Origin of the sequence: Pseudomonas sp. WMBT8, assembly GCF_050916005.1 — a bacterium.
Taxonomy (GTDB): Bacteria; Pseudomonadota; Gammaproteobacteria; order Pseudomonadales; family Pseudomonadaceae; genus Aquipseudomonas.
In genome coordinates this window covers 2,216,939-2,274,609 of sequence record NZ_CP188096.1, presented here as the reverse complement: position 1 = coordinate 2,274,609, position 57,671 = coordinate 2,216,939, and the positions used below count along the sequence as shown (strand labels likewise).

The following is a 57,671-nucleotide window of genomic DNA, read 5'->3' as shown; positions in this document are numbered from 1 at the left end:
GTCGATCTGGCGGATGTACTTGAACGAAACATCCTTGCGCCGGCCGCTGAAGTTGTCCCAGTCGCGCACCGACTGGTAAGGGTTGGCGTCGAACTGCTTCTGGGTCAGGCCGCCGGGCATGTCGGCAGTGGCGTCGTAGTAATGGAAGTTGAGGGTGAAATCGTCCTGATCGGTCGGCGCCCAGTGGGTCTTGAGGATCACATCGTCGATGTCGTTCCCATTGTTGCTATCGCGATAACCGTTGCCATTGACCCCGGAATACAGGAGCGCCATGCCAATGCCATTGTCTGCGGTGCCACCGATGAAGGCGTTGTCGACATGTTTCCAGCCACCGTGGGAAGAGGTTTGCAGGGTGGTGCCGACCTCACCGGAAAAGGTCTCGGGGATCGCCCGGGTCACGAAGTTGATCACGCCGCCGACGTTCTGCGGTCCATAACGCACGGAGCCGGCGCCGCGTACCACGTCGATGCTCTCCAGGTTGCCGGCGGAAATCGGTGCCATCGACAACTGGGGCTGGCCATAGGGCGCGAACGCCGCAGGAATACCGTCGATCAGGACCGTGGAGCGTGGCGACAGGCGCGACGTCAGGCCACGTACACCGACGTTGAGGGAAATATCGCTACCGCCGGTGCCGTTGGACTCCTGCACCTGCACCCCGGGAACCCGGCGCAACACGTCGCCGACATTCATCGCGCCCTGCTCCACCATGGCTTCACGCCGGATCACCGTACGCGCGCCGGGATGGTTCTGCACCACTTCGGCATTGGCATCGCCCAGCCAATCGCCCACGACCTTGATCGAGGTCGCGCCAAGCTCCAGGGGCGAGCCCGCTTCACCAGTGCCCGTGGAGGCCGGATGCAATGTCACCGAGCCCGAATCGATCTGGTACTCCAGGCCGCTGCCTTGCAGCAACTGGCGCAAGGCCTGTTCCGGCGACAGGCTGCCATCGACGGCCGGGGCTTGTTTGCCTGCCACCATCTGCGGGCTGAAAAACACTTGCAGCGACGTTTGCTGGCCCAATTGGCTCAGCGCCGCGCCCAAAGGCTGGGCCTTGATATGGATGGCATCGTCGGCATAGGCCGCAGGCAGTGCGGCATTGATCGCCAATGCCAGGGCCAGGGGCGCCCAGCGCCAGGTTTTATTGTTGTTCGCAGCGAGTTTTTTCACGTCGTAATCCCAGGAAAGCGCGGCTGTTAATGCAAACCAGTTGCAGTTGGACAAGAAGACGAAGAACTCGGAAAAAACCTGAATCTAACGTGAAATTATTTCCTGGCTGCCGTCCGGCAGCGTGCGCAGAGCCACCGGCAGGATGTGCGGCAAGGCCTTGAGCAAGGCATCGGTGTCGTTGGATTTGAACACGCTGGTCAGGCGCAACTCGCTGGCCGCGGTGCTGACCCGCAAGGGTTTTTCGCGGTAGCGCGAGACTTCCCGCGCCACCTCGGCCAGGCTGGCGTCGTTGAACACCAGCTTGCCGGTCTGCCAGGCCAGCAGTGCCTGGGCGTTGACCGGGCGGGCCGCCGCGACCGCGCCCTGGTTGTCGATGGATGTCCCCAGGCCCGCCGTCAGTGTGACCACCGGCTGAGCGGCATGCCCTTGCACCTTGACCGTTCCCGCCTCGACCACCACGCGGGTCTGGTCATCGTCGCGGCGTACATCAAACCGCGTGCCGGTAACCGTCACCTGCCCGGCCCCAGCCCGCACCACAAAAGGCCGGCTGGTGTCGTGCTCGACGCTGAACAGCGCCTGGCCTTGCTTGAGCTCTATCCCACGCCGGCCCTTTTCGTAGTGCACCGCCACCACGCTGCGGCTATTGAGGTCCATCAGCGAGCCGTCGGGCAACGCCACTTGGCGACGCTCACCCAACACCGTGCTGAACTGCGCGTCGTACACCGCCGGATGATCCAGGCCGCTGAACAGCCCAAGACCCACGGCCACCGCCAGCACACTAGCCGCCATGGCATAGCGCACTGCTCCACGCCGCTTGCGCGGCACAGGCGTATCGACCAGGGCCTGCAAACGGCGCTTGGGCAGCAGGTCGGCGGCGCTCCACAGCCCTTGCAGCACCTCGAATTCGTACTGGTGGGCGGGATGCTCCCCACACCATGTGTCGAAAAGACACTGGTCCGCATCGCTCAGGGGCTGATCCTGCAAACGCACGAACCACAGCGCCGCCTCGTCACGCACCGCTGCGCTGCCACAGGCACACTCACGGGTATCCATCATGGAAGATCCTGTTTCAAAGCGGGCATAGGTCATGGGGCCAGCGCGTCCAGGCGCTCGCGCAGATGCCGCAGGGTGCGGATCATATACTTTTCCACCATGTTTTTAGACAACCCCAGGCGCTCGGCGATTTCCTGTTGGGTCAGGCCCTCGACCTTTTGCCAAATGAAAATCTTGCGGCAATTGAGGGGCAATTCGGCCAGGGCCCGCTCGATGGAGTCCGCCAACTGCACTGCATGCATGAAATGCTCCGGGTCGCCACTTGGCGGCGCACTCTGGTCAAGACCTTGCAGCTCCATTGCTTCACGCCGGTCGGCACGGCGATAGGCATCCACCGCAATATTGCGCGCCGTCTGGTGCAAATAGGCACGCGGCTGCTCGACCAGCGCCGCCTTGGACTCCAATACCCGCACGAATGTATCGTGGGCCAGGTCCTCGGCCTGCTGGCGATTGCGCAAGCGACGCGTCCAGGTCCCGACCAACTCCTCGTAGTACGCGAAAAAGCCTGGTCTGCGGGGCGGCTGAGGAGTCATCGAGGATGCACTGGGTAGGCGGGGCGTGAATAGTAATGCTTCCTATTAAGCAGAGCAATTGCTGACGGTCGCCCTCCCTGATAATGGCTTCTGACAATAACCATGCCACTGTGCCACTATCCAGTTTTCCTCGGGTGCAAGCCTCCATGACCACCAAGAAAACAAATAAACCAAAGACAACCAAGTCGAATAAACAATTCGTCCAGATGTCCGGCGAATTCGGCGTAACCTCAGAGCTGTACCGTCATCATATTCAAGCGTCGATTACCTATGGAAACGCCAAGAGTGCTGATGTCGTTGTTTTTTCGCCCACCGGTAACAGGGCAGCACGGGTTGAAGTCAAGTCCGCCTCAATCGAGACCTGGATTGTTGGCAAGCAAGCACTGCAAGCGGCATCTCATATTGTGTGGGTGTTCGTCTATCTTCCTGAACCTGCCGCCACCATCAGTCCTGCGCAAACCTCAGAAAACGCTGCAGCAGCCCCCAGGTATTACATCCTCAGCTCAAGTAACGTGAAGAGTATCTACGAAAAAAAAATGGCTCAAGCAATCACGGCACGCGCCACTAAAGCGCAAGTCCTCTCCTCGGTCGAAGCCAAAAAAATTCAGGATGCGCAAGGAGAAAGCCTCGACTCGGCCCCCGCCACCGGAAAAGTCACTTCAACCAAGGCCCCCATGATTATCTTTGAAGTGGCAGATGTTGATCCTGGATTTAATAAGTGGCACAGGGTGAACGAAGCACTCAAAGGCTGACCTGAGACACCGACGGTTCTCACACCAACCGCTTGATCTGCTTATGCCGCCACACCAACCGGTAATACGCCGTCTGCAACCCCAACATCACCAGATAAGTCACCGGGAACGCCATCCACACCCCTTCCAGGCCAAAGTGTGCATTGAGCAGGTACGCCACCGGCAGTTCCACACCCAGCACGCAGAAGATCGAGATCGCCACCGGCATCAGCACCACGCCGCTGGCGCGCATGATGCCGCCAATCACCGCCTGGAAGCCGAACACCAGAATGCTCCAGAGCATGATGTGCAGCAGGTGTTCGGCCTGGACCCGCGCCTGGTCATCGGTGATGAACAGGCCCAGTAGCCAGTGGGACAACACATAGCCCAGCACGATCAGGCCCCCGGTCAGGCACAGGTTGATGGCAAGGCCGGTGCGCAGGATCGGCCCGATGCGTTCCAGGCGCCCGGCGCCAATGGCCTGGGCGCCGAGGATCGAGGCGGTGATGGCAATCGACAGCGCCGGGAATTGCACATAGTTGACGATCTGCGTCACCGCGCCATACGCCGCCGTGGCCTGGGAGCCGTGGCCGTTGACCAGCGCCAGGATCACCAGCTCCGACAACGACAGCACCACCATCTGCAAGCCGGTGGGCAGGCCAATGCGCAGGACTTTGCCGAGGATCGCCCGGTCCAGGCGCAAGGCCGCCAGCAATGCGCGATCCGGCGCCATCACATGGTTTTTATGGCGCAGGCGCAGCACCAGAAACAGCATGGCCACGACGTTGGCCACGAGGCCAGCATAGGCCGCGCTCTGGATGCCCATGGGCGCCAGCCCCAGCCAGCCGCGGATCAGGGCCGGGGTCAGCAACAGGCCAACCACCGTCGAGACCATCAGCGCCAGCAGCGGCGACACCGTATCGCTCACGCCCCGCAGCAGTTGGGTGTAGAGGATGAACACCAGCAGCAGCGGCATGATCAGCATCATCACCTGGGCATAGCCGACGGCGTCGTCCAGCACATCCAGCGGCGTGCCCAATGCCTGCATGGCCGGGCGCGCGAACAGGCTGCCGAGCACGGCGGCGAGAATCCCGATCAACGCGCCCAAAGTCAGGGTCGCGCCAGTGATGACTTTGACCAGCGCCGTTTCCCCCGCGCCCCAGGCCTGGCCGATCAGCACCGAAGCGCCCGCCCCCAGGCCGATCACCAGGGCGATAAAAAAGAACACGATGGGAAACATCCCCGACACGGCCGCCAGCGCCTGGGTGCCAAGCATCTGCCCGACATAGATGCCGTTGAGGGTGCCGGAAAAACTCTGGAGGAAGTTGGACAGCACCATCGGCGCAAGAAAGAACAGGTAGACCTGCCACAGCGGGCGTTGCAAAGGGTTCTGCATGAAAAGCGGGGCCTCGGAATGACACAGCGACCGAGGGGTTATAGCGTATTGGATCCGATCCTGCTGTGTTTTAAACCGCTACCCACCTATCCCAGCATTTCCCGAAGCCGATACCACAACATGCCCAGCGCCAGTAACGGCGAGCGTAAAGCCTTGCCGCCGGGAAAGGTCATGTGCGGCACCCGGCTAAAGGTGTCCAGGCCCTGGCTGACACCCGCGTGGATCCCCTCGGCCAGCAACCGCGCGCACCAGTGCGTGACATTGAGCCCATGCCCCGAATAACCCTGGGCGTAAAACACGTTGGGGTACTGCCGCAACCGTCCAACCTGGGGGAAACGATTGGCGGTAATCCCGATTTTACCGCCCCATTGGAAGTCGATGGCGGTGTTGGCCAGTTGCGGGAATACCTTGAGCATCTTCGGCCGCATATACGCAGCGATATCCACCGGATCACGCCCCGAATAATGACAGGCGCCGCCGAACAACAGCCGACGGTCCGCCGAAAGCCGGTAGTAGTCCAGGCCGACTTTCTGGTCGCACAGCGCCAGGTTCTGCGGGATCAACTCGTCTGCGAGCGCAGCCGGCAACGGTTCGGTGGCGATGATATAGCTGCCGGCCGGCAGCACCTTGCCACTCAGGCGTGGCTCCAGTTCGTCGAGGTGTGCATTGCACGCCAACACCAGGCTGCCGGCCCGTACGGTGCCACCGGCGCAGCGCACCTGCACGGTGTCGCCATGGCTCAGTTGCAGCACCGCGCTGTGCTCGAAAATCCGCACGCCCAGCGCCTCGGCCACGCGGGCTTCGCCCAACACCAGGTTCAGCGGATGCAAGTGGCCCGAGCCCATGTCCACCAAACCGCCGGCGTACAGGGTTGAGCCGACCACCTGCGCCATGTCCTGCGCCGCCACCAGCCGGGTTTGCGCCATGTAACCCAGGGTGGCCAGGCTGTCCAGCTCGCCCTGGAACGCGGCGAATTGCGCCGGCGTGTTGGCCAACTCGCAAAAGCCCCAGCGCAGGTCGCAGTCGATCCCGTGCTCACGGATGCGCTCACCCACCAAGGCCACCGAATCGATCCCGGCCCGTTGCAGGTAACGCACGCCCTCCTCGCCCACGTACCGGGTAAAACCCGAAACGTCATGGCCAATACCCCGGATCAACTGCCCGCCATTGCGCCCGCTGGCACCCCAGCCAATGCGCCGGGCTTCCAGAAGGATCACCGACAGGCCGCGCTGGGCCAGCTCGATGGCGGTGTTGACGCCGGTAAAGCCGCCGCCGATCACACACACATCGGCACTCAGGTCCGCAGCCAGTGCCGCGCGCTGGGGCATGGCATTGGCGGACGCCAGGTAATAGGAACGGGCATGGTGTTGGGACTGGTTCATCGGTTGGACTTCACTTTGCTCCAGGCCCGGGTCATCACACGCATGATGGCGGGGCTGGGGGTGGTGGAAATGTACAGTTTGTCGAGCACGTCCTGGGGCGGGTACACCTCGGGATTGTTCACCAACTCCGGCGCCATGAAGGCCTTCGCCGCCAGGTTGGGGTTGGCGTAGCCGACGTAGGTACTGACCTTGGCAATCACCTCGGGGTCCAGCAGGTCGTTGATAAACGCGTGGGCCTGTTGCGGGTTGGTGGCGTCTGCGGGAATCGCCAGCAAATCGAACCACAGGTTGCTGCCCTCCTTGGGAATCGCATAGGCGATGTTCACGCCGTTCTTGGCTTCCCTGGCGCGGTTGGCCGCCTGGAATACATCGCCGGAGTAACCGAAGGCCACACAGATATCACCGTTGGCCAGGTCCGAGATGTACTTGGAAGAATGGAAATAGGTGATGTATGGGCGCAGCGTCAGCAACTTGGCTTCGGCCTTTTCATAATCGCCGACCTTCTCGCTGCGCGGGTCCATGCCCATATAGTTGAGGATCGCCGGGAATGCTTCATCCGCCGAGTCCAGGAATGCCACGCCGCATTGCTGCAGCTTCTTCAGGTTCTCGGGCTCGAACATCACCGCCCACGAATCAATGTGGTCGATGCCCAGCACTTGCTTGACCTTGTCGACGTTATAGCCAATGCCATTGGTGCCCCACAGGTACGGCACCGCATGGGCATTGCCGGGGTCGTTCTGCTCCAGCAGCTTGAGCAGCTTGGGGTCCAGGTTCGGGTAGTTGGGCAATTGCGCGCGGTCCAATTCAAGGAACGCGCCGGCCTTTACCTGGCGCCCCAGAAAGTGATTGGACGGCACCACCACGTCATACCCGGTACGCCCCGCCAGCAGCTTGCCCTCCAGGGTTTCGTTGGAGTCGAACACGTCGTAGACCACCTTGATCCCCGTCTTGGCCTGGAAGTCGGCCAGGGTGGTCTCGCCGATGTAATCGGTCCAGTTGTAGACACTGACCGTCGGCGCGGCGTGGCTGGCGCTGCTGAACACCGCAGCCAGGGCCAGTGGGAGAAGCTGTTTGACGAGACGCATATCGACACCTTTTTATAGTTGATGATGGAGTCAGACACTCAGCAGCAGGAACTCACGCTCCCAGGAGCTGATCACCCGCTTGAAGTTTTCATGTTCGGCACGTTTCACCGCGACATAGCCCCGCACGAACTTGTCCCCCAGGTACTGCTTGACCGTATCGCAGGCCTCCATGCGCGCCAGGGCATCTTCGATGGTGATCGGCAGGCGCAGGTTGCGGCGCTCATAGGCACGGCCTTCGACCGGGGCGCTCGGTTCGATCTTTTCGATCATCCCCAGGTAGCCGCACAGCAGGCTGGCGGCGATGGCCAGGTAGGGGTTGGCATCGGCCCCCGGCAGACGGTTTTCGACGCGCATCGCGTCGGCGCTGGAGGTCGGCACACGCAGGCCGACGGTGCGGTTTTCTTCGCCCCACTCCACGTTGACCGGGGCCGAGGTGTCGGGCAGGAAGCGGCGGAACGAGTTGACGTTGGGCGCGAACATCGGCAGCAGCATCGGGATGTATTTCTGCAGGCCGCCAATATGATGCAAGAACAGCGGGCTCTTCTGCCCGTCGGCATCGACAAACACCGGCTTGCCCGTGGCGATCTCCACCACGCTCTGGTGCAGGTGCATGGCGCTGCCCGGCTCGTCGGCCACCGGTTTGGCCATGAAGGTCGCGGCCACATTGTGCTTGAGCGCCGCTTCGCGCAGGGTGCGCTTGAACACCGTGATCTGGTCGGCCAGGTCGAGGGCGTCGCCGTGGCGGAAGTTGATTTCCATCTGCGCCGGGCCGTCTTCGTGGATCAGCGTGTCGAGGTCCAGGCCCTGGGCTTCGCACCAGTCATAGACATCTTCAAACAGCGGGTCGAACTCGTTGGCCGCGTCGATGGAGAACGACTGGCGCCCGGTTTCGGCACGCCCGGAACGGCCCACCGGGGTTTTCAACGGCAGGTCCGGGTCTTCGCAGCGCTGGGTCAGGTAAAACTCCATTTCCGGCGCGACAATCGGCTGCCAGCCCTGGTCGGTATACAGTTGCAGGACTTTTTTCAGCACATTGCGCGGCGACAACTCGATGGGGTTGCCCTGCTTGTCGAAGGTGTCGTGGATCACGATGGCGGTGGGTTCGATGGCCCACGGCACCACGTAGGTGGCGTTGGCCACCGGGCGGCAGATCATGTCGATATCGGCCGGGTCCAGCAGGTCGTAGTAGATGTCGTCGTCGACAAAATCCCCAGTTACCGTTTGCAGCAACACACTTTCCGGCAGGCGCATGCCGCGCTCATGCAGGAACTTGTTGGTGGGCGCAATCTTGCCGCGGGCAATGCCCGTCAGGTCGCTGATCACGCATTCGACTTCGGTAATCTTGTGTTCTTTCAGCCAGGTGGACAGCTGATCGAAAGGGGCATTCATAAAGACCTCGGCACGGGTTGGGTGCTGCGCCGGCTTGTACTTGCGGCGCATTGAGGCCTATCTTGGGCCAGCCTTACCCAGGCATCTATCCACTTTGCACGACCCACAACGCACCAATAGAGTGCGCACGGATCACCCATGACACAGGCAACCGCTTTGCGCGTACAGGCCTTCACCACCGGTGATGTGGCCGCCCAATGCAGTGCGACACCCGGTTGGGTGCAGCAGTACCAGCAGATGTCCCCGGGGCATTTTGCCGGGCAGATCCGCTACCTCGACCTGCAGGGGGTGCAGGTGTACGAAGAGTGCATGAACACCCGCGTCGAGCAGCACTTCAACGCGCCGCCAGGCGCCCTGGCCTTCTGTTTCGACGGCAGCGACAACGCGCTGTACCTGCTCAATGGCGAAAGCCGCAACACCTGGATCACCCCGGAAAACTACCGGGAAGTGGCGGTGGTATTCGGCCCCCAGTTCGTGCAACGCCATGGCCTGGATGTGGCCAGGCTCGAAGGCCTGTTCATGGCGCCGTTGACCTGCCAACAGAACGCGTTGTTCAGCCGCTGGCTCAGTGGCACCCTGACGCGCTTGTCCTGCGAGATCGACCCGATCAGCCGCGACGCCCTCACCCGGCAACTGCTCGACGATTGCCTGTTTATCCTCGACAACGCCTGTGTGTGCCTGGACCGCCACTCATTGCAGCGCCGCAGCGAAGAACGCCGGTTGATGGCGCGCATTGGCGCGTGGGCGGCGGATGCGCCGGATGAAACCGTCAACCTGCTGCAACTGGCGCAGATCGCCGGCGTGCCGCTGCGCCAGTTGCAGCAGGGCTTCAAGACCTACACCGGGATGAGCCCGGCGCAGTGGTTGCGCCTGCGCCGGTTGAACGGCGCGCGGCGCGAGTTGTTGAGCTCAGCGGGTTCCACCGTGGCGCAGGTCGCGATGAACTGGTCGTTCTGGCACCTGGGGCGGTTTTCCAATAGCTACCGCGCGTTGTTCAAGGAGCTGCCCAGCGAAACCCTCAAACGTCATGGTTGATACACGCTCAACCCTGTAGGAGCGGGCTTGCTCGCGAAAGCGGTGTGTCAGGCAATGAATGTCTGACTGACCCACCGTATTCGTGGGCAAGCCCGCTCCCACATTTGATTGCTATCAGGCTGGAGATTTGAGGAAGAGGCTCAGCAACTGATTCACCTGCTCCGCCGCCTCCAACTGCACCATATGCCCCTGCCCCGGCAAGATCTCAACCTGGGCCTGCAACCCCTGGGCATGCCGCACCGGAATGATCGCATCGTCACTGCCCCAGATCACCAGGCTTGGTTGCTGCCCCACCACTGCACGCAGGTCAAGCATCTGCCGACTGCCATCAAACAGCTTGGCATTGAGTTGCCGCAACGCCTGGTCCACACCCTCCAGGCGCTTGAACTTGAGCATGTCCTCCAGCATCTGCCGCGTGACCAACGCCGGGTCGCTGAACAGTTGCACCAGTTGCGGCTTGAGCGCGTTGCGGTTGTTGGCTTCGGTGAAGCCTTGCAAGTAGTCACCGTTGATGTCCGCACCCAGGCCGGCGCTGGCGATCAATACTAGCGAGGCAACCCGCTGCGGTGCCTGGCGCGCCACCGTCAACGAAACCAATCCGCCCATGGAATGCCCAGCGAGGTGCACGCGTTCAAGCTTGAGGTGATCGAGCAACGCCAGTACCGCCAGGCTCAGCTCCTCGGCATCGCCACTGTGCAAGTGCTTGCCCGACTCGCCATGCCCCGGCAGGTCCAGGGCGATCACCCGGCGCTCGGCAGCCAGGGCCGGATGGTTGAACAGCCAGTTGTTCAAGTCGCCACCAAACCCGTGGATCAGCACCAGCGGTATGCCGCCCTCGCCAAGGTCGAGATAACGCAGCAGGCGCCCGCCCAACTCGACTTTCTGCGCACTCGGCCCCGACGCCTGCGCCTCGGCGCTGCTGGAGACAAAGCCGGCATTGAAGCGGTCGATCACCGCATCAATCTCTGCGTCGGTGGCTTCGCCCTCCACCACAATCGCTAGCAATGCGCCGACCGGCAACGTCTCGTCGCTCAGGGCCAAAACCCGGCGCAACACTCCACTGAACGGCGCCTCGACACTGCTGGAGATCTTGTCGGTCTCCACGTCGAGCACTTCCTCGCCCTTCTCTACCCGGTCGCCCGGCTGCTTGAGCCAGACATCGACCCGGCCTTCGGTCATCGACAGCCCCCACTTGGGCATGGTCAAGGTATGGATCATGCCGCAGTCCTCTTGTCAGCGATCTTGCGCACCGCGGCCTCGATCTTCGCCGCGTCGGGGATGTACAGGTCTTCCAGGGCATCGGAAAACGGCACCGGCGTGTGCGGCGCGGTGACCATCTCGATTGGCGCGCGCAGGAAGGAAAATCCGCGCTGGGCCACCAGGGCGCTGATATCCGTGGCGATGGAGCAGCGCGGGTTGGACTCGTCGATCACCACCAGGCGCCCGGTTTTCTCCACGCTTTCGAGGATGCTGTCTTCATCCAGCGGGCTGGTGGTGCGCAGGTCCAGCACTTCGCAGTCGATACCCTGACGCGCCAGGTTGGCCGCAGCCTCCAGGGCGATATGCACCATGCGCCCGTAGGTCACCAGGGTCACATCGTTGCCTTCGCGCACAAAGTTGGCCTCGCCGAAGGGCACGGTGTACAGCTCCTCCGGCACTTCGCCTTGCAGGCTGTAGAGCATCTTGTGTTCAAGGAAAATCACCGGGTCGTTGTCGCGGATCGCCTGGATCAGCATGCCCTTGGCGTCATAGGGCGTGGCCGGGCACACCACCTTCAAGCCCGGGATGTGCGTCCACATCGAGGTGAGCATCTGCGAATGCTGAGCCGCAGCGCGCAGGCCGGCGCCGTACATGGCGCGTACCACCAACGGCGTGGTGGTCTTGCCGCCGAACATGTAGCGAAACTTGGCGGCCTGGTTGAGCAACTGGTCGAGGCAGCAGCCGATAAAGTCGACGAACATCAACTCGCACACCGGGCGCATGCCCCGGGTGGCGGCGCCGACGGCCATGCCCACGTAACCGACTTCGGACAGCGGCGCATCCAGCACGCGGTCAGGGAACTGCGGGTACAGGCCCTTGGTCACCCCCAGTACGCCGCCCCAGGCATCCTGCTCGCCAGGGGCGCCGGTGCCGCCGGACACGTCCTGGCCGATGATAAAGACACTCTGGTCGCGGCGCATTTCCTGGGCCAGGGCTTCGTTGATTGCCTGCTGATAACTGATTTTACGAGCCATGAAATTCTCTCCGGGTCTTGTTGTTATGAGCGGTAGGCGACGTAGACATCGCTGAGCAGGTCGGCGGCCTGGGGCTTGGGATCGGACTTGGCCAGGCGCACGGCGTCGTCGATCAACTGCGCGACTTCGGCGTCGATGCGCTCGAACTGCGCCGCCTGCAACCAGCCTTCGGCGCTGCAGCGCTGGCGGAACAGCGCCAGGCAATCCTGGGTTTCGCGCAGGTTTTTCACCTCGTCACGGCCGCGATAGGTTTGCGCATCGCCTTCAAAGTGGCCGTAGAAGCGGTGCAACTTGACCTCGACCAGGGTCGGCCCCTCGCCCTGGCGCGCCCGCGCCACCGCCACGCCCAGCGCCGCGTGGACGGCAAAAAAATCATTGCCATCGACAATCACCCCCGGCATGCCAAAACCTACGGCGCGCTCGGCAATGTCCTTGCACGCCACCGACCAGCCGGAACCGGTAGCTTCGGCATAGCCGTTGTTCTCGGCGACGAACAGGCATGGCAGCTTCATGATCGCGGCCAGGTTCATCGCCTCGAACACCGCGCCCTCGTTGGAACCGCCGTCGCCAAAAAATGCCACGGCCACGCCCTGGCTGCCCTTGAGCTTGGACGCCAGGGCCGCGCCCGCCGCCAGCGGTGCACCGGCGCCGACAATGCCGTTGGCGCCGAGCATGCCCTTCTCCTGGTCGGCAATGTGCATGGAGCCGCCCTTGCCGCCGCAGACCCCGGTTTTCTTGCCGTAGATCTCGGCCATCATGCCGAACACATCCACGCCCTTGGCGATGCAATGGCCGTGGCCACGGTGGTTGGAGGCGATGCAATCTTCATCGTTGAGATGGGCCATGACTCCGGTGGCGCAGGCTTCCTGGCCGGCATACAGGTGCACGAAACCGGGGATCTCGCCGGTGGCGAATTCCACGTGCAGGCGCTCTTCGAAATCACGGATGGTGCGCATCACGGTGTAGGCATGCAGCAGTTGATCGGTGGACAGGTGAGTGGACATCTTGTTGTTCTCCAGGTTGTCTCGACACACAAAAGGCTGGCTGCGGCCAGCTGCAACCTGTTCAGCACAGCCTGTGCCAAGGCGCGGAAAAACCTGGCAAAGCCTTGATCCAGAGCAGTGCCGTGCGGTTGTGCCGGTGCGGGATGCCACCGCACAATGAGACGGCGCATTGCAGCGTGCAGGCTGCGTCTCAGGCAGGATGAGACGTTGCGTCTCAAGGCGGGCAGTTGGTCAGGCCGCCCTTGTCCCCCTGCGCCCGCGGGCGCTTAATGGCGGGCATAACAACAAAGATCGAGAACCGGAGGCCTTATGCTCGCCGCGAACTCCAGAGAGCACGTCGACTGCGTCAGTCGCGTGGTCCGCAATGCCGACCGCCTGCCCCAGGCACCGGTGCCGTCGCTGATTTTCGATTCATGGCGCCGCTCCATGGAACAACACCACCTGGACCCCGGTTCCCTACAGGGCCCGCGGATCCTCAGCGAGCCGCTGCTCAAGGAATGCCGCGAGCGCGCCGAACTGTTCATGCGCATTGCCAGCGAGCAAGTCAGCCAACTGCACCACCGCGTGCGCCACGCCGACTACTGCGTGATGCTCACCGACGCCCAGGGCCAGACCATCGACCACCGCGTAGACGCGGCCATCCGCAGCGACTGCCGCAAGGCCGGCCTGTACCTGGGCACCTGCTGGTCGGAGGCCGAAGAAGGCACCTGCGGCGTAGCCACGGTGCTGACCAGCAAGGCGGCGGTGACGGTGCACAAACGCGACCACTTCCGCGCCGCCTTTATCAACCTGACCTGCTCCGCCGCGCCGATCTTCGACCCCCAGGGCAACCTGCTGGGGGTAATGGATGCCTCGGCGCTGCAATCCCCGGATGACCGTCGCAGCCAGCACCTGGTGCGGCAGATGGTGGCGCAGAGCGCCCAGGCCATCGAAAACGCCTTCTTCATGCACAGTGCCGCCAAGCACTGGGTGCTTCAGGCCCACAGCACACCGGGTTATGTCGACAGCCAACCCGACCTGCTGCTGGCCTGGGACCACGACGGGCGCCTGCAAGCCTTGAACAGCAAGGCCCGCCAGGCCTTGCGCCGGCGTTTTGGCCAGGTGCCGGTGCATATCGGCGAGGTATTCGACCTCGATGCCCTGCGCGCAGTGACCGATCAGTCGGTCCAGCAACTGCAGTGGCTGGGAGAACCTGGGGTGCTGCAAGTGCGCGTCAACACCCCGCGACGCCAACCGGCGCGGGCGCTGCCGAGCTCCCAGGTCGACCCACGCGTGGAAGAACACCTGCGCCTGGCCGTGCGGGTCAAGGATCGCAACCTGCCGGTGCTGGTGCAGGGTGAGACCGGGGCCGGCAAGGAAGTCTTCGCCCGCCAACTGCACGCCCGCAGCGCACGCCGCGACGGGCCATTCGTGGCGGTGAACTGTGCGGCGATCCCGGAGAACCTGATCGAAAGCGAGTTGTTCGGCTATGTCGCCGGCGCGTTTACCGGGGCGTCCAGCAAGGGCATGACCGGGCTGTTGCAGCAGGCCCACGGCGGCACGCTGTTTCTCGATGAAATCGGCGATATGCCCCTGGCCCTGCAAACACGCTTGCTGCGGGTGATGGCCGAAGGTGAAGTGGCCCCGCTGGGCGCGGCAAAAACCCGCGCGGTGGATATCCAGGTGATCTGCGCCAGCCACCGCGACCTGGCGACCCTGGTCAGTGACGGGCGTTTCCGTGAAGACCTGTACTTTCGCCTGGGCTGCGCCCGCGTCACCCTGCCGCCCCTGCGCGAGCGCACCGACAAACTGACGTTGATCAACCGGCTGCTGGAACAGGAGGCTCGCAGCAGCGGGGTCACGGTCGGCATCGGCCAGGCTGCGTTGGAGTTGCTGCTGGGCTATGCCTGGCCGGGCAATGTGCGGCAACTGCGCCATGTGCTGGCGTATGCCTGTGCGGTGTGTGAAGGCGGCACGATCCAACTGGCGGACTTGCCGGTGGAGGTGCGTGGTGAGCGGCTGGAGCTCGAGCTTGAGCAAAGTATGAGCCCGGAGCGGCAAGTGGTGCTGGATGCCCTGGTACGCCATCGCTGGAAGCCATTGCCGGCGGCGCAGGCGCTGGGGATTTCCCGCGCGACCCTGTATCGCCGGGTCAAGCAGCTGGGCATTGATATGCCCGGTAAACACCCCTGACACAATGCAATCCAAATGTGGCTTGCCAGCGATAGCGGCGGGTCAACCAGCATCAATCCCAGCAATGCCGCCGCCATCGCAGCCTCGCTGGGGCTCGACAGCTCCTACATTGATCCTCAGGGGTTGGAAGATTGCATTTCACTGCCACCGCAGGATGCATACGGTACTCAATGTACTGAAGATCCAATGTAGGAGCTGGCTTGCCAGCGATAGCGGTGGGTCAGCCAACTTCCATCCCAGCAATGCCGCCGCCATCGCAGCCTCGCCAAGGCTCGACAGCTCCTACATTGATCCTCAGGGATTGGAAGATTGCATTTCAGCTGTCACTGCAGGATGCAGACGGTACTCAATGTACGACGATCCAATGTAGGAGCTGGCTTGCCAGCGATAGCGGTGGGTCAGCCAGCATCAACTCCAGCAATGCCGCCGCCATCGCAGCCTCGCCAAGACTCGACAGCTCCTACATTGATCCTCAGGGTTTGGAAGATTGCATTTCACTGCCACCGCAGGATGCACACGGTACTCAATGTACTGAAGATCCAATGTAGGAGCTGGCTTGCCAGCGATAGCGGCGGGTCAGCTAACTTCCATCCCAGCAATACCGCCGCCATCGCAGCCTCGCCAAGGCTCGACAGCTCCTACATTGATCCTCAGGGTTTGGAAGATTGCATTTCACTGCCACCGCAGGATGCATACGGTACTCAATGTACTGAAGATCCAATGTAGGAGCTGGCTTGCCAGCGATAGCGTCGAGTCAGCCAACATCAATCCCAGCAATGCCGCCGCCATCGCAGCCTCGCCGGGGCTCGACAGCTCCTACATTGATCCTCAGGGATTGGAGGATTGCATTTCACTGCCAGAGCAGGATGCACACGGTACTCAATGTACGACGATCCAATGTAGGAGCTGGCTTGCCAGCGATAGCGGTGGGTCAGCCAACATCAATCCCAGCAATGCCGCCGCCATCGCAGCCTCGCCAAGGCTCGACAGCTCCTACATTGATCCCCAGGGGTTGGAAGATTGCATTTCACTGCCACCGCAGGATGCATACGGCACTCAATGTACTGAAGATCCAATGTAGGAGCTGGCTTGCCAGCGATAGCGTCGAGTCAGCCAACATCAATCCCAGCAATGCCACCGCCATCGCAGCCTCGCCAAGGCTCGACAGCTCCTACATTGATCCTCAGGGGTTGGAAGATTGCATTTCAGTGCCACCGCAGGATGCATACGGCACTCAATGTACTGAAGATCCAATGTAGGAGCTGGCTTGCCAGCGATAGCGGTGGGTCAGCCAACATCAATCCCAGCAATGCCGCCGCTATCGCAGCCTCGCCAAGGCTCGACAGCTCCTACATTGATCCTCAGGGATTGGAGGATTGCATTTCACTGCCACCGCAGGATGCACACGGTGCTCAATGTACGAAGATCCAAGCCCGCTCCCAGATTTTTTACCGAGTCGAGTCTGGGGGTTAGCGGTACACGAGGCCACCGTCGATCAACGGCGCCTGCCCGGTCATGTAGTCCGAATCCGGGCCGGCCAGGTAAGCCACCAGCCCCGCTACATCCTCCGGCGTTTCTGCACGGCCCAGGGCAATCCCATCCACGTACTTCTTGTACGTCGCCCCCACTGGCGCGCCGGTAATCTCGGCCATGCGCTTGTCGATCTCGACCCACATATCGGTGCCCACCACGCCCGGGCAATAAGCATTCACCGTCACCCCCGCGCTTGCCAGTTCCTTGGCCGCCGCCTGGGTCAGGGCGCGCACGGCAAACTTGGTCGCCGAGTACACGCCCAGCAGGGCAAAGCCTTCATGCCCGGCAATCGAGCAGGCGTTGATGATCTTGCCCTTCTGCTTGAGCGCCTTGAACTTATTGCCGGCAGCCTGGATGCCCCACAACACGCCCTGCACGTTGATGCCCAGGGTGCGTTCGACCTGTTCCGGGGTCACGTCCAGCAGCGAATCGATCTGCGCCACCCCGGCGTTGTTGACGATGATGTCAAAGCCACCCAGGGTCTGGTGCGCATGCTCGACCGCCGCGACCACCTGTTCACGCTTGGACACGTCGGCGATGAACACCGAGGCCTTGCGCCCAAGTGCCACCACCTCGGCCGCCACGGCTTCGAGCTTGGCGCCATTGATGTCGACCAGGGCAATATCCGCCCCGTCCCGCGCCAGGCGCAGGGCGATGGCCCGGCCAATGCCTTGCCCGGCACCGGTCACCAGTGCAACTTTTCCAGCGATACCCATGATGATCTCCTGCAACGATAAGCGAAGCCTTGTCTATCGCAGGTGCGGGGTCCCGCTGTCGAGGCCCGGACGGATTGGCGTGGGGCTTGAGACGCAACGTCTCAAACAGCCAGGCCAAGGCGAGTACTTGTAAAGACGCGCACTTATGCCTAGCTTATGCGCCCCCGCCCCGCGCTTTAAGGCCTTGCCCCCATGGTTTTGCGTTTTCGCCCCGTCGTCACCTCACATTTGGCCCTCGGCCTGCTGCTCAGCGGCGGCATTGGCAACAGCCTGGCGGCTGAGCTGGAACTGCCGGCGTTGAACATCCAGGGCCAGGATGAGTCCGGTTATCGTGCGCAAAGCGCGTCGGTCGGCGGCTTCGATGAGGCGCCGCTGCTCGACACCCCGGCCTCGATCACCGTGATCAATGCCGCGCTGATCAAGGACCAGCAGGCACGCCTGCTCAGCGAAGTGCTGCGCAACGACGCCTCGGTGGGCGAAAGCTACGCACCGATTGGCTACTACGAAAATTTCGTGGTCCGGGGCTTTTCCCTGAATGCCGCCAGCAGCTACAAGATCAACGGCCGCACCATCACCGGCGAGCAGAACGTGGCCCTGGAAAACAAGCAGCGGGTGGAGTTGCTCAAGGGCCTGGCGGGCCTGCAAAGCGGGATTTCCGAGCCCAGCGGCGTGATCAACTACGTGACCAAACGCCCGGAAGACGTGCGCTCGGTCACGGTATCCACCGATGATCGCGGCAGCGGCTATATCGCCACCGATGTCGGCGGCTGGTTTGGCAGCGAGCAGCAATTTGGCCTGCGCGCCAACGTCGCCCATGAAGACCTCAATTCCTATGTCGAGCACGCCAATGGCCAGCGGGACTTTGTGTCCCTGGCCTTCGACTGGAACATCAGCCCCGACGCCGTGCTGCAACTGGATGCCGAATACCAGGACAAGCAACAGCGCTCGGTTCCCGGTTACCAACTGCTCGGCGGCACCGAAGTGCCCCACGACGCCTCACCGAAAAAACTGCTCGGCCACCAGAGCGGCGCCAAGCAGGTAGGCATCGAGTCGCTGAACCTCAACGGCAAGTTCGAGTACCGCTTCAGTGACCAGTGGAAAGGCAGCGTCAGCGCGACCCGCAGCAAGGTGGTGATTGATGACTACAGTTCGTTTGCCTGGGGTTGCTACGGCTCCCCAAGCTGCGCCGGCGTCAAAGTGCCGAACTACTTCAGCCCGGAAGGCAACTACGATATCGCTGACTACCGCAGCCCTGACGACACCCGGCGCAATGATGAAGTCCAGGCGGCCATGACCGGCCTGTTCAGCACGGCCGGCCTGAGCCATGAACTGACCTTCGGCACCAGCGCTTTTCGCCGGGTGATCGACAAGCGCAAGTCAGTCAATGAATACGTCGGCAGCGGCAATATCGATCAGGACCCGGAAACCTTCCCGCCCACCGACAAGCCCCTGAACGACAGCCACCGGCGCCTCGACAGCCGCCAGTACGGGTTGTTCGTCACCGACCGCATCAGTTTCAACGAGCAATGGCAAACCGTGCTCGGTGGCCGCGAAGTGCGCCTGGATGAAAAATCTTTCGATCAAAATGGCGTGCAGGAGCGTCACACCCAGCAGTACGAGTTCCTGCCCAACGCTGCGCTGATCTACAAGCCAGTGGAAAACATCTCGTTGTACACCAGCTACAGCAAGGGCCTGTCACTGGGCGGTGAGGCACCGTGGTATGCGAACAACGATGGGGAAATCCTCGCCCCGACCGTCTCGCGGCAGATCGAAGCCGGGGTGAAATACGACTGGCGCCGCATCAGCTTCGCCGCCGCAGTGTTCCAGACGCGCCAGGCCTACCAGTACGCCAAGCCAGACAGCGCCGGCGACTTCACCTACGTGCAGCAGGGCCAGCAGAAGAACACCGGGCTGGAACTGTCCGCCAACGGCTGGGCCACCGAGCGTCTGCAGATCGCCACCAGCGTGGCGGCGATTCGCGCACGGGTGAACGGTAGCGGCACCCCGCAGTACGAAGATCACCAGACAATCAACGTGCCCAAGCTGCGCGCCAGTGTGTACGCCGACTACGCCCTGCCCTGGGTCAACGGCCTGGCAGTGCTCGGCGGCGTGCAATACAGCGCCAGCAAGAACGCCAACCGCACCGGCAATGTGGAAGTGGGGGATTATGCGCTGGTCAACGTCGGCAGCCGCTACACCACCAAAGTCGATGGCTATGAAACGGTGTTGCGCCTGAGCGTCGACAACCTGTTCGACAAGCGCTACTGGCGTGATGCGGGCGAATACATGGGCGATGACTACCTGTTTCAGGGTGCACCATTGACGGCGCGCCTGAGTGCTTCCATCAACTTCTAACCCCCGACCCAATGTGAAACCTGGCTTATGGGAAACCTGGCTTATGTAGGAGCTGGCTTGCCAGCGATGGCATCACCTCGGTGCATCTGTAAGACCTAGGCGCCTGCATCGCAGGCAAGCCAGCTCCCACACAAGCCAGCTCCTACAATGGCCAGCGCCTACCCTTGAATGTCGTTACTTGGGCATCTTGCGAAAGCCCACCGCCAGGCGGTTCCAGCTGTTGATGGTGGCGATGGCCACGCTCAGGTCAACCTGCTCGGCGGCGCTGAACTCGGCATTGAGCAACGCATAATCTTCATCCGCCGCGTGGGTCTGGCTGATCAGCGTCAAGCTTTCGGCCCAGGCCAGGGCGGCACGCTCGCGCGGGGTGAAGAACGGCGTTTCGCGCCAGGCCGAGAGGGTGTACAGGCGCCGTTCGGTCTCGCCGCCCTTGCGTGCATCGGCGGTGTGCATGTCCAGGCAGAAGGCGCAGCCGTTGATCTGGGAGACGCGCAGGCGCACCAGTTCGAGCAGCGGCAGTTCAATGGACAGTTTGCCGACGGCGGCTTCCAGGGCGAGCATGGCTTTCATGGCGTCAGGGGACGCGGTGTAGAAATCGGTGCGGGCGTGCATTGTGTGACTCCTGGACAGTGGGAATTGGCGCCCAGCTTAATCACCCCACTGCCTCGCACAAATAGCCAATCCTGACGAAGAACAGGTAGCCAATGCCAGGCGCTTCAGGCCCGGCTGCGCAGCCAATGCAAGAAGCCCTTTTTCACCGGCACGATGGGTGCGTCCTGGGTCAGGTGCTGGGCGGCGTGCAGGCGGAAATCCAGGAGGTTCTGCATGGCCTCGCTGATGTCGTGGCGCGCGTCCAGGCACGGCTTGAGGTATTCCTTTTCGATGCGATAGAGGGTGCAGTAGGTCTTGGCCACAAAGTCCGCGGGCACGCTTTGCTCCCCCAGAATCCCCGCTTCGCCAATCACCTCGCCCGGCCCCATGCGCCCGGCTTCGAATTTGTGCCCGGCCTTGACCAGCATCACCGAAACCACCCCGGACTCAATGATAAACAGGTGATCGCTGACCTCCCCGGTCGGCAGGATCATCTCGCCGGCGCGGAAGGTGTGCAGGGTCATGTTCTGGCTGAAGGTTTCCTTCTCTTCCTGGCGCAGGGTCGAGAAGATATTCGAGCTTTCCAGCAGTGCACGTGCGGGCGTGGTGGCCGGCGAGGTCGGGCTTTCGGCGCTGGACAACAGGCTTACGCCGGCCGCCTGCAAATGCCGGTAGGCCAGGTCATAAAGCTGGTTGCGCACCTCGCGCTTGAGGGCCATGGCCGGCACAAAGCCGCTGATTTCATATTCCACGCCCCCCCCGGTGGAGGTCTTGAACGCCACACTCGGCGCCGGCTTGGCCAGCAATTGCCGGCAACCTTGCATGGCCCGTTCCAGGGCTTCCAATACCGTTTGCGGGCGCGCGTGAGGGCTGACTTGCAGGCTCACCGCCAGGCCGAACATGTCGGCCGGGCGCGAGAAGTTGATGATCTTGGCCTTGGCCGCCAGCGAGTTGGGGATCACCGCCATGCTGCCCTGGGAGGTTTGCAGACGCGTGGCGCGCCAGTCGATATCCGTCACCCGGCCTTCGGTGCCGTCGATGGAGATCCAGTCATCGAGTTGGTAGGGCTTGGTGGTGTTGAGCACAATCCCGGAGAACACGTCGCTCAACGTACTTTGCAGCGCCAGGCCGACGATGATCGCCACCGCGCCGGAGGTGGCCAGCACGCCCTTGACCGGCAGGTCGAGCACGTAGGCCATGGCCGCGATGATCGCGATCAGGAAAATCACCGCGCCCATCAGGTCTTGCAGCAAGCGCCCGGTGTGGCCGACCCGCTGCATCATCAAGGCCCCGAGCAACACCGTCAGGGTGCGCGCGGCGAACAACCACCAGCCGATCTGCAAGGCGGTGGCGGCCAGGTGCAGTGGGGTGTTGTCGGCATAGGGCGCCAGTTGCATGGGGTTCATGCCGTCGTTGAACAGCACGGCACTGAACACGGCGAAGATGCCCAGGCGCGCGATCAGTTTCCAGTTGCCGGAACTGGCTGAAAACAGACGCCAGACGACGATATCGATAAGGATCAGCGCCAGGGCGCACAGCATCGGGTGAGCGGAGATGAAAGACAGCATCCAGGCGACTCCAGGGCGAATGCCCTGAAGATCGCATGAAATGGCGTTGGCGGGTATAGGGCCCCCCCAATCAGCGGGAGGCGCCGTGCATTTGGCCGAACTGGCCGGACTGGAAGTCGGCGAAGGCCTGGTGAATCTCTTGCTCGGTGTTCATCACGAACGGGCCGTGACCGACGATGGGCTCGTCGATGGGTTCACCACTGAGCAGCAGCACCATGGCGTCGGCGTTGGACTCCAGGCTGATCTGCGCGCCATCACGCTCGAACAGCACCAATTGCCCTTCGCGTGCCAGTTCCTGACCGTTGACTTGCACGGTGCCTTTGAGCACCACCAGCGCGGTATTGCGCCCGGCGTGCAGGTCCAGGGTCACGGCCTTGCCGCCGTTGAGGCGCAGGTCCCACACGTCAATCGGCGTGAAGGTGCGCGCCGGCCCTGTGCGGCCCGCGAACTCACCGGCGATCAGGCGCAGGCTGCCGGCGCCATTGGCCAGGGGCAACGACGGGATATCGCCGTCGAGGATGGTCTGGTAGCCGGCCTCGCTCATTTTGTCCTTGGCCGGCAGGTTGACCCACAGTTGCACCATTTCCAGGGCCCCGCCCCGTTTGGCGAAGGCTTGGGAATGGAACTCCTCGTGCAGGATCCCTTTGGCCGCAGTCATCCACTGCACATCGCCCGGGCCGATGGTGCCGCCGGCGCCGGTGGAATCACGGTGCTCGACTTCGCCTTCGTAGACGATGGTCACGGTTTCAAAGCCGCGATGGGGATGCTGGCCTACACCACGCCGCTGAGTGGTGGGGGTGAAATCCGCCGGACCGGCGTGGTCCAGCAGCAGGAACGGGCTGATGTGCTTGCCCATGGTGTCGTAGGAAAACAGCGTGCGAACCGGGAAACCGTCGCCTACCCAGTGGCTGCGTGGGCTGGTGTAGATACCGATGATGTTTTTCATGAGGATCCTCCAATGTGCATACACCTTAAATCCAATACCAATAAGGCGGTAGACAGCGGATTTGGCTCGCATCGTTCCATACATGGGACGACTTGATGGCGGCGCTTCATAAAGTACGTGAATGATAATGACTCGTAGTAATATCCCCGCTCTTCCGCTCAACTCCCCCGAGGGCCGCCATGCCATTTGCCCCTGCGCCTGTAGCGCCGCGCGTCCTGGTGGTGGACGACCACCGCAAGATCCGCGAGCCGCTGGCCATCTATTTGCGTCGCCACACCTTCGAGGTGCGCACCGCTGAAGATGCAGCGGGCATGTGGCAACTGCTCAAGACCCAGGCCTTCGATGTGATCGTGCTGGATGTGCTGCTACCCGATGGCGACGGTTTTGAGCTGTGCAACCAACTGCATCGGCGCAGCAACACCCCGGTGATCCTGTTGACCGCCCGCGATGCCGCCGCCGACCGCATTCGCGGCCTGGACCTGGGCGCCGACGACTACATCACCAAGCCCTTCGAACCCCGTGAGCTGGTGGCGCGCATCCACAGCGTGCTGCGCCGCCAAGGCCGCAGCCAGGCCCCCATGGCGCCGGCCAGCCGCAGCTACGGCTTCGCCGGCTGGCACTTCAGCGCCATCAGCGCACTGCTGACCCGCGCAGGCTGCCCGCCGATCCAACTGAGCACCGCCGAAAGCCGGCTGCTGCAAGTGTTCCTCGAGCATCCCAACACCCTGTTGCCCCGCGAGCGCCTGATCGACCTGACCGCCGCCGCCGACAGTGATGTCAGTGACCGCACCATCGACCGCCAGGTCAGCCGCCTGCGCCGCAAACTGGCCCACGACGGCGCGGCGGCGGACCTGTTGCGCACCATCTGGGGCGGCGGCTACCTGCTGGCGGCCGACGTCACCCCGTGCGCCGCTTGAACCGCTGGCGCCGCCTATGGCCGCGCACCCTGGTGCAGCAACTGAGCCTGTTGTTGCTGCTGGCGCTGCTGGCCTCCAACGCCATCGCCATGCTGTTCCTGCAACGCACCGGCAGCCTGATCCACCCGCTGTCGCGCAGTTTCAGCCTGGAACGCCTGGTGATCGCGCACCATGCCGCCGGTCTGGGCGGCGAAGAGCCGGCGCACCTGTTGACTGCGATGAACACCGAGAACGCACGTTTCTGGATCGCCCCCCGGGCCGAAGTCGAGCCGTTTGAACTGCGCTCCGAAGAACGGCGCCTGGCCAACGAACTGCGCCAACACCTGCAACTGCCGCCAGACGTGCCCATCGGCATGCAATTGGAACGCATCAGTGGTGCCAACGCCCGCACCCATGTGTTCAGCCCCGCCGGCTGGGCGCCCTTGCGGTTGCGCAGCAGCATCGCCCTGCCGGACGGCCAGTACCTGAATGCGCTGCAGCATCCCGCCGGAGCGTATGAATGGGGCCGCGTATTGGCCTACAGCCTGCCGGTGACCACGGTGCCGGTGCTGCTGATCGTGATGTTTTTCATCGCGCGGGTGGTGCGCCCGGTGAAAACCCTGGCCCAGGCCACCGAACGGGTCAGCCGGGGCGAATGGATCGCACCGCTGCCCTTGAGCGGCCCCCAGGAAGCCCGTGACTTGACCACCGCCTTCAACACCATGCAGGCCAACCTGGCGCGGCATGTCGAAGGGCGCACGCGGATGTTGGCGGCGATCAGTCATGACCTCAACACCCCGCTCACCGAACTGCGCTTGCAGGTTGAGTTGCTGGAGCCAGGCCCTGAGCGGGACGACATGCTCGACAGCCTCGGCGAACTGAGTGCCATGGTGCGCGAAACCCTGAACTTCGTGCGCGACGACGCCGTGCAGGAAGCCACCCGCCGAACCTCGTTGAGCGCATTACTGGATGACCTGGCCAAGCGTTACCGGCGCCTGCAACAACCAGTGACCTGGCTGGGCGCCCCGCCGCTGCTGCTCGATTGCCGGCCGCTGGCGCTCAAGCGCGCCCTGGCCAACCTGATCGACAACGCGGTCAAACATGGCGGCGATGCCTGTATCAGCCTCAAGCGCGAGGACACGGGGGTGCTGTGCGTAGAGATTCTCGACCATGGCGCCGGCCTGCCCCAGGACTGGCTGAACAAGGTGTTCGAACCCTTCGTACAGCTGGGCGCCAGCGGCGGTGGCCTGGGGTTGGGCCTGGCGATTGCACGGTCGTGCATCCAGGCCCATGGCGGCGAACTGCTCTTGGAGAACCGCCCACCGGCAGGTCTCTGCGCGGTGATGCGGTTGCCTGCAGCGCCTTAGAAGTTGAGCGTGGCCCCCATCCACAAGGTGCGCCCGTAGTTCACGGTGCCGTAGGTCTCGTCGTCCAGGCGCTTGTTGGCCAGGTTGTTGAGGGAGGCATTGAGGGTCAGGGATTCGGTCGCATCAAAGGAGCCGCCCAGGTCGGCGGTGGTGTAGCCCGGCGCCGGTTTTTCACTGGTGATGGTGTTACCGGTTTCCTCACCGTAATAGCTCAACGAAGCCCAGGCCTGGGCGCGGTCGTTGATACTCCATTCGCTACGCACATTGGCCTTTTGCTTGGGGGTCAAGGCCAGGGGCGCGCCAGCGTTGGCACCGGTTTTCTGTTCGGAATCGGTGTAGGTGTAGTTGGCCTTGAGCAGCACGCTGGGGTTGATATCCCATTGGCCGTTGAGCTCCACGCCCTGGATGATCGCCTTGTCGACGTTGACCCGCTCCATGATGGTGTAGCCGTTCCAGCGCTGGTCGGTGGTGACGGTGGACAGTTTGTCCTGGAAGTCGTTGTAGAACAGGGTCGCGCCCGCCGACAGATCGTCACGGTTGCTCCACAGCGCCGAGATTTCGTAGTTGGTGCTGGTTTCCGGCTTGAGGTCGGGGTTGCCGAACATCACGAAACGGTTGCGCCGCAGGTAGGCGTAGTCCGCCACCACCGCGCGGATCTCCGGGGCCTTGAAGCCACGGGCGATGCCGCCCTTGAACGTCCACTGCTCGCTGGCGCGCCACACCCCATACAGCCGTGGGCTGACATGGGCACCGTATTCTTCGTGATGATCCAGGCGCAGGCCGGTGGTCAGGGCGAAGCTGTCGGTGACCGACCATTCGTTCTCGGCAAACAGGGCTTTTTGCACCACCGAGAACTCGTAGTCCACACGGTCGCCCAGGCCCTGGTTCCAGTCGGTCAGCTGGCTTTCGTTCCACTGCATGCCCACGGTGCTGACGTTATGGGCCGTGGGCACCACCAACTTGGCGTCGAACACACTGTTCTTGACCTCGGGCTTGCGTCCGAAAATATCGGTTTGGGCCGGCGTGGCGCGGCCTTCGCGGGTGGAAGTTTCCTGGGCAAAGGCAATGTCCGAGGTGGCCCAGCCCCAGCGACCCTGGTGCGACAGCGACCAGTGATCGCGGTTGTTTTCCTGCTCGCGGGTGGCCCAGTTGGCGCTGATCCCATCGCCGTTTTTCAGGCGCGTGGCGCCGGCTTCAAGAAGGATGTCGTGGTCGATGCCCGGGGTGAAGGCCAGGCGCGCGGTGAGGTCGCGGTGATCGGCTTTACTGAAGCCATTGGTCTGCTCAATATCGTCATCGGCCTGGCGGTCGAGGTAACGGCCCCACACCTGCAAGCCGAGCAGGTCTTCCTTGAGCGGGCCGCTGAGGTAGAACTGGGTCTGGCGCGCATTGCCCTGGTCGCTGTGCTGGCGGGCCGAGTAGTCATAGCCAATGGAGCCGCCCCACTGCGGCGACACCTTGCGCGTGATCACGTTGATCACCCCGCCGATGGCATCGGAACCGTACAGCGACGACATCGGCCCGCGCACCACTTCGATGCGCTCGATGGCGGCGGCCGGCGGCACAAAGCTCTGCTCGTAGCCACTGTTGCCATTGACCCGCGACTCCCGGGCGCTCTGGCGTTTGCCGTCGACCATGATCAGCGTGTAGTCGGCGGGCATGCCACGGATCGAGATGTCGGTTTCATTGGCCCCGCCATTCACCGTGACGCCCTCGACATCCCGCACCGCATCGCCCAGGTCGCGGTACGACTTGCGGCGCAAGGCCTCGCCATCGATCACCGTGACCGAGGCCGGCGCGTCTTCGACATTCTGTGCAAAGCCCGAGGCGGTCACCACCACCTCATTGATTTGCAGTGACGCTGGCTCATCGGCGTGAGCGTTGAGACTGCCAGCCACCAGCAGGGCCAGCGGCGCAAAACGAAAAGCAGGAAGCATGGGCGTAGACCTTCAGGATTTATCTCAAAAGAGAATCGTAATCATCTACGCCCGGATAACTTGGACAAAGTGTGACAACTGCACCGGCATGCGCTTTTGTAGGCGCTGGCTTGCCAGCGATGGCGGCAGGCCCGCCAATGGATTTATCGACTGATACACCGCGATCGCCGGCAAGCCGGCTCGTACAAAACCTGATCGAGGGCTGGCTTAAATAATATTTCGGTCGTAATATTCATGGAAATATTACGACCGTAATTTTATTCGCCCAGCGCCACCAGGAGCCTGAAATGAGCCCACGCCCTCCCCTTCACCGCCTTTTCCCGCCCCTGGCGCTGTTGATCCTGCTCAGCGGCTGCAACAGCCAGGCCGACCCCAGCGCCAACGCCGCCCCTGCGCGCCCGGTGCTGGCGGCCAAAGTCGAAGCCGCCGCCAGCCAGCAGAATGCCTATACCGGGGTGGTCGCGGCGCGTACCGAAAGTGACCTGGGTTTTCGGGTCAGCGGCAAGGTGATCGAACGCAAGGTCGATCCCGGCCAGCATGTGTCCCGGGGCGACACCCTGCTGGTCCTGGATATCGGCGACTTCGAGCTGGCACTGCGCTCGGCAAAAAACCGCGTCAACGCCGCCCAGGCGCAACTGCGCCAGCGCCGCGATGACGCCAACCGCTATCAACGCCTGGCCAGTACCGGCGCGGTATCACGGCAGATCTTCGACCAGGCCGCGACTAACCTGCAGGTCGCTCAAGCGCAGCTCGCCGCCGCCCAGTCGGATGCCAGCCAGATCGAAAACCGTCGCACCTACTCGGTGCTGCGGGCCGATGGCGATGGGGTGATCACCGATGTGCGGGTGGAACGCGGACAGGTGGTGGCCGAAGGGCAGATCGTCGCGCGCCTGGCCCACGACGGCGCACGGGAAGCGATCATCCACCTGCCGGAAAACCTGCGCGACCGCGCCTCGCAAAAAGCCCTGGCCCTGCCGTTCGGCGCGCCGGACCAGGCTGTCAACGCAACCCTGCGCGAACTGTCGGCCAGCGCCGATCCCGTCACCCGCACCTACCGCGCGCGCTATGTGCTGCACGGCAGGGTTGAGCGTTTCGCCCTCGGTTCCACCATCACCCTGCGCCTGCAAGGCAACGGCCAGCCGCCACACACCCGCGTGCCGATCGGCGCCCTGCACGATGCGGGTAACGGAACCGGCGTGTGGCTGATTGGCGCGGATGACAAAGTCAGCTTCGCCCCGGTCACGGTGGCCAGCCTGGGCCAGGAAGACGCCCTGCTTTGCGGCGGGGTCAGCCCCGACCAACTGATCGTCGCCCTCGGTGCGCACCTGCTGCACCCAGGGGACAGCGTACGCCTGTTGCCCGCCCAGGCACTGACCCTCAATCGCCGCCAGGAACCTTGAGCATGCATGGCCTCAACCTTTCCGCCCTGGCGGTCAAATACCGCGCCGTCACGTTGTTCCTGATCCTGGCGATCCTCGCCGCGGGGATATTTTCCTTCGCCAAGCTGGGGCGCGCCGAAGACCCGTTGTTCACCGTCAAGGTCATGACCATCACCGCCGCCTGGCCCGGCGCCACGGCCCAGGAGATGCAGGAACAAGTGGCCGACCGCCTGGAAAAGCGCCTGCAGGAGCTGGACTACTACGATCGTGTGGAAACCATCGCCCAACCGGGGTTTGTGTCGATGCGCATGACCTTCCTCGAGTCCACGCGCCCCAATGAAATCCAGGACCTGTTCTACCAGACCCGCAAAAAACTCAGCGACGAGGCTGCCAAACTGCCCAAGGGCGTGATCGGGCCGTTCTTCAACGATGAATATTCCGATGTGTACTTCGCCCTGTACGCCCTGGAAGCCGAACACCTGCCCCATCGCCAGCAGGTGCAGATGGCCGAAACGATGCGCCAGGACTTCCTCAGGCTGCCAGGGGTGAAGAAGGTCAATATTCTCGGCGAACAGGCGCAGCGGGTGTTTGTCGAGTTTTCCTATGAGCGCCTGGCGACCCTGGGGATCAAGCCCGAGCAGATCTTCACCGCCCTCGCCGCACAAAACGCCGTGGCGCCGTCGGGGTTTGTCGAAACCGCCGGCCCCCGCGCCTATATCCGTATCGACGGCGCCTTCGACAGCCTGGCGCTGATCGAGAACGTGCCGCTGCCGGTGGACGGCAAAGTGTTGCGCATCGCCGATGTCGCCACCGTCAGCCGTGGCTATGAAGACCCGCCCAGCTACCGTATCCGGCACCAGGGCGACCCGGCCTTGATGCTGGGCATCATCATGGAGAAACACTGGAACGGCCTGGACCTGGACAAGAGCCTCAAGGCCCAGGAGGGCAAAATCCAGGCGGACCTGCCCTTGGGTGTCAACTTCGCAAAAGTCTCCGACCAGGCGAAAAACATCAGCCTGGCGGTCAATGAGTTCATGCTCAAATTCTTCGTCGCCCTGGCCGTGGTGATGGTCATCAGCCTGCTGGCCCTGGGCTTTCGTGTCGGTTTGGTGGTGGCGGCAGCCGTGCCGCTGACCCTGTCCATGGTGTTTGTGATCATGCTGCTGACCGGCCGCGAATTTGACCGCATCACCCTCGGTGCGCTGATCATTTCCCTGGGCCTGCTGGTGGACGACGCGATCATTGCCATTGAGATGATGGTGGTCAAACTCGAAGAAGGTTTCGACCGCATCCATGCTGCCACCTTCGCCTGGAGCTCCACCGCCGCACCGATGCTGACCGGTACCCTGGTGACGATCATCGGCTTTCTGCCGGTGGGTTTTGCCCGTTCGGGCGCGGGCGAGTATGCCGGCAATATCTTCTGGATCGTCGGTTTTGCCCTGATCGCCTCCTGGTTGGTGGCGGTGGTGTTTACCCCGTACCTGGGGGTCAAGCTGCTGCCCAATATCAAGCCGGTGCCCGGCGGCCACGACGCGATTTACGCCGGCCCCTGGTACCAGAAACTGCGCCACCTGGTGCAAACCTGCGTGCGCCGGCGCTGGCTGGTGACCGGGCTGGTGGTGTCGGCCTTTGTACTGTGCGGCTTGGGCCTGGGCGTGGTGAAGAAGCAGTTCTTCCCCAACTCCGACCGCTCCGAGCTGATTCTGGAGGTGTATATGCCGCCGGGCAGTGCCTTCAAAAGCACCGAGGCGGTGGCGGCGCAGTTGGAAAAGGCGCTGCTGCAAGAGCCGCAGACCCGCATGGTCGATACCTATGTGGGCGGCGGTGCACCACGGTTTTTCCTGTCGCTGAACCCCGAGTTACCCGACCCGGCGTTCGCCAAGCTGATCGTACAAACCCCCGACGCCCATGCCCGGGACGCCTTGAAACTGCGTATGCGCGAGCGTATCGCCAGCGGCGAATTCCCCGCCGCGCGGGTGCGGGTCACGCAATTGCTGTTCGGCCCGCCGGTGCCCTTCCCGGTGGTGTTTCGCGTGTCTGGCCCCGACGTGAACGTGTTGCGCAGCCTGTCCGAGGAAGTACGCCAGGTGGTTGCCGCCAACCGCCTGACCAAGGACGCGTTCCTCGATTGGGGCGAGCGCAGCAGCGGTTATCGCCTGGTGCTGGACCAGGATCGCCTGCGCCTGCTGGGTTTCACCCCCAACGAAGTGAAATCCCAGCTCAACGCCCTGCTCAGCGGCAACCCCATCACTGAAGTGCGCGAAGGCAACCGCACCGTGTCGGTGGTGGCCCGCGCCCAGGGCAGCCAGCGTGAAGACCTCGGCAACCTCGACAACATGACCCTGACCAACAGCGCCGGGGTGTCGGTGCCCCTGGCCCAGGTCGGGCATTTCCAGGCGGTGATGGAAGAGCCGATCCTCAAGCGTCGCAACCGCGCGAGCACCGTCGAAGTGCGCGCCGACATCATCGACGGCGTGCAACCGCCCGACGTGGAGATGGCGGTCTACAAAGACCTGCAACCCCTGATCGCGCGGCTACCGGCCGGGTATCGCCTGGACATCGGTGGCCCGGTGGAAGAAAGCGCCAAGGCCAACGTGGCCCTGGCGGCACTGTTCCCGATCATGATCCTGCTGACCCTCACGGTGATCATGTTCCAGGTGCGCTCGTTCGGCGTGATGTTGATGGTCTTCGCCACCGCCCCGCTGGGCTTGATCGGCGCGGTGCCGACCTTGCTGCTGTTCAACCAGCCGTTTGGCTTCAATGCGATCCTGGGCCTGATCGGGATTGGCGGGATCCTGATGCGCAACACCCTGATCTTCACCGACCAGATCCGCCAGAACCAGGAACAGGGCATGGCGAGTGGCGAAGCGATCGTCGAAGCCACCGTACGCCGCGCGCGGCCGGTGATCTTGACCGCGCTGGCGGCAGCGTTGGCGTTTATTCCGCTGACCTTGTCGGTGTTCTGGTCGTCCCTGGCGTATGTGCTGATTGGCGGGGTGTTGGTGGGGACGTTATTGACGCTGCTGTTCTTGCCGGCGCTGTGCAGTTTGGTGTTGGGGCGCACGACAACCCTGCACACATCATAAAAACCCCTGGGTGCGGGCGGGCCGCCGCTGGCGCGCTGAGCGCGGATTCAGTTCCGGCAGTTCAAACCGACCGCACCCACCCGCCCTGCACCGAACGCACCCGATTGCGCCCGCTACTCTTGGCCTCATACAACGCCTGGTCGGCATCATTCAACCAACTGGTCGCATCACCGTGGGACGCTTGATACGGCGCCAGGCCAATGCTCAGGCTGGCGCGCAAGGTCGGATCCTGGGCGTAGCCCAGGGAGCTGAAGCGGTCGCGTAGTGCGTCCATCACTTCGGTGGCGTGGCCCAGGGGCATGTCCGGCAGGATCACGCAGAATTCGTCGCCGCCGTAGCGCCCGGCCAGGTCGGTGGCGCGCAGGTTCTGGCGCAGGATCTTACTCAGTTGGCGCAGCACGATGTCGCCGGTGACGTGACCGTAGGTGTCGTTGATGATCTTGAAATGGTCGATATCGATCAGGGCAATCGCAGCGCCCTGCTGGCCGCCCCGGCAGCGTTCGAACTCGATTTCCAGGTGGTCTTTCCAGGCGCCATGGTTGAGTAGGCCGGACAGGCTGTCGGTGCGGCTCAGGGCCAGTAGTTCACGCTTGTGCCGGGCCAGCGTGATGGCCTGGCGATAACAGATCCAGCCCAGGGCCAGCGGATAGAGCATCAGGATCGGCAAGCAGGCGTAAAGCTGGGCGGGCGTGGTCAGGGCGATGTAAGCCGGGGCGAACAGCAGCAGCGCCACCCCGATGCCCAGTGCCTGGGCCACCCAGCCCATCAACATGAACCGCAGCCCACCGATGGCGACGTTGTTCATGGTCATCATCGACAGCGTGGTGACGCTGGGCAGCGGGTTGAAGTGCATGGCACCGACCCAGAAGCCGCCACAAAAAGAGTCCACCAATAGATGACGGCGTTCGGCGCGCAGGGAGTTTTCGGCGCGGCGTGCCAGTTGGTAGGCCAGGTGCGGCCAGGCGAAGGCGTTGAGCAGCATCCAGGCCCAGACCCAGCCTGGCGGATCCAGCGGGTACATGCCGGCCAATACACAGACGAAACCGAGCGTGAGCCCCAGGGTCCGCGATTTGTACAGGCGTCTGGCGAGCGGAAGTCCTTTTCCTCCTGCGGCTGGCATGATCTGGCTGATCCTGGATGAATGCTGGAAGTCTATCAGGGGACCGGCAAATAGCCACTACCGCTCAGAGGGTTATCCCAGGCGCCCATCACCTTGCCAAACCCTTGACGCCAGGCGCCTAGCTGGAGAATCCACGGGCCAGTAACATCGCCACGGCCAGCAGCAACACCGCCGTGACCTTCTGCAACAGCACACGCTTGCGCGGCGACTCGAGCACATGCTTGATGCGCTGGCCGAAGTAGCAATACAGGCAGCCGCTGGCGAACTGCAGGACCAGGAAGGTCAGGCCGAGGATCGCGATGTCGCCGGCGGCGCTGTCCTGCCCCACGGCGGCAAACTGCGGGAACACTGCGCTGAACAGAATGATCGCCTTGGGGTTGGACAGGCCGGTCAGCAAGCCCTTGCCGAACAGGCCACGGGGTGTCTCTGGCCCTTGCCCGCTGGTGTTGATCTGCACGCCGCTGCTGGTCCACTGTTTGTAGGCCAGGTACAGAATGTAAGCCACGCCCACCAGTTGGATGCCCTGGGTAATCAGCGGGTAGCCCTTGATCAGCTCGGAAAAGCCCACGGCAAAGATCAGGATCGAAATCAGGTACGACACACTGGCCCCGAACTGTGCCGGCAAGGAGTGGCGCAGGCCGTCCTTGAGCCCCAGGCTCAGCAGCAGCAGGGTCATGGGGCCGGGGCTGAAGGCCAGGGTGCTGCACAACACCAGGAAATACAGGAACGAAGACAGCGTAAGGGCAGTGACCATGGTGGGTAATTTCACGGCGGCAAGGAATGTTGCGCAGTCTAGGGCGCAGATCCGGCGCCGGGCAGGTAAACTCGGCGGTTATTCATGCAGGCTTTACCGGTAAAGTGACCGGAAAACTTCAGGACATCGCGATGGCCCTTCCGCAGATCCACTTTCATGAGCGCGCCCCCAAGGTCCAGCAGATCGTCGAGGCGTTCGCCCGTGCCATCGAACAAGGCGAATTGGCCGCTGGCAGCAAACTGCCGTCGGTGCGTGAGCTGGGGCAACAGTTGGGTGTCGGAAAATTCACCGTCAATGAAGCCCTGGACCGCCTGCGCGGCCAACACCTGCTGACCTCGCGCCAGGGCCGCGGGCACTTTGTGGCCCAGCGCCAGACGCAGCCATCGTCCAGCAACTGGGTGGACCTGCTGCCCCAGGATTTGCTCAGTGTGCTGCGCCGGCCGATGCTGACCGGCCAGGGCGAACTGCGCCCCGGTGGCGGCCACTTGCCCGAAGACTGGCTCGATTCCGAGACCATGCGCCAGGCCCTGCGCAGTGTGGTACGGGCCCCGTCCCTGCGGGTTGCCGGCATGGGCACGCCGGCGGGTTTCCTGCCGCTGCGCCAGGCCCTGCAACAAAAACTCCTGGGCGATGGGCTGGCGGTGCCGGTGGAACAGATCATCACCACCCCCAGTACCCTGCAAGGCCTGGACATGTTGATGCGCCTGCTGGCCCGCCCCGGTGACACGGTGCTGCTGGATGCGCCGTGCTATTTCAACTTCCACGCCAACCTGGCGTTGCATGGGGTCAAGGTGGTGACACTGCCGCGCGGCCCGGATGGTTTCGACCTGGCGGCCCTGGAGCAGTTGCTCAGCGAGGAACGGCCCAGCCTGTATGTGACCACCAGCATCCTGCACAACCCCACCGGCCATTCCTTCAGCGCGGCCCAGGCCTTTGGGCTGCTGCAACTGATGCGCCAGTATCACTGCCATATCATCGAGGACGACCTCTACGGCGACCTGCACCCCAACCCGCCGCCCCGCCTGGCGGCACTCGCCGGGCTGGAGCAGGTGACCTATCTGTCGGGCTTCTCGAAAACCCTCAGCGCCAATACCCGGGTCAGCTATGTGGTGGCGGCGCCGCAATTGGCGGCCAACCTGACCAACATGAAGTTGATGAGCGGCGGCGTGACCTCGGAGTTGTTCGAGCAACTGGTCTACCGCCTGCTCAGCGAAGGCAGCTATGCGCGGCACCGCAAGCGCATGGTCCAGCGCCTGCTGGAAGCCGGTGCCCGGGTAGAACAGTGGTTGCGCCGCTGTGGCTGTGAGCTGCCCATGGGGTATGAAGCGGGGATGTTTATCTGGGCGCGCCTGCCGGCCGGGGTCAAGGGTGAACAACTGGCCGAGGCCGGGCTCAAGCGCGGCATGGTGTTCGCGCCGGGGGCACTGTTTGGGTATGAGCCGGGGCTGCATGATTTTATGCGCTTCAATGTGGCGCATTGTGATGATCCACGGGTATGCAACGCCATCGAGCAATTGTTGCGCTGATCCAGTGTGGGAGCGGGCTTGCCGTAATGCCGATCAGTCAAGCGAACGCAATGCTCAACGCAGTGAAGATCAAATGTGGGAGCGGGCTTGCTCGCGAAGACGTCGGCCCAGCAAACATTGATGTTGACTGACCCACCGCTTTCGCGAGCAAGCCCGCTCCCACAAGGGATCTGCGTCGGGGCAAAAGCTTGGGCCACACCACAAATCAAAGGTAGGAGCTGGCTTGCCTGCGATGGCGGTATACCAGCCGCCAAAAATAATGGCCGAACTACCGCTTTCGCGAGCAAGCCCGCTCCCACAGGGGATGTGCGTCGGGGCAAAAGCTTGGGCCACACCACAAATCAAAGGTAGGAGCTGGCTTGCCTGCGATGGCGGTATACCAGCCGCCAAAAACAGTGGCTGAACCGCCGCTTTCGCGAGCAAGCCCGCTCCCACAGGGGATGTGCGTCGGGGCAGTAGTTTGGGCCACACCACAAATCAAAGGTAGGAGCTGGCTTGCCTGCGATGACGGTATACCAGCCGCCACAAATAGTGGCCGAACCGCCGCTATCGCGGGCAAGCCCGCTCCCACAGGGGATGTGCGTCGGGGCAGTAGTTTGGGCCACACCACAAATCAAAGGTAGGAGCTGGCTTGCCTGCGATGACGGTATACCAGCCGCCACAAATAGTGGCCGAACCGCCGCTATCGCGGGCAAGCCCGCTCCCACAGGGGATGTGCGTCGGGGCAGTAGTTTGGGCCACACCACAAATCAAAGGTGGGAGCTGGCTTGCCTGCGATGACGGTATACCAGCCGCCAAAAATAGTGGCTGAACCGCCGCTATCGCGGGCAAGCCCGCTCCCACAGGGGATGTGCGTCGGGGCAGTAGTTTGGGCCACACCACAAATCAAAGGTAGGAGCTGGCTTGCCTGCGATGGCGGTATACCAGCCGCCACAAATAGTGGCCGAACCGCCGCTTTCGCGAGCAAGCCCGCTCCCACAGGGGATCTGCGCTTGACTGACTGGTATTAGGGCTTGCCGGCGCCCAGAGTCGTGACAATTGAGTGCACACAAAAACGCAACACTGCACCGCTTCGAATGTGATGGTCGCTGCTGCCCAGGGTTTATATAGTCGGGTCCAACAGCCACCCGCCATGAGCCCCAGGGCCCATCACCAGGAAGCGCTCAATGACCGATCTTCACGACCTCACGGCCACGCAATTGCTGGCGCAGTTCGCCAGCCGCCAACTCTCCCCCATCGACTACTACGACCACCTGCTGGGCCATATCGACCGCTGGGAGCCGCAGATCCGCGCGCTGTACGCCTTCGATCCACAGCAGGTACGCCGGCAAGCCCAGGCCGCCACCGAGCGCTGGAACAAAGGCCAGCCCAACGGCGTGCTCGATGGTGTGCCCGTGACCATCAAGGAACTGATAGCCACCGAAGGCACGCCGATTCCCCTCGGCAGCGCCGCCACCCGCCTGACCCCGGCCCTCAGGGACGCCCCGCCCGCCGCGCGGATGCGCGAAGCCGGGGCGATTGTGCTGGCCAAGACCACTGTCCCGGATTTCGGCATGCTCTCCTCCGGCCTGTCGAGCTTCCATGGCATCACCCGCAACCCGTGGAACACTGCCAACAACACCGGCGGTTCCAGCTCGGGGGCTGGCGCGGCGGCCGCCGCCGGTTACGGGCCGTTGCATATCGGCACCGATATCGGCGGCTCGGTGCGCCTGCCCGCCGCCTGGTGTGGCCTGGTGGGGTTCAAGCCGACCCTGGGGCGCATCCCGATCGACCCGTACTACACCGGCCGCACCGCCGGGCCCATGACCCGCACGGTGGACGACTGCGTCTTGATGATGCAGCACCTGGCCCGCCCCGATACCCGCGACGCCACCAGCCTGCCGCCGCTCACCAGCGAGTGGAGCAACCAGCCGCTGTCGGTCAGGGGCCTGCGGGTCGGGCTGATGCTCGAGCCAGGTGCCGGCCTGCAACCGGAAGGTTTCGTGTGTGAGGCGGTGGAGCACGCCGCACGCCTGTTCGAAGCCCATGGCGCCAGGGTCACGCTGATCCCGCCGATCATGGACCGCGCCCAGCTCGACGGCCTCGACCAGTTCTGGCGCGCCCGGCAATGGGGCGACTTGTCGGCCTTGAGCAGCGAGCAGTTCGATAAAGTCTTACCGTACATCCGCGACTGGGCCGCCCCTGGTGCCGACATCAGCGGCGTACAGGCGGTGCAGGGGTTCAACCAGACCTTCGAGATGCGCCGCCGCGCCGCCCAGGCCTTCAGCGACCTGGACCTGATCCTGTCGCCCACCAACCAGGTCAACGCGTTCCCCGCCCAATGGCCATCGCCGAGCAATGACCCGCAATTGCCGTTCGAACACATCGTGTTCACCGTGCCCTGGAACATGGGCGAGCAACCGGCGCTGTCGATCAACTGTGGTTTCGCCGCCGATGGCATGCCCATCGGCCTGCAGATGATCGCCCCCCGCTTTGCCGATATCTGGCTGCTGCAAATCGCAAAAACCTATGAGAGCTGGCGTGGCGCAATCCACCAATGGCCGAACCCGAACTGACCTTGACGCTGTAACTGAACTGCCCACCCACACGCCCGCTCCCTGGCCACAAGGCCGGGGCCTGGGCGACCTATAACTAAAACCGAGGGGCTGGTATGCACACTGAACAATTGACTCGCGAGGGTCCCGAGCACACACCCGAAACGCCATCACCGGACGCCGGCCGCAAGAGCATCTTCGCCGTGGTGCTGGGCAATGCCGTGGAGTTTTTCGACTTTGGGGTCTACGCGACCTTCGCGGTGATGATCGGCCACACGTTTTTCCCGTCCGACAGCGCCTTCGTCAGCTTGATGCTCTCGGTCACCGCCTTTGGCATCGGCTTTATCGTCCGGCCCCTGGGTGCGGTGCTGATTGGCGCCTACGCCGACCGCGTCGGGCGCAAGCCGGCGATGTTGCTGACCCTGGTGATGATGGCGGTGGGCACCGGCAGTATTGCGATATTGCCCGGCTACGAGACCATCGGGATTGCCGCGCCGATCCTGCTGGTGGTCACCCGCATGATCCAGGGCCTGGCCTGGGGCGGTGAAGCCGGCCCCGCCACCACCTATATCCTGGAAGCCGCGCCAGCGCACAAACGCGGCACCTATGCCTGTTGGCAAGTGGTGGCCCAGGGTGTCGCCGCCATGGCCGCAGGGCTGGTGGGTTATACCCTGACCAAAGTGATGTCCCCCGAAGACCTCAACAGCTGGGGCTGGCGCGTGCCGTTCGTGTTTGGCCTGCTGGTGTTGCCGATTGGGATCTATATCCGCCGTAACCTGGCCGAGACCTTCCACGGCCAGGGCGAAACCACCAGCACCGGCGATCTGGTGCGCGAAGTCTGCGGCAAGCATCGGCGCGCGCTGGTCCTGGGTTTGCTGATCCTCTCGGGCAGCACCATCACCCAGTACTTCCTCAACTACATGACCACCTTTGCCCTGACAGAGCTGAAGTTGCCCACCAGTATTTCCATGCTCTCGACCCTGGTGGCCGGCGCGGCCATGGCAGTGTGCGCGGTGGCCGGCGGCATGTTGTGCGACCGTTTCGGGCGCCGGGTGATCCTGATGACGCCCCGGGTGGTGCTGTTGCTGATCCTGTTCCCGGCCTTGCAATTGATGACCGAACACCCCAGCCCGTCGACCTTCCTCCTGACCCTGGCAGTGCTCTCGGGCCTGCATGGCATGAGCGGCGCGGCGTTGATCGTGTTGTTGGTGGAGAGCTTCCCCAAATCCGTGCGCTCCACCGGTTTCTCCATCGTCTACGCGTTTGGTGTGGCGGCGTTTGGCGGCACTGCGCAGATCATCATCACCTGGTTGATCGGCACCACAGGCGACCCGATGTCACCGGTGTGGTACCTGCTGATCGCCAACCTGGTGTGCCTCACCGCTGCCTGGTTCGCCAAGGAAACCCGGCCCGTGCTGCCCGGCACCCCGGCCCGCGAAACCCGGCTCACAGAAGCCCCGGTTCGCTGAACAGCGCGTATGCACCCTTCATGTAGGAGCGAGCTTGCTCGCGAAGACCGTCAACGATAACGCGCGCATTCTGGATGCACGCGGCGGTCTCCGGCTTTTCGCGAGCAAGCTCGCTCCTACAGTTTCTTCTTTGTGTGGGGATGAACCATGTATCCACGTCTTTTCCTGGCCGCCACCCTGGCGACCGGCACCCAGGCTTATGCGCAAGAAAACGCCCAGGCCAGCGCTCCGGGCTTTATCGAGGGCAGCAGCCTGGACCTGAACCTGCGTCACTACTATTCCAACCAGCACACCCAGCGCAGCACCTACCTGAGCATCAAGAAACCCGGTGGCATCGAACGCACCCGCGTGCGCGAAACCTGGGTGCAGACCGCCATGCTCAAATACAGCTCCGGCTACACCCAGGGTGTGATTGGCGTGGGGGTGGATATCGGCGTATTCAGTGCGGTCAACCTGCAGCGCGGGCATGGCAAGGTGGCCAATGGCGGCGACCGCGTGCTGGTGGACAGCGACGGCGATGCGATCCCGACCTGGAGCCGGCTGGGGGTGGGCGATGTGCGGTTGCGCCTGTCCAATACCGAGCTCAAGGCCGGGCGCCTGATGACCGACAACCCGATCCTGCGCTACAAGGACAACCGCGCCCTGCCCTCCAGCTTCCAGGGCGTGGGCCTGTACAGCAATGAACTGGACTGGCTGTCGATCCAGGGCGGCAGTTTCGACCGGGCCATCCCGCGCACCGGCACCGGCGCCGAGCGCCTGACCACCACCTTCGGCAACCGCGCCTACAGCGGCGCGCGCATCAGTTACCTGGGGGCCACGCTCAAGCCGGGCTACGGCCTGGAAGCCAGCCTCTACGGCTCGCGCTTCGAGGACATGTGGGACCAGTACTACCTGGGGCTGACCCATCGCATCGGCGACAAAAACACGCTCGCCCTCAAGACCGCCCTGCACTACTACCACACCGAGGACTCCGGCCAGCAGCGCCTGGGCTACATCGACAACGACGCCGCCAGCCTGGCCGTGACTGCCAACCACCAGGCCCACAGCCTGACCCTGGCCTGGCAACAGGTGTTCGGCAACGAGTACTTCGACTATGTGTGGGAGTCCACCGGCAACTACATGGCCAACTCGCTGTACTCGGACTACAACGGCCCCAACGAAAAATCCTGGCAACTGCGCTACGACCTTGACCTGGCCGCCTACGGCGTGCCCGGCCTGACCGCCAGCCTGTGGCACGCCAAGGGCTGGGGCATCGACGGCACGCACTACGAGGGTGATCGCAACGGCCACAACACCGGCTACAACGTGCGCGGGCTGGACAACGCCAAGCACAACGAAAACGGCTTGATGCTGGCGTATGTGGTGCAATCGGGGAAGTTGAAAAACTCGGTCCTGCGCACCATCGTCTACAACCACCGCGCCAGTGGCGGGCAGATTGACGGCAGCTATGACGAATTCAGGATCGTCGGCAATTTCCCCATCAACCTGTTCTGACACCCGCCCGTCGGCATCAGCAGTTGCCGACGGGTAAAATTCAGAATTCTTACACCCTACATGCGACTGCTCCGGCATTGGCTCGCCGCCGCCCTTGGTAAAAAGCCTGTTCCCTATGGACGGTTACCCAGGAACGCGGATGAAACCTTTGAAAGCAGCAGCGCTTTGCCTCATCAGTGGATGGATGATGCTCTTGAGTTCTCCCGGCCATGCCGCGGCGCCCGGTATCGAATGGTTGGTGGATTGCCCGCGCCTGCCCGGGCGGGCGCTTGACCAGGAGGTGGTGGCGCGTACCCAGTGCGGCATCGTCACCGTGCCGCTGGACCACCAGGCCCCCGACGCACGCACCTACCGCCTGACCCTCACCCGGGTCGGTGCCCAGCAGCCCCTGGAGCGCCGGGGCGTGATCTTCGCGCGACCGGCCACGGCCCAGGCAAATTTGCATGGGGTGTTCGCGGTGCATCTGGCAACCGTCTGGAAGTACTACAACACCGAGGCATACCGCACGCTGACGCGCCTCTACGACGTCGTTGAACTAAGCCCGCGCAAGGGCGTGGCCAATGAACAATCGGCGTGGGACATGGAGTTCGTGCGCCAGCAACTGGGGGAGCAACGCGTCAGCTTCCTGGGCATCGCCCAGGGCAATCTGTTGGGTGCCGAGTACGCCCAATTGTTTGCCGACCGTGTCGAGCGCATGGTGCTGATCGAGCCCGACGCAAGCACCGCCCAGGCATCCGACACACTGCCCGCCACCCTACGGCTCAAGGGCCCCTATCTACAGAGCACCACCACCGATGCCAGCCAGTGCGTGAACCGCTGGGCCGGCATCTACCTGGCCCAGGGCAGACAGCCGCCGTCGTCGACCCGTTGCCTGGCCGATTAATCCACCAGCGCGCAACGCTGCATGGCGCTGGCCAGCATGTCCTGGCATTTGAGGACCGCCACCGAGCGCGGTCGGTTGCGGTAGCCGCACAGGTCAATGCGAATCCGCCCCAGGTGCTCATCGGCAATCGGCACCGCCACCAGGCCATCACCCAGGTCGCGGGAATCGGCATCCACCTGGGGCAGGATCAAGACCGCCGCCCGTTGCCGGGCCAGGCTTTTCTGCACTTCCAGGGAGCTGGTGGTAAACACCGGCTGGATCGTCACCCCACGCTTTTTCGCCGCCGCCTCCAAGGCCTGGCGCACGCCGTACGCCGAGTCGGGAATGGCCAGGGGCTGGCCTTCAAGCTCGCGCAACTCAATGCTGTCGCGCTGGGCAAACGGGTGTTCGGCGCTGACCAGTACGCGGTGCCACAACTCGCATTGCGCGGTGACTTCCACATCGGCCCGCTCCTGCAGATAGAACGCCAGGCCCAGGTCGGCCTCGCCACTGCACAGTGCATCCAGAGTGGCCGAGGCGCTGGCGATCACGATATTGAACGTGACCTTGGGGTGCGCCCGGTAGAACGCCGCGAGTACCGGCGCCAGTACCGTGGAAACGATACTTTCTGACACATGAATGCTGATGTTACCCGCCACCTGGCTTTGCCGGCTGGCGATCACATCGCGCACCTGATCGAGGCCGCGCAGGGTACTGGTGACCTGCTCGGCCAGGCACTCGCCCTCTACCGTCAGGCGGATACCGCGCGGGCCGCGCTCAATCAGCGCGGCGCCAAAGAAGTGTTCCAGGTGTTCGATCTGCCGGCTGACGGCAGTGGGCGTGACGTACAAACGCTCGGCCGCCTTACGCAACGAGGCGCAGCGCGCCACCTCGTGAAAATACCGCAAGGCTCGTAATTGCATGCTCGGGTGCTCCTGCACAAAGACTGGAGCACCAAGGCACGCAATTACTGCGCCAGGCTCAATCTGCCTAACTCCACAACTCAACTGTAGGAGCTGGCTTGCCTGCGATAACAGTGGCTCAGGCAATATTTTCTCAGTTGATAAACCGCTATCGCAGGCAAGCCAGCTCCCACCGTTGATTTGAGTTGGCCTGCTAGTCCAAAGGTGGTTTACGACCTGTTTTACCTGAAAACGACCCCCGCCGTTGACGCCCCGTCCCAACCCCTATTAAGTGCTATTTATCCGCATTAATACGATAAATAGAAAACCATGCTCAGCCGCCCCCTGCGACGCAAACGCCAGAAGCTTTCCGATGTGATTGTCGAGTCGGTCAAGCGCTCGATCGTCACCGATGCCTTGAAGCCCGGCGACCGCTTGCCCACCGAGCGCGAGCTGATGGAGAGCTTCCAGTGCTCCAAGGGCTCGGCCCGCGAAGCGCTCAAGGCCCTGGAGGTCGAAGGCCTGGTCAGCACCCGCACCGGCCCAACCGGTGGCGCGTACCTGAACCAGGCCGGCACGGAGCCGGCCAGCCGTGCCTTGCGCAACTACCTGCACTTCCAGCACCTGGATGGCGAGCAGGTGTACCAGTTGCGCAAGGTGATCGAGGTGGAGCTGGCCGTGTCGGTGCTGGGGCGCCTGAGCGAAGACGACTATCGCGCCCTGCAAGACAACGTGGACTTTTGCAGCGCCCCGGAAGACAGCGAAGCCGGCCAGCGTGAGCAACGCCTGGCGGAACTGGAGTTCCACAATTTGCTGGCCAGGGCCTGCCCCAACCCGCTGCTGAGTTTCATGGCGCAGTTCCTCAACGACCTGCTGCGCGACCTGGTGGTGCTGAAAAAGGCCTACAAGCCCAAGCGCAAGCAGTTCGACGCGGCCAACCTGGACTATCACAAGCAACTGTTGAGTGCGTTTCGTGCCAACGATGAAGCGGCCGTGCGCAGCCTGATGCATGAACACATGTGCGACGCCGAACACCACATGACCGCGCTGGAAGGCCAGGTCAGCCCGCATTTTTTGCTGGAGTTCGACCACTCCTGAACACACCACAAATCCCTGTAGGAGCTGGCTTGCCTGCGATAGCGGTCGGTCAGGCAAATTTTCTCAACTGATCAACCGCTATCGCAGGCAAGCCAGCTCCTACAGTTTCGACCGTGTTTGACTTCAATAAAAAAGGCCTGCCCACAGGCCGTGCTCCACCGTATCGCCATTGCCACTCCTGCCAATAACTAAACCAGGGAGTCACCCCATGCAGCGTCGTACGTTGTTGAAAGCCAGCCTCACCGCCGCCGCCGCGCTCAGCCTTCCGCTGAGCGTGCGCGGGGCATTCGCCGCCGAACCGTTTACCTTTTACGGCCTCAAGTCCATGTCTGGCGCCTTTGCCAGCTATGGCAAGTTTGCCGACATGGGTTCACGCCTGGCCGTGGCGCAGTACCCCGAGCTCCTCGGGCGCCCACTGAACTACAAGGTGATCGACACCGAAGGCAACGCCGGCAAGGCGGTGCGCAAGGTCCAGGAGGCGATTGGCCAGGACGGCGCGCGGTTCTTCCAGGGCTGCACCCTGTCGTCCTCGGCGCTGGCGGTGGCCAAGGAAGTCGATAAGGTTGGCGGGGTGTTCATGACCCCGGTAGGCGCCGATGAAGTCACCGGCAAGGACTGCAACGGCGCGACCTTCCGCTGGTCGGTGCCCACCTATGGCGCGATCCGCGAAACCCTGGTGCCGCTGATCAAGCTGCTGCCCGAGGCCAAGCGCTGGTACACCATCACCCCCCAATACGTGTTCGGCGAAGCGTTGCTCGAAGGCGCCAAGAGCGTGCTGGCCGAAAGCGGCCTGGAGCACGTGGGCAACAGCTATCACTCATTGCAGGAACAGGAATTTTCCGGCTACCTGACCAACGCCATCGCCGCCCGGCCCGATGTGCTGGTGTTGCTGAATTTCGGCAGCCAGTCCTCCAACACCCTGCGCCAGGCCGTCAACTTCGGTATCAAGGAGCGCATGAAAGTGCTGCTGGTGTGGTCCGCAGGCCTCGACCAGTTCCAGGAACTGGGCAGCGATGTGCTCGAAGGCGTGTACCTCGGCGCGCAGTACTGGCACCAGGTCGACACCCCGCTCAACCGCGAACTGGTCAAGCTGACCCAGGCCAAGTACGGGATCAACCCCACCTACCCGCTGGCCGCCGACTACATCAGCACCAAGGTCATGCTCGACACCATCAAGGCCACCGGCAGCTTCGACGGCCCCACCGTGGCCAAGGCCATGCAGGGCCTGAGCTACGACGGCCCGACCGGCAAGGAAACGATCCGCGCCGGCGACCACCAGGTGATCAAGGATTACTACCTGCTGGTGGGCAAGGCCACGGGCGACATGGCCGACAAGGATGACCTGGCCAAAGTCCTCAGCGCCGGCCAGTCGTTCCCACCGGTAGAAGCCACGGGCTGCAAGCTCGGCTGATCCGCCCACTTTCACCGGTAACACACGACAGGGCCGTTGACCGCGGCCGCCTGTTGGAGGATTCCTGCATGCTCAATCTTTACCTGTTCCAGATTCTCAACGGCCTGGGCCTGGGGATGATCTACTTTCTGATTGCGGTCGGGCTGACGATCATTTTCGGCCTGCTGAACTTCGTCAACTTCGCCCACGGCGCGTTCTTTTTGCTGGGCGCGTACATCTGCTACACCGTCGTCAGCCTCACCGAAAGCTTCTGGCTGGCCCTGCTGATCGCGCCGCTGGTGGTGGCCGCGCTGGCGTGGCTGATCGAGCGATTATTGATCCAGCGCATCTACCACCTGCCGCACATGTTCCAGATCCTCGTGACCCTGGGCATTGCGTTGATCATCCAGGAAGCCAGCGTGATGATCTGGGGCCCGGTGGGCAAGAGCGTCGCCGTGCCGGAACTGCTGCGCGGGGTACTGGTGGTCGGCGACTTCGTGTACCCCTACTACCGCCTGTTTTTGATTGTGTTCTCGGGGCTGGTGGGCCTGGGCCTGTGGCTGCTGCTGGAGCGCACGCGCTTTGGCGCCCTGGTGCGGGCCGGCAGTGAAAGCACCGAGACGGTATCCCTGCTGGGCACCAATATTTTCCGCCTGTTCTCCATGACCTTCGCCCTTGGCGTGGCCCTGGCCGGGATCGCCGGGGTGCTGTTTGCCCCGTTGCGCGGTGCCCAGCCCTTTGTCGGCCCGGAGATCCTCGGCATCGCCTTCGTGGTGGTGGTGATCGGCGGCATGGGTTCGTTCGGCGGCGCCCTGGTGGGCGGCCTGCTGGTGGGCGTGGTGCAGAGCCTGATGACCACCCTGTGGCCCCAAGGCGCGAGCCTGATGATCTACGGCGCCATGGCCGTGGTGATTCTGGTACGCCCTTATGGCCTGTTCGGGAGAGCTTGAGATGAGTGAGAAAAACCCCCTGCCGTTCGCCAAGACCCAATCCAGGGCCATGTTGCTGTGGGTGCTGGCGGTGTTGATCGGCCTGCCGTTGATCCTGCCCTCGGCGACCCTGGCCACCGAGATCTTGATCTTTGCCCTCGCCGCCCTGGCCTGCAACCTGTTGCTGGGCTACACCGGGCTGCTGTCGTTCGGCCAAGGCATCTTCTTCGGCGCCGGTGCCTATTGCGCCGCCTTGCTGATGATCCACCTGCAACTGGGCCTGTTCAGCGCGCTGCTCGGCGCGGCCCTGGTCGGCGGGTTCCTGGCCTTCCTGGTGGGCGCCCTGGCGATCCGCCGCACCGGCATCTACTTCGTGATGCTGACCTTGGCCTTCAGCCAGATGGCCTACTTCCTGGCCTACACCCTGAGCGACTGGACCGGCGGCGACAACGGCCTGCTCAGTGTGCCACGCCCGCAAATCCGCATCGGTGACACGGTGCTGCTGTCCCTGGCCGACGCCCGGGTGTTCTATGGCTTTGTCGCGGTGCTGTTCCTGCTGATCTTTATCGGCGCACGCCGGGTCATCGCGTCACCGTTCGGCAGCACGCTGATGGCGATCCGCGAAAACGAAACCCGCGCCTCGGCCATCGGCTACGACACGCGCCACTTCAAGATCCTGGTGTTTGTGCTGTCTGGCGCGGTCACCGGGATTGCCGGGGCGCTGTACGCCATGCTCCTGCACTTTGTGCCGCTGTCCAATATCGACCTGGTGATGTCGGAGAACATCCTGATCATGACCATCGTCGGCGGCACCGGCTCGCTGTTCGGCTCATTGCTGGGCGCCGGCTCCATTGTGCTGCTGGGGGACTTTCTCTCCGACCTGTGGCCACGCTGGCTGATGCTGCTGGGGGTGATCTTGATCCTGGTGGTGATCTTTATGCGCGGTGGCTTGTGGGGCGGCCTGTCGGCGCTGTTCGAACGTGTGCGTGGCAGCCGCAAGGCCGCCGCCGTGACCAAGGAGGAGCTGCTATGAGCATCCTGTTGGAAACCAAAGACCTGGAACTGGCCTACGGCGCCTTCCATGCCGTCAACGGCGTCAATCTCAAGGTCGAGGCCGGTACTATCCACACCATCATCGGCCCCAACGGTGCCGGCAAGACCAGCCTGTTTCACTGCCTGACCGGCGAGCGCCAGGCCACCGCAGGCGCAATCCACTTCGACGGCCAGAACCTGATGCGCAAACCGGCCCACGGCCGTGTGGGCCTGGGCATGGCCCGTTCGTTCCAGCTCACCAGCCTGTTCCAGAACCTCAGCGTGCGCGAAAACCTGCGCCTGGCCGCCCAGGGCCGTGACGGCGCACGGGCCCTGAACTTCTGGCGGCGGGTGGATAGCCAGCGCGAACACCTGGAGATGGCCGACCAGGTCCTGGAGCGCCTGCAACTCACCGCCCGCGCCGAGACCCTGGCCGGTGAACTGTCCCACGGCCAGCAACGAGTGCTGGAGGTGGGCATGTCGATCTGCTCCAAGCCCAAGCTGTTGATGCTCGACGAGCCCACGTCGGGCATGGGCATCGATGACATCCCGATCATGACCCAACTGATCAGCGACCTGGGCCGTGACCATACGGTGCTGCTGATCGAGCACAACATGAGCATCGTCATGTCCATCAGCCAACGCATCACCGTGATGAGCCACGGGCAGATCCTGGTCGAAGGCACGCCGGAGTTCGTGCGCGCCGACGAGCGCGTACGCACTGCTTACCTGGGAGAGGCCGCCTGATGCTGACCGTCGACAATATCCATTCCTACTACGACAAGAGCCACGTCCTGGAGGGCGTGTCCCTGACCGTCAACCCCGGCGAACTGGTGACCCTGCTCGGCCGTAACGGCGCCGGCAAGACCACCACCCTGCGCAGCATCCTGGGGATTATCTGCCCGCGCCAGGGGCAGATTCACTTCAACGGCAAACCGCTGGTGGGGCAGAAAATCTTTGAAATTGCCCGCCAGGGATTAGCGCTGGTGCCGGAGAACCGCGGGATCTTCCGCCTGCTCACGGTGGAAGAAAACCTGCGCATCGCCGTGCGCAAGACCAGCCGTTGGCAAATGGAGGACGTGTACGCGATGTTCCCGCGCCTCAAGGAGCGGCGCAAAAACGCCGGCCATGCGTTGTCCGGGGGCGAACAACAGATGCTGGCCATCGCCCGCGCCCTGCTCAACGATCCCAAGCTGCTGATCCTCGACGAACCCACCGAAGGCCTGGCCCCGGTGATCGTCGACGAACTGGTGAAGATCCTGCGCAAGATCAAGGAGGACGGCCTGCCGGTGTTGCTGGTGGAGCAGAACCTGTTGGTCTGCGACAAGCTTGCCGACCGCCACTACGTGCTCGAACAGGGCCGCGTGGTCTACGAAGGCAGCGCCGAGGCCTTTCGCGCCGACCCGACGATCAAGAACCGCTACCTGGCCCTGAGTGCCTGACCGGAGACTGCTGATGAATAGTTTTGCGCAACCGCTCAAGAGCAACGCCCCGCTGATCAACCGCGACCGCCTGTGGCAGTCGCTGATGGACCTGGCCCAACTCGGCGCCACGGCCAAGGGCGGCGTGTGCCGCCTGGCCCTGACCGACCTCGACCGCCAGGCCCGCGACCTGTTTGTGCAGTGGTGTACGGCGGCCGGGTGCAGCGTCACTGTGGATGCGATCGGCAATATTTTTGCCCGCCGCGCCGGACTTAACCCGGACCTGCCACCGGTGATGACCGGCAGCCATATCGACACCCAGCCCACCGGCGGCAAGTTCGACGGCTGCTATGGGGTGATGGCCGGCCTGGAAGTGATCCGCACCCTGAATGACTTGCAGATCCAGACCCAAGCGCCGATTGAAGTGGTGGTGTGGACCAACGAAGAAGGCTCGCGCTTCCCGCCGTGCATGATGGGTTCGGGAGTGTTTGCCGGCAAATTCGACCTGCAGGAGACCCTCGACAAACAGGACGAGCAAGGCCTGTCGGTGGGCGCCGAGTTGCAGCGCATTGGCTACGCCGGCCCGCGCGCGGTACTCGGGCACCCGGTGGGCGCCTATTTCGAGGCGCATATCGAGCAGGGCCCGGTGCTGGAAGATCAGGCCATCACCCTTGGCGTGGTCATGGGCTGCCTGGGCCAGAAGTGGTTCGACCTGACGTTCACCGGCGTCGAGGCCCACGCCGGCCCCACGCCCATGCGCCTGCGCAAGGATGCTTTGGTGGGTGCCGCGCAGGTGGTCAGCGCGGTCAACCGCATTGCCCATCAACAGCAACCTCACGCCTGCGGCACGGTCGGCTGCCTGACCCTGCATCCGGGCTCGCGCAACGTGATCCCAGGCCAAGTGCAGATGACCATCGACCTGCGCCACCTGCATGCCGACAAGCTGCAGGCCATGGTCGATGAAGTGCGCCAGGTGATCGAGGCCACAGCCCAGCAGCATGGCTTGAGCTATGAACTGACGCCCACCGCCGACTTCCCGCCGCTGGACTTTCATCCCACCTGCGTCAACGCCGTGCGCGATGCCGCCCAGGTGCTGGGCCTGAGCCACATGGACATTGTCAGCGGCGCCGGGCACGACGCAATTTTTGTCGCTGAACTGGGCCCGGCCGGGATGATTTTTGTGCCGTGCGAAGGCGGCATCAGCCACAACGAAATCGAAAATGCCGCGCCGGATGATTTGGCCGCCGGCTGCGCGGTCTTGCTGCGGGCCATGGTCAATGCAGCCCAGGGAGGTCCCGCAGCATGACTGATATCGCCAACCTGACGGCCGTGCAACTGCTGGCACGCTACCGCGATAAAAGCCTGTCGCCGGTGGAAGTGACCGAAGACACGTTGCTGCGTATCGAGCGCTACAACCCGGTGGTCAACGCGTACTGCCACGTCGACCCCGAGGGCGCCTTGAACGCCGCACGGGCCTCGGAACAGCGCTGGTTCAAGGGCCAACCCTGCGGTGCGCTGGACGGGGTGCCAGCGTCGATCAAGGATTTGACCCTGACGGCAGGCATGCCCACGCGCAAGGGCTCACGCACCTCATCCGCCACCGGGCCGTGGGACGTCGATGCGCCTTTTTCGGCGTTTATGCGCAAGGCCGGTGCAGTGTTGCTGGGCAAGACCACCACCCCGGAATTCGGCTGGAAAGGCGTGACCGACAACCCGCTGTACGGCATCACCCGCAACCCCTGGGACACGCGCACCACGGCCGGTGGTTCGTCCGGCGGCGCGGGCGCGGCGGCGGCGCTGAACCTTGGCGTATTGCACCAGGGCAGCGATGCCGGCGGCTCGATCCGCATTCCCTGCGCCTTTACCGGCACCTTCGGGATCAAGCCGACCTTTGGCTACGTGCCGCAATGGCCGGCCAGCTCGATGACGATCCTCTCGCACCTGGGCCCGATGACCCGCACCGTGGAAGATGCCGTGCTGATGCTACAAACCGTGGCCCAACCGGACGCCCGTGACGGCCTGATCGGCGCGCCGCGCAACACGCCATGGCTCACGCCGGGCACGGACCTCAAGGGCCTGCGCATCGCCTACAGCCCTGATTTTGGCTACGTGGACGTCGACCCGCAGGTGGCCAAGGTGGTCGCGCAGGCAGTCGCGGGCCTGGTGCAACTCGGGGCGCATGTGGAACAGATCGACCCGGGGTTCAGCGACCCGCTGGAGGTGTTCAACACCCTGTGGTTCGCCGGCGCGGCGCGCCTGACCGGGCAGTTTAGCGGCGCCCAGTGCGACCTGCTCGACCCCGGCCTGCTGCGCATTGCGCAACAGGGCGAACGCCTCAGCCTGGGCGACTTCAACGCGGCCCTGGAAGCCCGGGCGGCATTGGTGGCGCGCATGGCGGCGTTCCATGAGCACTACGACCTACTGGTCTCGCCGATGCTGCCGATCACCGCTTTTGACGCCGGGCATAACGTGCCACCGGGCTCTGGGCTGGGCGAATGGATGGAGTGGACGCCGTTCAGCTATCCGTTCAACCTCACCCAGCAGCCGGCGGCCTCGGTGCCGTGCGGGTTGGCGGCCAATGGATTGCCGGTGGGCTTGCATGTGGTGGGTGCGCGGTTTGCCGATGAGCAGGTGTTGCGGGTGTGCCAGGTGTACGCCCAGGCATTCCCGACCCAGCACTTGCAGGCGCCGAAAGACTTGGGTTGATAGCCAGTCTGATGGGGGGGCTGGATTGCCTGCTTGGGGCATGAGTCTCTAGGCAGCTCGCTCTTTTGGGGGGGTGTACATATCCGTTGCTGCGGTCACGGCGGCTATTGGTTCCGCCCTTACGGCGGGTCACTTTCGAAAAGCGCGAAAGTAACCAAAGCGCTTTTGCCCCACCACTCGGTGCCTCGCCTAGGCTCGGCATGCCCGCAGTCAGGCATTGCTCCGTGGGCCCGCCGCGATCGGCCATCCCTGGCCGTGTCGCGGCTACCCCGGCATCCTGCCGGGGTGCCCACTGCGCAATACCTGCCTGCGGCCATCGTGGTTTGACGGGGCGCCTAAGATCAAAAGCCAGATCAAAAGCAGTGCAACAGCAGAGCCAGAGCGCGAAGCTGCATTCCCCTGTAGGAGCGGGCTTGCCTGCGATGGCGGTGTATCAGTCGATGAATCTGTTGGCAGACCTGCCGTCATCGCGGGCAAGCCCGCTCCTACAGGGGTACGTGCACGCTTCGATGATCAGGTCGGCTGTCAGGCCGCCTCGCTTTGCTTGTGATTTTGATCTTAAGCGCCCCGTTAAACCACGCTGGCCGTCATCCGATATTGATTTGGGGGGTAACCCGGCAGGACGCCGGGTTAGCCGCGCTGGGCCATGGATGGCCCATCGCGGCGGCCCCCCAAATCAATGTCGGATGACGGGCACACCGAGCCTAGGCGAGGTGCCGAGTGGTGGGGCAAGAGCCCTCTGCTTACTTTGGGGCTTTTCCAAAGTGAGCCGCCGTAAGGGCGGAACCCTAAGTGGCCATGACCGCAGCAACGGATATGTACACACACCCAAAAGTGCGAGCGGCGTAGAGACTCATGCCGATCGCAGCCAAGCCAGCTCCCACATTGAAGCGCATTTCACAGACTGATCTGCGATTGTCACACTACAATGCCCCTCCACCCCCTCCGGAGCCGACATGGACATCGAACTGGCACGCACTTTCCTCGAAATCACCCGCTGCGGCAGCCTGGCCGCAGCCGCCGAGAAGCTGCACGTCACCCAGACCGCCATCACCGCTCGCGTGCAAAAGCTCGAAAGCCAGCTCGACAGCACCCTGTTTGTGCGCAACCGCGCCGGGGCGCGGTTGACGGCCGATGGCGAGGCGTTTGTGGTGTATGCCAATCAACTGGTGCAAACCTGGGAAGCGGCGCGCCGTGACCTGCCGTTGCCCGAGGGTTATCGCAATGTGTTGCATATCGGCGGCGAAGTCAGCCTGTGCAACCCGTTGATGCTCGGTTGGGCCAAGGCCCTGCGCGAACACATCCCCAGCCATGCGCTGCGCACCGAAGTGCGTGACGGTGAATACCTGTTGCGCCAGCTGGAGTTGGGCGTGCTGGACGCCGCGCTGGTGTTCCAGCCGCAGTACTGGCCGGGGTTGCAGGTGGAGCAGGTGCTGGAGGAAAAACTGATCCTGGTGCGCCTGGCCAGCCGTCCCGATCCCTATGTGTATATCGACTGGGGCCCGGGCTTTCGCCAGCAACACGACGCCGCCCTGCCGGACAAGGCCCGCGCCGCCGTGAGTTTCAACCTCGGGCCGCTGGCCTTGCAGTACATCCTGGAAAATGGCGGCAGCGGTTATTTCCGCACGCGGGTGGTGCAGAGTTACCTTGAAAGCGGGGTGATGGAACGCGTGCCCAAGGCCCCGGAGTTCAGTTTCCCGACTTACCTTGTGTACTCGCGCGAGCGTGATTCGGCGATCCTGCAACAGGCCCTGGTGCTGCTGCGCGGGGTGGTCAAGGCCGAGAGCGATTGGTCACAGCGTTGGGATCCGGTGCTTTGAACCGGTGCCCATGTTAGCCTCCTGATGTTTTCTCCTGGTCCCACCTGCCGATGAACAAGAAAAAATCCGTCACCATCAGCGACATCGCCAAACGGGTCAACATGACCACCATCACGGTGTCGCGGGCGTTGAGCAAACCCGATCTGGTCAAGCCCGCCACCCTGGCGCGGATCCTTGAGGTGGCGCGCGAGCTGGACTACGTGCCCAACGCCTTTGCTCGCGGGCTCAAGCGCAGCGAAAGCCTGATCATCGGCGTGATCACCGCGTCAGTGGACAACCCGTTCTACAGCGAAATGATCAAGGCGATTTCCCGCGAGGCGAAAAAGCACGGCTACACCATCATGCTGGTGGACACCGACGAGCTGGAGGAATTGGAAAGCAAGGCCGTGGACACCCTGCTCGGTTATCGCGTGGCGGGGATCATCCTCTCGCCGGTCTCCGACGAGCCCGACTACCAGCCCGATTACCTGGAGCGCCTGGGCAACGGCAAGACCCCGGTGGTGCTGCTCGACCGCACGATCCACGACAGCCCGTTCAGCCGCGTGGTGCTGGACAACTACCACAGCGGGATCGAGGCCGCGCAGTACCTGTTGCGCCACAACCCCGCGCTCAAGCGCCTGCTGGTGCTGACCGGGCCCGAGCATTCGCGCATCACCGTAGAGCGCCTCAAGGGCCTGCGCGAAGTGCTCGCCGAGCATCCCCAGGTGCAGGTCCAAGTGTGCGCCGGCGACTACACCTTGATGCCCTCCTACCTGCACACCCTCGACTACCTGGCCGCCCACTGCGCGCCGGATGCGATCATGGGCTTCAACCAGTTGATCACCCTGGGCGCCCTGCGCGCCTTGCGCATGCACAATATCCCCCACGACAGCCTGACCATCTGCGGCATCGACCGCCTGCCGTTTGCCGATATCTTCGGCGTGCCGATTGCCTGCGTGGCCCACGATGCGTCGCTGGCCGGCAGCAGTGCGGTGCGCCTGTTGCTCGACCGCCTGCAAGACCCGTACAAACCCCGGGACAAGGTGGTGATCGCCGGCAAGTTGGAGAACGGCTAGCGGCTGGTGTAGCCGCCATCGATCGGCAGGCTGACCCCACTGATCATGCTCGCCGCGTCACTCAACAAAAACAGCACCGGCAACGCCACTTCCCGGGGTTGGGCAAAGCGCCCCAGGGGAATCGCCGCCAGGGCCGGGTCGCGCTTGGCCGGGTCGGCCCAGGCCTGTTGCGCCATGGGCGTGAGGGTCACGGTCGGGTTGACGCTGTTGACCCGGATCCCGAAACGTCCCCATTCGGCACATTGCACACGGGTGATCGCATCCAGGGCGGCCTTGGACGCGCAATAACCCAGATGATCGTCCAGCGCCACCAGCGAGGCCTGGCTGGAGACGTTGACGATACTGCCGGCGATACCTGCCGCAATCATCGCCGCCGCCACCCGGCTGGCGACTTGCGCGGCGGCGCGGGCGTTGACGTTCATCACCTGGTCGAAAGCGGCGCTGCTGATCGCTGCTGCCGGCTCCAGGCGCGAGATCCCGGCGCAATTGACAAGGCCGTGCATCGGCGGCAGGTCCTTGAGGGCCAGGTCCAGGGCGGTGCTGTTGGCGATGTCCAGGCACAGGGTTTCACAGCCCAATAGGGACAGGGCCTGGGCGTCACGGCCGATGGCGCAGACCTGGGCGCCGCTGGCGATCAGTTGCAGGGCGATTTCCCGGCCAATGCCGCTGGTGGCGCCGGTGACGAGGATGCGTTGGTGGGTGAAATCGAAGGTGGTGGTCATCAATGAATATCCCAAAGCAATAGAGAGCCCATGTGGGAGCTGGCTTGCCGGCGATGGCGGCGTGTGCGCCAACACATTGGTGACCGATACACCGCTATCGCAGGCAAGCCAGCTCTCACATTTTGGTCCGTGTTCACTTAACTCGTTTGCAGGCTGTGCATCACCGGCTTGAGTGCCGGATACAGCTTCAGGTAGTCGGCAAACGCCCGGTCATACGCCTGTACATTCTCAGCCCCAGGCTCAGCCCGCAGCTCCAACTGCACCCACCCCTGCGCCATCTGCCCCTCGTCCACCAACCCCACCGCATGCGCCGCCAACAACGCCGCGCCCAGCGCCGCCTCCACTTCCTGGACGATGGTGTACACCGGGTAACGGGTGACATCCGCGATAATCTGCATCCACAAATCCGAATGGCTCGCGCCACCCACCACGATCAGCCGAGGGTCCAGTGAATGGGCGCCGCGCATGCCCGCCTCGATGTTGTGCCGCAGGGCAAAACTCACGCCTTCGAGCACCGCGCGGTACAGGTGGATGCGGCTGTGATACAGGTTCAGGCCAACAAAACTGCCGCTGGCCTGGTCATCCCACACCGGGCTGCGCTCACCCATCAGGTACGGCAAAAACAACAGCCCTTCACTGCCCGCCGGGATCTGGCGCGCGCTCTGTTCCAGCAGCCACAGGCTGTCCTGGCCGGTGTCCCGGGCCTGTTGCTCCTCGGCCTGGCAGAACTGCTCGCGAAACCAGCTCACCGAGGCCCCGGCGGTAATCGCGCCGCCAAAGATGTACAGGTCCTGCTGGCCGTTGTAGACATGGGGCATGCTCACCAGGCCATGCCGGGCATCCACCTGCTGGTTGAGGTAGCCCCAGCACATGCTGGTGCCGATCATCGCCACGTGGTTGCCCGGCTGGGTGACACCGGCCGCCAGGGTCGCCATGGCCGCATCGACGCCCCCGGCCAGCACCGGCATGCCCGCCGCTAGGCCCAGGCGTTGTGCCCATTCCGGCAGCAGGCCGCCCACCACTTCGCCCGAATACAGCAAGCGCTCGGGCATCATCGCCAACGGGATATCCAGCGCCGCCAGCATCTCGGCCGACCAGCCGCGCGCCGCCACGTCGTAGACCCCGCCGATATTGCCGGCGCTGCTGTGATCCACCGCCACCTCACCGGTCAGGCAGTAATTGATGTAGCTGTTGGGCGGCAACAGGTAGCGGGTGTTGGCCCAGACCTCGGGCTGGTGCTGCTTGAGCCAGAGCATTTTGGTGAAACCGTAGTAGCTGTCCAGCGAATTGCCGGTGACCGCGAACAGGCGCTCCAGGTCGACCTGCTCGCGCACCCAGGCCACCTGTTCGCCGGCGCGGCGGTCCATCCAGATCAGGCAGGGGTGCAACGGTTTCATGGCGCCATCCACGGCTATCCCCGAGCCGCCGTACAGGCTGCTGATGCACAGCGCCTTGACCTGTTCTTTGGCGACCCCGGACTTGCCCATGCACTCGGCCACACAGGCCTGAACCGCGTCCAGCCAGACCTGTGGCCATTGCTCGGCCCAGCGCACTTTTGGCGTGTCCACGCGATAGCCCTGGCTGTGCTGGGCGATGATCCGCCCCTCGCCATCCACTAACAGCGCCTTGGTGCTCTGGGTGCCAATGTCCACGCCAATCACGTATTTCATACTCATTGCCCCGGCTTGAGCAGCACCTTGATCGACTTCACCGAGTTGGCCAGGTCGAACGCTTCGGCCCAGTTATCCAGGGGGAAGTCATGGGTGACGATGCCCTTGGACGTCACCAGGCCACGCTCGAACAGGTCGATGGCTACCGGGTAGCAATACGGCCCCAGGTGCGCGCCGCGTACGTCCAGTTCCTTGCGGTCGCCAATGATTGACCAGTCGGCACTGGTCTCGGCGCCGAACACGCTGAACTCGACAAAACGCCCCAGCTTGCGGATCAACTCCAGGCCCTGGGTCACGCCGGCCGGCACGCCGGTGGTCTCGATATACACGTCGCAGCCGTAGTTGTCGGTCAGGCCATTGATGATCGCGCGGGCGTCGTCCCGGGCGGGGTTGATCACTACATCGGCGCCGTATTTTTTCGCCAACGCCAGGCGTTCGTCGACCATGTCGATCACCACCAGTTTTTTCGGGGTCTTCAGCGCGGCCACCTGCACCATGCACAGGCCCAGGGTACCGGCGCCGGCAATCACCACCACGTCATCGAGTTGCAGGTCGCCACGGTTGACCGTATGGATCGCGCAGGCCATGGGCTCGATCAACGCCGAATCCTCCAGGGACACCGCCTCGGGAATCTTGTGCACGATGGCGGTCTTGGGGATGCGCATGTACTGGGCCATGCCGCCTTCGGCCACTTCGCGCTGGAAGCCGAAGATGTTGTGCACCTCGCACATCCAGTACTTGCCGGACTTGCAGAAGCGGCACTTGCCACAGGGCACGATCTGCTCGGCGATCACCTTGTCGCCGACCTTGACCTCGAAGTGTTCCTCGGCGCCCTCGCCCACTTGCTCCACATAGCCGAAAAACTCATGCCCCGGCACCACCGGCGCCTTGACCCACGGGTTGTCGCCGCCCCAGAACATCGCCGCGCCCGAGTGGCATTTGCAGTCACTGGCGCAGATCCCGCAGGCGGCAATGCGGATCACCAGTTCATTGGGCCGCGCCTGGGGTTTGCTGATGCGCTCCAGGCGGTAGTCTTTGGGGCCGTGGCAGACGACGGCTTGCATTTGGCTGTGCTTTTCCATGAGGTACTGACCTTTATTGAAGATGAGAGAGCCCGTCGCGGCCACGGCGGCCGCGTTGAGGTACTGCGTTTTTTTACTTGTGGCGCTGACGGCTGATAAAGATCGCCAGCAAAATAATTGCGCCCTTGATCACGCTCTGCACATAGGGCGAGACCCCGAGCATGTTCAGGCCATTGTTCAACACGCCCAGGAGCATGGCGCCAAGCAAGGTGCCGACAATCACCCCGCGCCCACCGGCAATCGAGGCACCGCCCAGGACCACCGCGGCAATCGCATCCAGCTCAAAACCGATGCCGGCGTTGGGCTGGCCGCTCATCAGGCGTGAGGTCAGCACCAGCCCGGCAATCGCTGCGGTCAAGCCGCTGATGCCATACACCAGCAATTTGAAACGCGCCGCGCGCACCCCGGACAGGCGCACCGCTTCTTCGTTGCCGCCAATGGCGTAGATGTAGCGACCGATGCGCGTGTGTTGCAGCAGCACATAGGCCACGAGGTAGGTGACCAGCATGATCAGGATCGGCACCTGGATC

General features: G+C 63.4%; 45 protein-coding genes and 1 pseudogene (2 of these 46 running past the window's edge). 24 read left to right on the top strand and 22 right to left on the bottom strand.

The genetic code is table 11. The features are described from left to right. The 3 genes from ACO77H_RS10570 to ACO77H_RS10560 form a co-directional block, all read right to left on the bottom strand. A protein-coding gene (locus ACO77H_RS10570; RefSeq protein WP_432755421.1) for a TonB-dependent siderophore receptor crosses the window boundary here: on the bottom strand, window positions 1-1,167 show its beginning. It extends 1,239 nt beyond the left edge of the window; the window shows 1,167 of its 2,406 coding nt (coding positions 1-1,167); its start codon is at window positions 1,165-1,167; its stop codon lies beyond the left edge, outside the window. 84 nt (window positions 1,168-1,251) lie between these two features. Continuing rightward, on the bottom strand, window positions 1,252-2,220 hold the full coding sequence (locus ACO77H_RS10565; RefSeq protein ID WP_170043233.1) for a FecR family protein: 969 nt from the start codon (window positions 2,218-2,220) through the stop codon (window positions 1,252-1,254). A gap of 32 nt (window positions 2,221-2,252) precedes the next feature. Continuing rightward, window positions 2,253-2,753 carry a sigma-70 family RNA polymerase sigma factor gene (locus ACO77H_RS10560; RefSeq protein WP_169957014.1) on the bottom strand — a complete coding sequence of 167 codons (501 nt, stop codon included), beginning with the start codon at window positions 2,751-2,753 and terminating at the stop codon, window positions 2,253-2,255. A 146-nt stretch (window positions 2,754-2,899) separates the two neighbouring features. Between ACO77H_RS10560 and ACO77H_RS10555 the strand changes: the two genes are divergently transcribed. After that, a complete protein-coding gene (locus tag ACO77H_RS10555; RefSeq protein WP_432755420.1) occupies window positions 2,900-3,505 on the top strand; it encodes a hypothetical protein in 606 nt (201 codons plus the stop codon). A gap of 19 nt (window positions 3,506-3,524) precedes the next feature. Here the strand turns inward: ACO77H_RS10555 and ACO77H_RS10550 are convergent, their stop codons facing one another. The 4 genes from ACO77H_RS10550 to ACO77H_RS10535 all read right to left on the bottom strand — a co-directional run bounded on the left by ACO77H_RS10550 (window position 3,525) and on the right by ACO77H_RS10535 (window position 8,736). After that, a complete protein-coding gene (locus tag ACO77H_RS10550) occupies window positions 3,525-4,880 on the bottom strand; it encodes an MATE family efflux transporter (RefSeq protein ID WP_432755419.1) in 1,356 nt (451 codons plus the stop codon). Between the two features lie 86 nt (window positions 4,881-4,966). Next, a complete protein-coding gene (locus ACO77H_RS10545; protein ID WP_432755418.1) occupies window positions 4,967-6,262 on the bottom strand; it encodes an NAD(P)/FAD-dependent oxidoreductase in 1,296 nt (431 codons plus the stop codon). Further along, window positions 6,259-7,347: a polyamine ABC transporter substrate-binding protein gene (locus ACO77H_RS10540; protein WP_432755417.1), complete on the bottom strand. Its 1,089-nt coding sequence runs from the start codon at window positions 7,345-7,347 to the stop codon at window positions 6,259-6,261. Before ACO77H_RS10540 ends, ACO77H_RS10545 begins: the two co-directional genes overlap by 4 nt. Before the next feature lie 30 nt (window positions 7,348-7,377). After that, on the bottom strand, window positions 7,378-8,736 hold the full coding sequence (locus ACO77H_RS10535) for a glutamine synthetase family protein (RefSeq protein ID WP_170043234.1): 1,359 nt from the start codon (window positions 8,734-8,736) through the stop codon (window positions 7,378-7,380). 138 nt (window positions 8,737-8,874) lie between these two features. Here ACO77H_RS10535 and ACO77H_RS10530 point away from each other — a divergent pair, with 138 nt between their 5' ends. Continuing rightward, window positions 8,875-9,771: a helix-turn-helix domain-containing protein gene (locus ACO77H_RS10530; protein ID WP_172314251.1), complete on the top strand. Its 897-nt coding sequence runs from the start codon at window positions 8,875-8,877 to the stop codon at window positions 9,769-9,771. A 114-nt stretch (window positions 9,772-9,885) separates the two neighbouring features. On the opposite strand, the gene ACO77H_RS10525 is transcribed toward ACO77H_RS10530, so the two are convergent. From ACO77H_RS10525 to ACO77H_RS10515, 3 genes are read right to left on the bottom strand one after another with little or no spacing between them, the layout of a single operon-like run. Further along, on the bottom strand, window positions 9,886-10,989 hold the full coding sequence (locus ACO77H_RS10525) for an acetoin dehydrogenase dihydrolipoyllysine-residue acetyltransferase subunit (RefSeq protein WP_432755416.1): 1,104 nt from the start codon (window positions 10,987-10,989) through the stop codon (window positions 9,886-9,888). Beyond that, the gene (locus ACO77H_RS10520) at window positions 10,986-12,005 is read right to left on the bottom strand and encodes an alpha-ketoacid dehydrogenase subunit beta (RefSeq protein WP_432755415.1); all 1,020 of its coding nucleotides are present in this window, start codon (window positions 12,003-12,005) and stop codon (window positions 10,986-10,988) included. Before ACO77H_RS10520 ends, ACO77H_RS10525 begins: the two co-directional genes overlap by 4 nt. 23 nt (window positions 12,006-12,028) lie before the next feature. Then, the gene (locus tag ACO77H_RS10515) at window positions 12,029-13,009 is read right to left on the bottom strand and encodes a thiamine pyrophosphate-dependent dehydrogenase E1 component subunit alpha (RefSeq protein ID WP_432755414.1); all 981 of its coding nucleotides are present in this window, start codon (window positions 13,007-13,009) and stop codon (window positions 12,029-12,031) included. A 309-nt stretch (window positions 13,010-13,318) separates the two neighbouring features. Between ACO77H_RS10515 and ACO77H_RS10510 the strand changes: the two genes are divergently transcribed. Continuing rightward, window positions 13,319-15,181, top strand: coding sequence for a sigma-54-dependent Fis family transcriptional regulator (locus tag ACO77H_RS10510; RefSeq protein WP_432755413.1), 1,863 nt, complete (start codon window positions 13,319-13,321; stop codon window positions 15,179-15,181). A 1,469-nt stretch (window positions 15,182-16,650) separates the two neighbouring features. Here ACO77H_RS10510 and ACO77H_RS10505 read toward each other — a convergent pair. Next, complete coding sequence (locus ACO77H_RS10505) at window positions 16,651-17,430, bottom strand: acetoin reductase (protein ID WP_169957189.1); 780 nt, start codon at window positions 17,428-17,430, stop codon at window positions 16,651-16,653. 192 nt (window positions 17,431-17,622) lie between these two features. On the opposite strand from ACO77H_RS10505, the gene ACO77H_RS10500 reads away from it, so the two are divergent. Continuing rightward, a complete protein-coding gene (locus ACO77H_RS10500; protein ID WP_432755412.1) occupies window positions 17,623-19,785 on the top strand; it encodes a TonB-dependent siderophore receptor in 2,163 nt (720 codons plus the stop codon). 174 nt (window positions 19,786-19,959) lie between these two features. Here ACO77H_RS10500 and ACO77H_RS10495 read toward each other — a convergent pair whose 3' ends face one another. The 3 genes from ACO77H_RS10495 to ACO77H_RS10485 all read right to left on the bottom strand — a co-directional run bounded on the left by ACO77H_RS10495 (window position 19,960) and on the right by ACO77H_RS10485 (window position 22,890). Next, window positions 19,960-20,397, bottom strand: coding sequence for a carboxymuconolactone decarboxylase family protein (locus ACO77H_RS10495; protein WP_172314687.1), 438 nt, complete (start codon window positions 20,395-20,397; stop codon window positions 19,960-19,962). Between the two features lie 104 nt (window positions 20,398-20,501). Beyond that, window positions 20,502-21,944 carry a mechanosensitive ion channel family protein gene (locus ACO77H_RS10490; protein ID WP_169957182.1) on the bottom strand — a complete coding sequence of 481 codons (1,443 nt, stop codon included), beginning with the start codon at window positions 21,942-21,944 and terminating at the stop codon, window positions 20,502-20,504. Between the two features lie 70 nt (window positions 21,945-22,014). Beyond that, window positions 22,015-22,890 (bottom strand): pirin family protein, encoded by an 876-nt coding sequence (locus ACO77H_RS10485; protein WP_432755411.1) that lies wholly within the window; start codon window positions 22,888-22,890, stop codon window positions 22,015-22,017. A 179-nt stretch (window positions 22,891-23,069) separates the two neighbouring features. On the opposite strand from ACO77H_RS10485, the gene ACO77H_RS10480 reads away from it, so the two are divergent. Together ACO77H_RS10480 and ACO77H_RS10475 are read left to right on the top strand one after the other, a co-directional pair. After that, window positions 23,070-23,807, top strand: a complete 738-nt coding sequence (locus tag ACO77H_RS10480; RefSeq protein WP_169957178.1) for a response regulator — start codon at window positions 23,070-23,072, stop codon at window positions 23,805-23,807. 29 nt (window positions 23,808-23,836) lie between these two features. Beyond that, entirely contained in the window at window positions 23,837-25,153 is a 1,317-nt protein-coding gene (locus ACO77H_RS10475; protein ID WP_432755747.1) for an ATP-binding protein, read from the top strand. Here ACO77H_RS10475 and ACO77H_RS10470 read toward each other — a convergent pair. Next, a complete protein-coding gene (locus ACO77H_RS10470) occupies window positions 25,150-27,090 on the bottom strand; it encodes a TonB-dependent receptor domain-containing protein (RefSeq protein WP_432755410.1) in 1,941 nt (646 codons plus the stop codon). The genes ACO77H_RS10475 and ACO77H_RS10470 overlap by 4 nt on opposite strands. Before the next feature lie 287 nt (window positions 27,091-27,377). Between ACO77H_RS10470 and ACO77H_RS10465 the strand changes: the two genes are divergently transcribed. Beyond that, entirely contained in the window at window positions 27,378-28,490 is a 1,113-nt protein-coding gene (locus ACO77H_RS10465) for an efflux RND transporter periplasmic adaptor subunit (RefSeq protein ID WP_170043531.1), read from the top strand. Between the two features lie 2 nt (window positions 28,491-28,492). Continuing rightward, entirely contained in the window at window positions 28,493-31,555 is a 3,063-nt protein-coding gene (locus ACO77H_RS10460) for an efflux RND transporter permease subunit (RefSeq protein ID WP_432755409.1), read from the top strand. A gap of 61 nt (window positions 31,556-31,616) precedes the next feature. On the opposite strand, the gene ACO77H_RS10455 is transcribed toward ACO77H_RS10460, so the two are convergent. Continuing rightward, on the bottom strand, window positions 31,617-32,675 hold the full coding sequence (locus tag ACO77H_RS10455) for a diguanylate cyclase (protein ID WP_169957172.1): 1,059 nt from the start codon (window positions 32,673-32,675) through the stop codon (window positions 31,617-31,619). A 118-nt stretch (window positions 32,676-32,793) separates the two neighbouring features. After that, on the bottom strand, window positions 32,794-33,429 hold the full coding sequence (locus tag ACO77H_RS10450) for a LysE family translocator (protein ID WP_169957171.1): 636 nt from the start codon (window positions 33,427-33,429) through the stop codon (window positions 32,794-32,796). A 131-nt stretch (window positions 33,430-33,560) separates the two neighbouring features. On the opposite strand from ACO77H_RS10450, the gene ACO77H_RS10445 reads away from it, so the two are divergent. The 6 genes and pseudogenes from ACO77H_RS10445 to ACO77H_RS10420 all read left to right on the top strand — a co-directional run bounded on the left by ACO77H_RS10445 (window position 33,561) and on the right by ACO77H_RS10420 (window position 41,335). After that, window positions 33,561-34,955: a PLP-dependent aminotransferase family protein gene (locus ACO77H_RS10445; protein ID WP_432755408.1), complete on the top strand. Its 1,395-nt coding sequence runs from the start codon at window positions 33,561-33,563 to the stop codon at window positions 34,953-34,955. Between the two features lie 1,166 nt (window positions 34,956-36,121). Continuing rightward, window positions 36,122-37,510: an amidase gene (locus ACO77H_RS10440; protein WP_432755407.1), complete on the top strand. Its 1,389-nt coding sequence runs from the start codon at window positions 36,122-36,124 to the stop codon at window positions 37,508-37,510. Window positions 37,511-37,605: 95 nt separating this feature from the next. After that, window positions 37,606-38,958: a citrate-proton symporter gene (locus ACO77H_RS10435; RefSeq protein WP_262380942.1), complete on the top strand. Its 1,353-nt coding sequence runs from the start codon at window positions 37,606-37,608 to the stop codon at window positions 38,956-38,958. Between the two features lie 34 nt (window positions 38,959-38,992). Beyond that, window positions 38,993-39,082: pseudogene (locus tag ACO77H_RS10430) on the top strand (outer membrane lipoprotein carrier protein LolA); the annotation flags it as partial. Between the two features lie 23 nt (window positions 39,083-39,105). Continuing rightward, window positions 39,106-40,452, top strand: a complete 1,347-nt coding sequence (locus ACO77H_RS10425) for an OprD family outer membrane porin (RefSeq protein WP_170043528.1) — start codon at window positions 39,106-39,108, stop codon at window positions 40,450-40,452. A 187-nt stretch (window positions 40,453-40,639) separates the two neighbouring features. Further along, window positions 40,640-41,335: an alpha/beta fold hydrolase gene (locus ACO77H_RS10420; protein WP_169956850.1), complete on the top strand. Its 696-nt coding sequence runs from the start codon at window positions 40,640-40,642 to the stop codon at window positions 41,333-41,335. Here the strand turns inward: ACO77H_RS10420 and ACO77H_RS10415 are convergent. Then, window positions 41,332-42,237 carry a LysR family transcriptional regulator gene (locus tag ACO77H_RS10415; protein WP_432755406.1) on the bottom strand — a complete coding sequence of 302 codons (906 nt, stop codon included), beginning with the start codon at window positions 42,235-42,237 and terminating at the stop codon, window positions 41,332-41,334. The two genes, ACO77H_RS10420 and ACO77H_RS10415, sit on opposite strands and share 4 nt — an antisense overlap. Before the next feature lie 309 nt (window positions 42,238-42,546). Between ACO77H_RS10415 and ACO77H_RS10410 the strand changes: the two genes are divergently transcribed. From ACO77H_RS10410 to ACO77H_RS10365, 10 genes are all read left to right on the top strand, one after another. Next, window positions 42,547-43,314: a FadR/GntR family transcriptional regulator gene (locus ACO77H_RS10410; protein ID WP_057441603.1), complete on the top strand. Its 768-nt coding sequence runs from the start codon at window positions 42,547-42,549 to the stop codon at window positions 43,312-43,314. Window positions 43,315-43,522: 208 nt separating this feature from the next. Continuing rightward, window positions 43,523-44,725 carry an ABC transporter substrate-binding protein gene (locus ACO77H_RS10405; RefSeq protein ID WP_169956852.1) on the top strand — a complete coding sequence of 401 codons (1,203 nt, stop codon included), beginning with the start codon at window positions 43,523-43,525 and terminating at the stop codon, window positions 44,723-44,725. A gap of 68 nt (window positions 44,726-44,793) precedes the next feature. Further along, entirely contained in the window at window positions 44,794-45,654 is an 861-nt protein-coding gene (locus ACO77H_RS10400; protein WP_169956854.1) for a branched-chain amino acid ABC transporter permease, read from the top strand. Window position 45,655: 1 nt separating this feature from the next. Then, window positions 45,656-46,666, top strand: coding sequence for a branched-chain amino acid ABC transporter permease (locus ACO77H_RS10395; RefSeq protein ID WP_432755405.1), 1,011 nt, complete (start codon window positions 45,656-45,658; stop codon window positions 46,664-46,666). Next, window positions 46,663-47,412 (top strand): ABC transporter ATP-binding protein, encoded by a 750-nt coding sequence (locus ACO77H_RS10390; RefSeq protein ID WP_169956856.1) that lies wholly within the window; start codon window positions 46,663-46,665, stop codon window positions 47,410-47,412. The genes ACO77H_RS10395 and ACO77H_RS10390 overlap by 4 nt, the downstream gene beginning before the upstream one ends. Beyond that, window positions 47,412-48,107: an ABC transporter ATP-binding protein gene (locus ACO77H_RS10385; RefSeq protein ID WP_169956857.1), complete on the top strand. Its 696-nt coding sequence runs from the start codon at window positions 47,412-47,414 to the stop codon at window positions 48,105-48,107. The genes ACO77H_RS10390 and ACO77H_RS10385 overlap by 1 nt, the downstream gene beginning before the upstream one ends. A 13-nt stretch (window positions 48,108-48,120) precedes the next feature. Then, window positions 48,121-49,392 carry a Zn-dependent hydrolase gene (locus tag ACO77H_RS10380; RefSeq protein ID WP_169956858.1) on the top strand — a complete coding sequence of 424 codons (1,272 nt, stop codon included), beginning with the start codon at window positions 48,121-48,123 and terminating at the stop codon, window positions 49,390-49,392. Then, entirely contained in the window at window positions 49,389-50,792 is a 1,404-nt protein-coding gene (locus tag ACO77H_RS10375; RefSeq protein ID WP_432755404.1) for an amidase, read from the top strand. Before ACO77H_RS10380 ends, ACO77H_RS10375 begins: the two co-directional genes overlap by 4 nt. Window positions 50,793-51,748: 956 nt before the next feature. After that, a complete protein-coding gene (locus tag ACO77H_RS10370; protein WP_169956860.1) occupies window positions 51,749-52,612 on the top strand; it encodes a LysR family transcriptional regulator in 864 nt (287 codons plus the stop codon). Window positions 52,613-52,662: 50 nt separating this feature from the next. Further along, window positions 52,663-53,667: a LacI family DNA-binding transcriptional regulator gene (locus ACO77H_RS10365; RefSeq protein WP_169956861.1), complete on the top strand. Its 1,005-nt coding sequence runs from the start codon at window positions 52,663-52,665 to the stop codon at window positions 53,665-53,667. On the opposite strand, the gene ACO77H_RS10360 is transcribed toward ACO77H_RS10365, so the two are convergent. The 4 genes from ACO77H_RS10360 to ACO77H_RS10345 form a co-directional block, all read right to left on the bottom strand. Further along, entirely contained in the window at window positions 53,664-54,389 is a 726-nt protein-coding gene (locus ACO77H_RS10360) for an SDR family oxidoreductase (protein WP_170057868.1), read from the bottom strand. The genes ACO77H_RS10365 and ACO77H_RS10360 overlap by 4 nt on opposite strands. Window positions 54,390-54,526: 137 nt before the next feature. After that, the gene (locus tag ACO77H_RS10355; RefSeq protein WP_169956884.1) at window positions 54,527-56,059 is read right to left on the bottom strand and encodes an FGGY-family carbohydrate kinase; all 1,533 of its coding nucleotides are present in this window, start codon (window positions 56,057-56,059) and stop codon (window positions 54,527-54,529) included. A 2-nt stretch (window positions 56,060-56,061) separates the two neighbouring features. Beyond that, complete coding sequence (locus ACO77H_RS10350) at window positions 56,062-57,141, bottom strand: alcohol dehydrogenase catalytic domain-containing protein (RefSeq protein WP_170057867.1); 1,080 nt, start codon at window positions 57,139-57,141, stop codon at window positions 56,062-56,064. A 73-nt stretch (window positions 57,142-57,214) separates the two neighbouring features. Continuing rightward, a protein-coding gene (locus tag ACO77H_RS10345) for an ABC transporter permease (protein WP_169956864.1) crosses the window boundary here: on the bottom strand, window positions 57,215-57,671 show its final stretch. It continues 536 nt past the right edge of the window; 457 of the gene's 993 nt are visible here — the last part of the coding sequence; its start codon lies off the right edge, out of view — the gene reads right to left on this strand; it ends in the stop codon at window positions 57,215-57,217.

Coding starts and splice junctions, on each gene's coding strand:
- ACO77H_RS10565 (WP_170043233.1), bottom strand. CDS start 2,220: ATGGATACCCGTGAGTGTGCCTGTGGCAGCGCAGCGGTGCGTGACGAG.
- ACO77H_RS10390 (WP_169956856.1), top strand. CDS start 46,663: ATGAGCATCCTGTTGGAAACCAAAGACCTGGAACTGGCCTACGGCGCC.
- ACO77H_RS10485 (WP_432755411.1), bottom strand. CDS start 22,890: ATGAAAAACATCATCGGTATCTACACCAGCCCACGCAGCCACTGGGTA.
- ACO77H_RS10410 (WP_057441603.1), top strand. CDS start 42,547: ATGCTCAGCCGCCCCCTGCGACGCAAACGCCAGAAGCTTTCCGATGTG.
- ACO77H_RS10525 (WP_432755416.1), bottom strand. CDS start 10,989: ATGATCCATACCTTGACCATGCCCAAGTGGGGGCTGTCGATGACCGAA.
- ACO77H_RS10450 (WP_169957171.1), bottom strand. CDS start 33,429: ATGGTCACTGCCCTTACGCTGTCTTCGTTCCTGTATTTCCTGGTGTTG.
- ACO77H_RS10400 (WP_169956854.1), top strand. CDS start 44,794: ATGCTCAATCTTTACCTGTTCCAGATTCTCAACGGCCTGGGCCTGGGG.
- ACO77H_RS10385 (WP_169956857.1), top strand. CDS start 47,412: ATGCTGACCGTCGACAATATCCATTCCTACTACGACAAGAGCCACGTC.
- ACO77H_RS10555 (WP_432755420.1), top strand. CDS start 2,900: ATGACCACCAAGAAAACAAATAAACCAAAGACAACCAAGTCGAATAAA.
- ACO77H_RS10435 (WP_262380942.1), top strand. CDS start 37,606: ATGCACACTGAACAATTGACTCGCGAGGGTCCCGAGCACACACCCGAA.
- ACO77H_RS10515 (WP_432755414.1), bottom strand. CDS start 13,009: ATGTCCACTCACCTGTCCACCGATCAACTGCTGCATGCCTACACCGTG.
- ACO77H_RS10405 (WP_169956852.1), top strand. CDS start 43,523: ATGCAGCGTCGTACGTTGTTGAAAGCCAGCCTCACCGCCGCCGCCGCG.
- ACO77H_RS10510 (WP_432755413.1), top strand. CDS start 13,319: ATGCTCGCCGCGAACTCCAGAGAGCACGTCGACTGCGTCAGTCGCGTG.
- ACO77H_RS10380 (WP_169956858.1), top strand. CDS start 48,121: ATGAATAGTTTTGCGCAACCGCTCAAGAGCAACGCCCCGCTGATCAAC.
- ACO77H_RS10495 (WP_172314687.1), bottom strand. CDS start 20,397: ATGCACGCCCGCACCGATTTCTACACCGCGTCCCCTGACGCCATGAAA.
- ACO77H_RS10375 (WP_432755404.1), top strand. CDS start 49,389: ATGACTGATATCGCCAACCTGACGGCCGTGCAACTGCTGGCACGCTAC.
- ACO77H_RS10505 (WP_169957189.1), bottom strand. CDS start 17,430: ATGGGTATCGCTGGAAAAGTTGCACTGGTGACCGGTGCCGGGCAAGGC.
- ACO77H_RS10440 (WP_432755407.1), top strand. CDS start 36,122: ATGACCGATCTTCACGACCTCACGGCCACGCAATTGCTGGCGCAGTTC.
- ACO77H_RS10395 (WP_432755405.1), top strand. CDS start 45,656: ATGAGTGAGAAAAACCCCCTGCCGTTCGCCAAGACCCAATCCAGGGCC.
- ACO77H_RS10550 (WP_432755419.1), bottom strand. CDS start 4,880: ATGCAGAACCCTTTGCAACGCCCGCTGTGGCAGGTCTACCTGTTCTTT.
- ACO77H_RS10560 (WP_169957014.1), bottom strand. CDS start 2,753: ATGACTCCTCAGCCGCCCCGCAGACCAGGCTTTTTCGCGTACTACGAG.
- ACO77H_RS10425 (WP_170043528.1), top strand. CDS start 39,106: ATGTATCCACGTCTTTTCCTGGCCGCCACCCTGGCGACCGGCACCCAG.
- ACO77H_RS10545 (WP_432755418.1), bottom strand. CDS start 6,262: ATGAACCAGTCCCAACACCATGCCCGTTCCTATTACCTGGCGTCCGCC.
- ACO77H_RS10520 (WP_432755415.1), bottom strand. CDS start 12,005: ATGGCTCGTAAAATCAGTTATCAGCAGGCAATCAACGAAGCCCTGGCC.
- ACO77H_RS10480 (WP_169957178.1), top strand. CDS start 23,070: ATGCCATTTGCCCCTGCGCCTGTAGCGCCGCGCGTCCTGGTGGTGGAC.
- ACO77H_RS10360 (WP_170057868.1), bottom strand. CDS start 54,389: ATGACCACCACCTTCGATTTCACCCACCAACGCATCCTCGTCACCGGC.
- ACO77H_RS10350 (WP_170057867.1), bottom strand. CDS start 57,141: ATGGAAAAGCACAGCCAAATGCAAGCCGTCGTCTGCCACGGCCCCAAA.
- ACO77H_RS10490 (WP_169957182.1), bottom strand. CDS start 21,944: ATGCTGTCTTTCATCTCCGCTCACCCGATGCTGTGCGCCCTGGCGCTG.
- ACO77H_RS10420 (WP_169956850.1), top strand. CDS start 40,640: ATGCTCTTGAGTTCTCCCGGCCATGCCGCGGCGCCCGGTATCGAATGG.
- ACO77H_RS10540 (WP_432755417.1), bottom strand. CDS start 7,347: ATGCGTCTCGTCAAACAGCTTCTCCCACTGGCCCTGGCTGCGGTGTTC.
- ACO77H_RS10460 (WP_432755409.1), top strand. CDS start 28,493: ATGCATGGCCTCAACCTTTCCGCCCTGGCGGTCAAATACCGCGCCGTC.
- ACO77H_RS10370 (WP_169956860.1), top strand. CDS start 51,749: ATGGACATCGAACTGGCACGCACTTTCCTCGAAATCACCCGCTGCGGC.
- ACO77H_RS10445 (WP_432755408.1), top strand. CDS start 33,561: ATGGCCCTTCCGCAGATCCACTTTCATGAGCGCGCCCCCAAGGTCCAG.
- ACO77H_RS10365 (WP_169956861.1), top strand. CDS start 52,663: ATGAACAAGAAAAAATCCGTCACCATCAGCGACATCGCCAAACGGGTC.
- ACO77H_RS10470 (WP_432755410.1), bottom strand. CDS start 27,090: ATGCTTCCTGCTTTTCGTTTTGCGCCGCTGGCCCTGCTGGTGGCTGGC.
- ACO77H_RS10465 (WP_170043531.1), top strand. CDS start 27,378: ATGAGCCCACGCCCTCCCCTTCACCGCCTTTTCCCGCCCCTGGCGCTG.
- ACO77H_RS10455 (WP_169957172.1), bottom strand. CDS start 32,675: ATGCCAGCCGCAGGAGGAAAAGGACTTCCGCTCGCCAGACGCCTGTAC.
- ACO77H_RS10415 (WP_432755406.1), bottom strand. CDS start 42,237: ATGCAATTACGAGCCTTGCGGTATTTTCACGAGGTGGCGCGCTGCGCC.
- ACO77H_RS10355 (WP_169956884.1), bottom strand. CDS start 56,059: ATGAAATACGTGATTGGCGTGGACATTGGCACCCAGAGCACCAAGGCG.
- ACO77H_RS10530 (WP_172314251.1), top strand. CDS start 8,875: ATGACACAGGCAACCGCTTTGCGCGTACAGGCCTTCACCACCGGTGAT.
- ACO77H_RS10500 (WP_432755412.1), top strand. CDS start 17,623: ATGGTTTTGCGTTTTCGCCCCGTCGTCACCTCACATTTGGCCCTCGGC.
- ACO77H_RS10535 (WP_170043234.1), bottom strand. CDS start 8,736: ATGAATGCCCCTTTCGATCAGCTGTCCACCTGGCTGAAAGAACACAAG.